The sequence below is a fragment of the Enterobacter cloacae complex sp. ECL72 genome (assembly GCF_019056635.1).
GTDB lineage: Bacteria > Pseudomonadota > Gammaproteobacteria > Enterobacterales > Enterobacteriaceae > Enterobacter > Enterobacter hormaechei_C.
The window spans coordinates 1,095,761-1,153,431 of sequence record NZ_CP077659.1 but is presented as its reverse complement, the minus strand read 5'-3'; the positions used below and the strand labels follow the sequence as shown (position 1 = coordinate 1,153,431).

Sequence of the window (57,671 nt, the reverse complement as noted above, 5' to 3'; positions counted from 1 at the left end):
CATTTTCAGCCAGCTCGTCTTCGCCCCCAACTGTCGTAGCGTCTCTTCATTGGTAATGCCCGCCTCCATAAGCAGGACCTCAATCTGAAAGGTCAGGTTCGGCAGATCCTTAAGCCGATTACGCTGATGGCGCTGGTAGCGCTCTTTCCTGGCGGCATCGAGCGCAAACGAGGAGAGCTGAAGCAGCTTTTCCCTGTTTTGCCACAGACCTTCATCCACACGGTAGTAATTAAGCAGCACTGGCCGTCCTCGTTTCATCAGGGTCAGAAAAGAGGAGGCGTTTTTTACACAGTATTTTGCACTTTGCTCACAGGCGCGAAGGTACAGCTCGCCGTCAGACACCATCGCGAACACCGCTTCATCCACGGCCAGGGTATAACCGCCAAACAGGGCGCGATGATGAATTTCGCCCAGCGGAGAGAGGTATTCTTGAGATTGATAAATCCGATCATAAGATATCTTTTTCATGATAATTCCATTAAAAATCATACAGTAAACACGATATTTCTTACTAACGGATCCGTTAGCAGGAAAATAGGCAACTTATTGCCGTTGGGCAAGATGATTTTTTCAGGTTCACCAGGAATGGATGAAATTTGCGAGTCGCTTTCCGAAAATGAGGTTGATCTTTATGCACACAGGGGTTACTGTACATCCATACAGTAACTACAGGGCTGGAATGAATATGTACACTTCAGGCTATGCAAATCACTTAACACCTTCCACTTCTGCCGCAGGCAATGCTGCGCAGAATTCTATCGGGCGTGTATCGACAGGGCTTATCAGTGAAGTGGTTTACCGTGAAGACCAGCCGCTGTTAACACAACTCTTACTCCTGCCGCTTTTGCAGCAGCTCGGGCAACAGTCTCGCTGGCAGCTCTGGCTGACGCCACAGCAAAAATTAAGTCGTGAATGGGTTCAGTCGGCTGGCCTGCCGTTAGCGAAGGTGATGCAGATTAATCAACTCTCCCCTTGCGATACGGTCGAGTCGATGGTCCGGGCATTACGTACCGGGAACTATAGCGTCGTGATTGGGTGGTTGCCGGAGGATCTGTCGCAAGAGGAACATTTGCGTCTGACTGAAGCGGCTGAAGAAGGTAACGCGATGGGTTTCATCATGCGGCCGGTTCGTGGAGATTCCTATCGCAGAGGACAACATCCCGGGCTAAAAATTCACTCAAATGTGTACCATTGAGTCATTTTAAGAGTTTTCCTGGGATTTTTTTCGACCGCAGTATGCAAAAAAAGTTCAACGCGCCAAAACTGCGGCAAGGCTTGTCTGACGCGGTTCTCGTTAATTTTACTGCACAAAATTCGTTCAAAAATTGTTAAATATTAGGTATACGGAACTTTTTTTTTCATATGCCTGACGGACTTCACACTTGTAAGTTTTCAGCTACGTTGTAGACTTTACATCGCCAGGGGTGCTCGGCCTAAGCCGAAGATATCGGTAGGTTTATATTTGACCACGCCCCCCGGTGAAGGATTTAACCGTGATTCCTCCGATGGAGATATTCATGGCAAATTTTGGATGATAACGAGGCGCAAAAAATGAAAAAGACAGCTATCGCGATTGCAGTGGCACTGGCTGGCTTCGCTACCGTAGCGCAGGCCGCTCCGAAAGATAATACCTGGTATGCAGGTGGTAAACTGGGCTGGTCTCAGTTCCATGACACCGGTTGGTACAACAGCAGCCTGAACAACGATGGCCCTACTCACGAGAGCCAGCTGGGTGCAGGTGCGTTCGGTGGCTATCAGGTTAACCCGTATGTTGGCTTTGAAATGGGTTACGACTGGTTAGGTCGTATGCCTTACAAAGGCGACAAGGTAAATGGCGCTTTCAAAGCTCAAGGCGTACAGCTGACCGCTAAACTGGGTTACCCAGTGACTGACGATCTGGACGTGTACACCCGTCTGGGCGGCATGGTATGGCGTGCAGACTCCAGCAACAGCATCGCTGGTGACGACCACGACACTGGTGTTTCCCCAGTATTCGCTGGTGGCGTTGAGTGGGCAATGACCCGTGACATCGCTACCCGTCTGGAATACCAGTGGGTTAACAACATCGGTGACGGTGCTACCGTTGGCGTTCGTCCAGACAACGGCATGCTGAGCGTTGGTGTTTCTTACCGTTTCGGTCAGCAGGAAGATGCGCCAGTCGTAGCTCCAGCTCCGGCTCCAGCTCCAGAAGTACAGACCAAGCACTTCACTCTGAAGTCTGACGTTCTGTTCAACTTCAACAAAGCTACCCTGAAACCAGAAGGTCAGCAGGCACTGGATCAGCTGTACACCCAGCTGAGCAACCTGGATCCTAAAGACGGTTCTGTAGTGGTTCTGGGCTTCACCGACCGTATCGGTTCTGACGCTTACAACCAGGGTCTGTCTGAGAAACGTGCTCAGTCTGTAGTTGATTACCTGGTATCTAAAGGTATCCCAGCTAACAAGATCTCCCCACGTGGTATGGGCGAATCTAACCCAGTTACCGGTTCTACCTGTGACAACGTGAAACCACGCGCTGCACTGATCGACTGCCTGGCACCAGATCGTCGCGTAGAGATCGAAGTTAAAGGTATCAAAGACGTTGTAACTCAGCCTGCGGCATAAGTTATCGTCTTATAAAAAAACCCCGCGATGCGGGGTTTTTTATTATCTGAAGAAAAGTAAAAAGCTTATTTTTTACCTAACAGTGCCTGTAGATCGTTCTTCAGCGTCGACATCTGGCTGGCATACTTCTCTTTGTGCTCGGCATCTTCAATCAGCTGCACCACCGTTTCCGACAGGGTTTTTCCGCGCCGCTGCGCAAGCCCGGCCAGACGCTGCCAGACCATGAACTCCAGGTCGATCGATTTCTTACGGGTGTGCTGATGCTCGGCATTGAAATGCCGTTTACGACGAGCACGGATAGTTTGCTTCATCCGGTTTAACAAGGCCGGATTAATGTGTTTCTCAATCCAGCCGTTGACCTGTACCGGTTCGTTTTCGAGGGTCAGCAACATATCCACAGCTTCTTGTGCCGCGCTGGCTTCGATGTAGCAGGTGATCAGCTCCCCTTCACGGTGCTTTTTGACCAGGTACTTCCATTTCCAGCCGCTTTCGAGGTTTTCCAGTTGTTGATATTTCATTGCGATCTCAGTGTTACCGTGTAACTCTGTTCAGAATATCAGTTTTTTGGCAATCTGCTGAAAAGAAATCATATCCTGTGAAACGCCGCAGGCGATCCGCATGACGAAAACCCGAATCCTGATTGGGCAGAGTGCGCCGCTTACGGTATACTCCACGGTTTTACTTCTGACTAAAAAACATCAACTTTGACCATTACGAAACTTGCATGGCGTGACCTGGTTCCGGATACCGAGAGCTATCAGGAGCTGTTTGCACAGCCAGACCTCACAAAAGAACACGAATTCATACTTAGCGATACACAACCGCGTTTGCATTACGCGCTGGAGCAGATGTCATCCCCATGGGCTACATCTCCTTTTATGCTGCTCAAAGCCCCGGAAGAAGCCGAGTATCTGACGCTTCTCGGTGATGCCATGCGCCAGTTGCATCCAAAAACGAATGCCGTTTTTGGTGGTCAGTACCATATTGCCGGACGTGACGTGACCTTCGAACCTGCCACGCAGGCAGACGGACAATTCGCTGCAAAAGGCGAAGTGATCACCGCCAACTGGGTGGAAGCAGAACAGCTGTTCGGCTGCCTTCGTCAGTTCAATGGCGATGTGTCACTGCAACCCGGTCTGGTACACCGCGCGAACGGTGGTGTGTTGCTCATCTCCCTTCGCACCCTGCTCGCACAGCCTCTGCTGTGGATGCGCCTGAAAACGGTGGTGATGCAGCAACGTTTTGACTGGATAGGCTACGACGATTCACGTCCGCTGCCTGTTTCCATTCCGTCTATGCCGCTGTCGCTGACCGTCGTGCTGACGGGTGACCGTGAATCTCTGGCTGATTTCCAGGAAATGGAGCCAGAACTCGCGGAGCAGGCGGTTTACAGTGAATTTGAAGACAATATTCAGATCGCCGATGCCGATGACATGGCGCAGTGGTGTCAGTGGGTTATGGCCGTGGCGGAACGTTTCGCGCTGCCCTCGCCTGCCGAGGATGCGTGGCCGGGCTTAATCCGCGAGGCCGTACGCTACACTGGCGATCAGGAAACCCTGCCGCTCTGCCCGCTCTGGATCGGTAAACAGCTGCGTGAAGTGGGCGTTATCAGCGGCAACGGTCCGTTTACTGGTGAGCAGCTTAGCCAGATGCTGGCCCAGCGTGAATGGCGTGAAGGTTATCTTGCTGACCGTATGCAGGATGAAATTCTGCTGGAACAGATTCTGGTGGAGACCGAAGGCGAACGTATCGGGCAAATCAACGCCTTGTCCGTCATCGAGTTCCCCGGACACCCGCGCGCCTTTGGCGAGCCTTCCCGTATCAGCTGTGTCGTGCACATTGGTGACGGCGAATTTACCGATATCGAACGCAAGGCCGAACTGGGCGGAAACATTCATGCCAAAGGCATGATGATCATGCAGGCATTCCTGATGTCTGAACTTCAGCTGGAGCAGCAGATCCCCTTCTCTGCCTCGTTGACCTTTGAGCAGTCCTACAGTGAAGTCGACGGCGACAGCGCCTCGATGGCAGAGCTGTGCGCCGTGATCAGCGCGCTTGCAGACGTACCGATTAATCAGAATATTGCGATTACCGGTTCCGTAGATCAGTTTGGTCGTGCTCAACCGGTGGGTGGACTGAATGAGAAAATCGAAGGCTTCTTTGCTATCTGCCAGCAGCGCGGTTTAAACGGCAAACAGGGCGTGATTATTCCGGCGCCTAACGCTCGCCATTTGAGCCTGAGCCAGGCGATTCTGGATGCGGTAGAGCAGGAACAATTCGCCGTCTGGGCCATCGAAGGGGTTGAGGATGCTCTACCCTTACTGACAAACCTGGTCTGGGACGGCGAAGGCCAGACAACCCTGATGCAGACCATTCAGGAACGTATAGCTCAGGCGACACAGCAGGATGCTCGTCATCGTTATCCGTGGCCGTTACGCTGGTTAAGTTGGTTTAGTGCTAACTGATCGGACTTGTTCAGCGTACACGTGTTAGCTATCCTGCGTCCTTCACTAAAATAAGGCTTACTGAGAACATGGTAGATAAACGCGAATCCTATACTAAAGAAGACCTTCTTGCCTCTGGTCGCGGTGAACTGTTTGGTGCGAAAGGCCCGCAGTTACCGGCCCCAAATATGCTGATGATGGACCGTGTCGTGAAAATGACCGAAACCGGCGGCAACTTTGATAAGGGTTACGTAGAAGCAGAACTCGATATCAACCCGGACCTGTGGTTCTTCGGTTGCCACTTTATTGGCGATCCGGTAATGCCTGGCTGCCTGGGCCTCGATGCCATGTGGCAGCTGGTTGGCTTCTATCTGGGCTGGCTTGGCGGTGAAGGTAAAGGCCGTGCGCTGGGCGTAGGCGAAGTGAAATTCACCGGTCAGGTTCTGCCTACCGCGAAGAAAGTCACCTACCGTATCCATTTCAAACGCATCGTTAACCGCCGCCTGATTATGGGCCTGGCGGACGGTGAAGTGCTGGTAGATGGTCGTCTTATCTATACTGCGAACGACCTGAAAGTGGGTCTGTTCCAGGATACCTCCGCTTTCTGATAACGGCATTTAGCCCCTTCCAGAAAGGCGAAACCTCCGCATTGCGGAGGTTTCTTTTTAAAGAGACGGTATCAAGCAAGTACTGCCCTGTCTCCGATGGCTTCTCGCCAGCCCCCTAGCCATTGGGACCTTTGATTCAGGGCCTGATAGGGACACATTTCTTTTGAACGTCCGGCGATGCCAGCCTGATAACCACGTTGATGAGCCCTTTCCAGGCGATCTCGTTTCTGTCTCTTCATGCCTCGTTTCCCTCATTTTTTTGTCTGGTGGAAAGAAAACAGTGATTGCAATATGTGCAAGCACAGTTAACGAATACCCCGAATCGGCGTCAGCGTCAACGTTCAAAATTCATACGGGTGTCATATTTGTGAGCTACATGGAAGATCGTTTGTACAAAAAATGTGACGCGGGACAAGTAACAAACTGAACATAAAACGAAAAAAAAGCCGCAATCAGCAAGAAGCTGAGTGCGGCTTTCGTCGATGAATTTTACTTATGGCAGCCGGGAAATCTCTCTTGCGATAGCAGCCGACTCCTGTGCCCACCCCTGCGCAAGCACTTTCACCATTTCGTCATAGCCATCTTTCTGCTGCTTCAGTTCCAGATGGAAAGGACGCTTAATCAGCTGGCCCTGATGATTCAAGAGCCACTCCCCGCTGATAACAACCGCACCATCATAGCGGCCATGGAATCCCGTCACGTTAACATTCAGGGTATCCTGATCGCTTCCCAGAGGCTGCGAGGCGACTACCCAACCAGGGAGCTGGCTGCTCAGATTCGCCACCAGCGTATTGCGTAGCTGCTGATCCAGCGGGCTGGCCCACAGGTTATTGTTGGCGATAACGTACTGCACATCGCTGGTCTGGTAGACCACCCCGTTGCCCGCCAGATAATCTGGCACGGCAACCTGTTCAACCCACAGCAGACGGCTGCCCTGCGAGCTGCTACTCTGCGCACCGGATTGCGCGCTTAACGGCAACTGGTAGTAGCTTTTGTTATCGCTTCCAGAGCTACAGGCCGTTAATACCAGTGCGCCTGCGATGATTAGCCATTTTTTCATTGTTTCGCCCTCTTAGGCTCAGGATCCTTTTTGTCTTTCGCTTCAAACACCAGCGCGTTGCTCTTTTCATTGAGCGTTTTCAGAACGGGCTGTAGCTCGCGTAAAACCTGATCAAGACGTTGCATATCCGCCACCATCTTGTTGTAAGCCGCTGAGCCCGGCTGGAAGCCCTGCATACTGCGATTCAGTTCGCGCAACGTTTTCTGCATATCCTGCGGCAGCTGCTGCATGGACTGGTTGGCGGTGATCTTGTTGATATTATCCAGCGTGGTTTGCAGACGTTGCATCGTCGCCTGGCTCTGATGCAGTGATCCCGTCGCGGCCTCAAGCATTGGATTCAGCGGCAGATTGTTGATCTTATCCAGTGTTTCCATCAGGCGCTGTTGGATCTGCGCCAGGCCACTGCTGACCGTAGGAATGATTTTGTAGCCGCCAAATTCACGGATCCCCGTCATTGGTGGCGCTTTTGGATAGAAGTCCATATCGACATATAACGCCCCTGTGACCAGGTTGCCAGTTTTCAGCGAGCCACGCAGACCGCGATTCATCAGATCGCTGATATGCTCCCCAATATCCTGGTCCTCGCCTATCTGGTTAATCAAACGCTCAGGCTCAATGCGGATCAGCACCGGAATACGATAATCATCATCAAGCATCTGCTTGAGTCCCGGAACAAAGTAAGGCACTTGTCCCACGGTCCCCAGACGGATACCGCGGAACTCAACTGGCGCCCCAGGCTGCAAGCCGCGTACAGAGTCCTTAAAGAACATCAGGTAGTCGATGTGATCGGTATAGAGCGCATCCTGAATGCTTTTTTGATCGTCAAACAGCCTGAAGGCGGTTTTCTCCGCCACCGGTTGTCCCAGATCTATACCTTCCGGCACATCAAAACTGACGCCCCCACCAAACAGCGTGGTGAGTGAACCCATCTCAACGCGCATCCCCGCAGAGGTCAGATCCACCGCGATCCCGCTGTCTTTCCAGAAGCGAACGTTGCTGGTCACCAGGCGGTCATTAGGCGCATTGATAAAAAGCTGATAGCTGATGGTCCGTTTTTGCGGATCGAAGGTGCTTGTTTCAACCGAACCGACGCGATACCCACGGAACAGCACCGGATCGCCCGGCGAGAGCTGGCCCGCTTTTTTGCTGTCCAGAATAACGCGGATCCCTTTTGCATCCGGTGGCGCAAGCGGCGGTGAATCCAGCAGCTGATAGTTTGCTGGCTGGGCGCCTTTGTTGCCGGGCTGGAGTTCGATGTAGGCCCCTGACAATAGCGTCCCTAAGCCGCTGATCCCTTCTCTTCCGACCTGCGGTTTCACTACCCAAAAAACAGAATCTTCATGGAGCAGTTTTTCCATGCCGGCATTCAGGCGGGCCTTGATTTCAACATGGGTTAAATCATCCGTCAGGGTCGCGCTTTCCACGACACCCACATCCACGCTGCGGCTCTTGATGGTGGTTTTTCCGCCCTCAATCCCCTCTGCATTGGTGGTAATTAGCGTGACTTCCGGTCCCTGATGGCTGTAATGATAAAACAGGATCCATGCACCGATCAGCGCGGTCACGATGGGGAAAATCCACACCGGCGACCAGTTTCTGACCTTCTGCACTTTAGCCTCTCCACTCTTATTTTCCATGCTCTTACTCTTCCTCATGGCTTGAATCGGGCTCACGATCCCACGATAAACGAGGGTCGAAGGTCATGGCCGCAAACATGGTCATAATGACGACCAACGCAAACATCAGCGCCCCCATAGCGGGATAAATACTCATCAGCCCCCCCATACGCACCAGCGCTGAGAGAACCGCAATCACGAACACGTCAATCATCGACCAGCGGCCAACAAATTCCACGACCTCATAAATCAGATGCATACGCTCGCTGTCTCGCTTACCGTGCCCTTTTGCATCCCAGCAAAGCCAGGCAATGGCAATCATCTTTAAGGTCGGAACCATAATACTGGCGAGGAATATGACGCCTGCTACAGGGTAAGACCCCTCACTCCACAGCAAAATCACCCCGGCCAGTATGGTCGAGGGCATTCTGTCGCCGAGCAGATCGGTGATCATGATCGGCAAGATATTGGCGGGCAGATAGAGCATGACAGAGGTCACCAGCAGCGCCATGGTCCATTGCAGGCTATTTTTACGCCGGACGTGACCTTTTGTTTCACAGCGCGGGCACACCTCGACATCCGCGGGCAGCACGGCGGTGCAGCACGAGCAGGAGCGAAGCCCCTGACGGATACCCGGTACGCCCACCTTTACCGTCTGCGAGAGCGTAGGCGCCGGGGCAATATCGTCCCAGGCCCAGCGTCGGTCCACGCACTGGAACGCGCGCAGTTGTAGCACGCAGTACAGACACCACGGAATAAAGCTGCTGCCAATCCCCACATCGCCGTAGGCCATCAGCTTCACGAAACTGACCAGGATACCCGCGAGAAAAATTTCCGCCATCCCCCAGCTTTTCAACTGGAACAGGATCCGCGCGAGTTTGATTTTAAGGACAGTGGGCATCCTGACGCGGTTGACCAGCAGCAGAATGACGACCAGGCAAAAAGCCGGGACGATCTGCACGAAAAGAAGAAAGAAGGTGCCAAGGCTGGCGTAATCTTCCGAGAACATCACGCCTGGTATTTCCAGTAAATCCACCTGGCTGGTCATCCCGCCCACTTTCATATAGATGAAAGGGAAGAGATTGGAGAGCAGTAACATGAATAAGGCTGCCAGCGCATAAGCCGTAGGACGCTGCCTTGGCGCGTCCCACTCGGTCGTCAGCGCAGCGCCGCAGCGCGGGCAGGCAGCCTTATGTCCGTGACCAAGCTCTGGCAACGCCACGAGCATATCGCATTGCGAGCATAATATATGCCGATCGGCATGGTGCTGGTCACACATAGATTATCCCTGTTTATGCGCCGTTTTTCAGAGACTCAAGGTACTCCCAGCGCTCAAATGCCTCTTCCAGCGCCTGTTCAGCCTGGGAGAGTTCAGCCAATACTTTCTGAGTATAGTCGTGAGGCTGCGTAAAGAATGACGCATCAGCGACCTGGATTTGCAGTGCTTCCAGTGCAGCTTCCAGCTCTTCCAGACGCTGCGGCAGCCCTTCCAGCTCGCGCTGCAAGTTATAACTCATTTTAGCAGGAGACTTTTTGACAGTTTCTGCCTTTGCAACAACAGGTTCAGCGACATTTTTGGTCTTCGCCTGTTTTTGCGCCAGCGACTGCGATTGCTGTCCACGCGCGTCATGATAGCCGCCCACATATTGCCCGATGCGCCCTTTGCCTTCGAAGATCCAGCACTCGGTCACGGTGTTATCGACAAACTGACGATCGTGGCTGACCAGCATTACGGTTCCCTGATAACCATCAATTAACTCTTCCAGCAGTTCCAGCGTTTCGACATCCAGATCGTTAGTCGGTTCATCGAGAATCAATAAGTTACTGGGTTTCAGGAACAGACGCGCCAGCAAAAGACGGTTACGTTCTCCCCCGGACAGCGCGCGCACCGGCGTCATAGCGCGTTTCGGGTGGAACAGGAAGTCCTGAAGGTAGCCCAGCACGTGACGCGGCTTGCCATTAACCATGACCTCCTGTTTACCCTCGGCGAGGTTATCCATCACCGTACGGTCTGGATCCAGCTCGGCGCGGTGCTGGTCGAAGTACGCCACTTCCAGTTTGGTACCGCAGTGGATACGACCGCTGTCGGCCTGGAGCTGACCGAGCATCAGTTTCAGCAGTGTGGTTTTACCGCACCCGTTCGGGCCGATCAGCGCAATTTTGTCGCCGCGCTGAACCTGAGCGGAGAAATCGTTCACCAGCACTTTGCCGTCAACCGAATAATTCACGTTCTCCATTTCGAAGACAATCTTGCCCGAGCGGGACGCCTCTTCCACCTGCATTTTGGCGCTACCCATGACTTCGCGGCGTTCGCTACGTTCGCGGCGCATCGCCTTCAGGGCGCGAACGCGGCCTTCGTTACGGGTACGACGCGCTTTAATGCCCTGACGGATCCATACCTCTTCCTGGGCCAGCTTGCGGTCGAACTCGGCGTTTTGCAGCTCTTCCACGCGCAGGTTTTCTTCTTTCTCCAGCAGATAGGTATCGTAATCGCCCGGATAGGTCACCAGCTTGCCGCGATCGAGATCGACAATGCGCGTAGCCATGTTGCGGATGAACGAACGGTCGTGGGAGATGAAGATAATGGTACCGTTAAAGGTTTTCAGGAACCCTTCCAGCCAGTCAATCGCTTCGATATCCAGGTGGTTCGTCGGTTCGTCCAGCAGCAGCACCTTAGGCCCGCTCACCAGGGCACGACCCAGCGCCGCTTTACGCAGCCAGCCGCCGGAGAGCGCCGACAGCTCCATATCCGCTTCCAGGCCAAGCTGGGCCAGCACTTCATTAATGCGGTTTTCCAACTGCCACAGACCGTGGTGATCGAGCATCTCCTGCACTTTTGCCAGCTCGTTGAGATTCTTGTCGCTCGGGTCCGTCATCACCAGATGCGAAATCTCGTGGTAACGCTTGAGGTATTCCGCCTGCTCTGAAATCCCTTCGGCCACAAAATCGTACACGCTGCCGGTGACGTTACGCGGCGGATCCTGTTGCAGACGAGAGACGATCAGATCCTGCTCGTAAACAATACGGCCGTCATCCAGCCCCTGCTCACGGTTGAGGATTTTCATCAGCGTCGATTTACCTGCGCCGTTACGGCCCACCAGACAGACGCGCTCGTTATCTTCGATATGCAGCTCTGCATTATCGAGAAGCGGTGAGTCGCTGAAAGAGAGCCACGCGCCGTGCATACTAATTAAAGACATTTATTTTTCCTTTCAGACCGCGGAGATCAGCCAGCAGTTGTGGATTTGACGGTTACGGGCAAAGTCCTGAGACAGCGTTTTTTGGCTGATTTCTTGTGCTTTCAGTCCCAGTTCGGCCAGGCCGTCGTGATCCATGCGGAATCCGCGCTTGTTATTCGAGAACATAATGGTGCCGCCTTTACGCAGCAGACGCTTCAGGTCAGTCATCAGGCGCAGGTGATCGCGTTGAACATCAAAGCTATCCTCCATACGCTTGGAGTTAGAGAAGGTCGGCGGATCGATAAAGATCAGGTCAAACTGCTCGTCGGTATCGCGCAGCCAGCCCAGCACGTCGGCCTGTAACAGGCGATGCTGACGGCCGGTTAAGCCGTTAAGACGCAGGTTGCGCTCTGCCCACTCCAGATAAGTCCGGGACATATCTACCGTGGTGGTGCTACGCGCGCCGCCAAGCCCCGCATGAACGCTGGCGCTGCCGGTATAGGAGAACAGGTTCAGGAAGTCTTTCCCCTTGCTCATCTGGCCCAGCATGCGGCGGGCGATACGGTGATCGAGGAACAGGCCGGTATCAAGGTAGTCGGTCAGGTTAACCCACAGGCGCGCGTTATATTCGCCCACTTCGAGGAAGTCGCCTTTCTCGCCCATCTTCTGATACTGATTTTTACCTTTCTGACGCTCACGGGTTTTCAGCACCAGCTTGTTTGGCGAAATGCCAAGTACGGCGATGGTGGCCGCAATCACATCCAGCATACGCTGACGCGCTTTTTGCGCATCGATAGTTTTCGGCGGGGCGTATTCCTGAACCACCACCCAGTCCGCATAGCGGTCAACCGCCACGTTGTACTCGGGCAGGTCAGCGTCGTACAGGCGATAACATTCGATGCCTTCTTGCTTCGCCCACTTCTCAAATTTCTTCAGGTTTTTGCGCAGGCGGTTGGCGTAATCTTCCGCCACGCCTGACGGTTTGCTATCCGCCGCTACCTCTGCCAGATGGTAGTTTTTCTGCACGCAGTCCAGCGGGCCGTTTTTCGCTTTGAACTGGCGATCGGCACGCAATTGCAGGCAGCTCAGCAGCTCCGGCGAGGCGCTAAACAGGGAGAGGTTCCAGCCGCCGAAATGCGCTTTCATGTTGCGGCCCAGCAGGCTGTGCAGTGCAATCAGCGCCGGCTCGCTGTCCAGACGCTCACCATACGGCGGGTTGCTGATCACCGTACCGTACTGGCCTTTTGGCAGAGGATTGGTCAGGTTCGCCACGTCCTTCACCTCGAAGGTCACCAGCTCGCCGATACCGGCACGACGGGCGTTGCTGCGCGCGCGTTCAATCACCCGTGCGTCGCTGTCCGAACCGTAAAAGTGAGAGGTGTACTCCGCCAGCCCTTTACGGGCGCGGGTCTGCGCATCGTCTTTGACCTCTTTCCAGATGGCTTCATCGTGCTGCGCCCAGCCTTTGAAGCCCCAGTGGCCGCGGTGCAGCCCTGGCGCACGGTCGGTGGCCAGCATCGCGGCTTCAATCAGCAGCGTACCGGAACCGCACATCGGATCGAGCAGCGGCGTACCTGGCTGCCATCCGGAGCGCATCACGATAGCGGCAGCCAGCGTTTCTTTGATCGGCGCCATCCCGGTGCGATCGCGATAGCCGCGCAGATGCAGGCCTGCGCCACTCAGATCCAGAGAAATACTGGCCGTATCGCCGTTCAGCCAGACGTTGATACGCAGATCCGGGTTTTCACGGTCAACGTTCGGACGTTCTTTATTGCGACGCGTGAAGCAGTCCACAATGGCATCCTTAACGCGCAGGGCACCATACTGGCTGTTGCGGATCTCATCGTTGACGCCGTTGAAATGCACCGCAAAGGTAGCGTCCGGGGTGAAGATCTCTGTCCAGTCGATCATCTGTACGCCGGTGTAGAGATCAAGATCGCTGTAGACCTTGCACTCTTTCATCGGCAGCATGATGCGCGACGCCAGACGGCTCCACATCAGGCTCTGGTAAATAAGCCGCGTGTCGCCCTCAAAATGGACACCACCCTGAACCACCCGGCACTCTTTCGCGCCCAGGGCTTCCAGTTCAGTTTTTAACAGCTCTTCCAGCCCACGGGCCGTACTGGCAAACAGAGAATTCATATCGTCACTTTTACTCATAGAAAATTGTCGCGCATTATAGCTAATATGGCGTGTATGTCATAAAGTTGAAGGCTTATTTTCTTTAGCGGGAGTGTGCAGTGGCGACGTTATCCAGGCTTTTTATTCATCCGGTGAAATCCATGCGCGGCATCGGCGTCTCTCACGCGCTGGCCGATATGAGCGGATTCGCCTTCGATCGTATTTTTATGGTCACCGAGCCTGACGGTACGTTTATCACCGCACGTCAGTTCCCGCAGATGGTTCGCTTTACCCCTTCCCCGCTTCATGACGGGCTGCATTTGACTGCGCCGGACGGTTCAAGCGTCGTGATCCGCTTTGCTGATTTTGCGCCGCTTGATGCGCCAACGGAAGTGTGGGGCAATCATTTTACCGCGCGTATCGCGCCGGATAACATTAACCAGTGGCTGAGCGGCTTTTTCTCCCGTGACGTTCAGCTGCGCTGGGTTGGGCCTGCGCTGACCCGTCGCGTGAAGCGCCACGATGCGGTTCCTCTCTCCTTCGCGGATGGTTTTCCCTTCCTTCTGACCAGCGAGGCCTCGCTGCGTGATTTACAAAACCGTTGCAAAGCCAGCGTGCAGATGGAGCAATTTCGCCCGAATCTGGTGGTGACCGGAGCGAATGCCTGGGATGAAGATACTTGGAAAGTGATCCGCATCGGCAGCGTTATTTTTGATGTCGTGAAGCCGTGCAGCCGCTGTATTTTTACCACCGTCAGCCCGGAGAAAGGCCAGAAACACCCTTCCGGCGAACCGCTGAAAACCTTGCAGTCATTTCGTACCGCGCAGGATAACGGCGATGTCGACTTCGGCCAGAACCTGATCCCCCGCTCCAGCGGCGTGATCCGCGTGGGCGACGAGGTCGAAATTCTCACCCGCGGGCCTGCCAGGGTGTACGGCGCAGGTCAGGAAGAAGAGATGGTTGACGTTGTCACCAACGTCGCTTCCGCGGTGGATATTCACTGGGAAGGCAAAGTTATCCGTGGTAACAATCAGCAGGTGCTACTGGAACAGCTGGAACAGGCAGGTATCCGCGTACCGTATTCCTGTCGCGCGGGGATTTGCGGATGCTGTCGCATTAAACTGGTCGATGGTGAAGTAAGTGCCCTGAAGAAATCTGCGATTGGCAGTGACGGCACGATCCTGTGCTGTAGCTGTGTCCCGAAAACATCCGTACAGCTGGAAGCTTAAACTGCCTGTTCAAGGCTGAAGGAATCAACGCGCAGCTGTGGCTTCAGCCTGTCATTCATCACTTTGATGGCATCACCTAACTGCATAACTCGCCCGGCAATGGTCACGCCGGGTTGGGCCAGCAAACAGAGCGCAGCGTTTTCACCGGGTTCAACCACCAGCAAATTCACCTCTTCTTCGGTATCGCTCAGATTGACGCTCGCCGCATCGCCGATAGCCGGGGTCCAGCACATGCCGTGGGCGAGAAAATGCCAGCTTTTCGGCATTTGAGGTTTCAGGAAACGGATCGCCACCAGCGCATTTAGTACCAGTTCAGCGCGCTGTTCTTTGGAGAGATCGAACTCGCGGCATTTTTCTTCAAAAGAGAAATAGAGTGCAGCGTCGTCAACGCAAAAGCCTGAGGGAGCAAACGCGTCTGGCGTTAACATTCGGCGCGCAAAACGAGAGCGAAACAACATGCCATTGGCTAAGTCGAGCATCATACGGTCATGCTCGTCACAAAAATACCAGCGCCAGTTATCGTCAGGTTTAATTCGCATGTTTCTCTCCCGTCCCCTAAACGTCCTGTACTAAAAATGTCCTGTTTGCCGCTTCGCTTATAACACTAGTAATAAAAGACTATAATGTTTAAATAAGCAACAATGACGGAATATAAAACAACCAGGGCTGGAAATAAAGCCCTGGTTGTCTGATTAAGAGAAAAGATTAGATATGCGTGACGATTTCTTTAATCAGCGGCGGCCCTTTAAAAATAAAGCCGGAATAAATTTGCACCAGCGATGCACCTGCCGCCATCTTCTCACGTGCAGCGATGACAGAGTCAATGCCACCCACGCCAATAATCGGCAGCTGACCTTTTAATTCTGCGGAGAGTGCGCGAATAATTTCGGTGCTTTTTAATTGTACCGGACGGCCACTTAATCCACCCGCTTCGTCACAGTTTTTCATTCCCTGAACGAGAGAGCGATCGAGTGTTGTATTGGTTGCAATCACACCATCAATATTATGGCGAACTAAACTGTCGGCAACCTGGATCAATTCTTCTGCCGAAAGATCCGGGGCGATCTTAACCGCGACCGGAACATATTTATGGTGGATCGCCTGTAGCGCCGTTTGTTTATTTTTAATGGCGCTAAGAAGATCGTCGAGCGCTTCGCCATATTGTAATGAACGCAGCCCTGGGGTGTTAGGCGAAGATATATTCACCGCAATATAACCGGCATAGGCATAGACTTTTTCCATACAAATCAGATAGTCATCTTTACCCTGCTCGACCGGCGTGTCTTTATTTTTGCCAATATTAATACCCAGCACGCCATCAAAATGGGCTTTCTTAACGTTCTCAACCAGATGATCGACGCCAAGGTTATTAAAGCCCATGCGGTTGATCAGCCCCTCGGCTTCAACCAGGCGAAACAGACGTGGCTTGTCATTTCCCGGCTGCGGACGCGGCGTCACCGTCCCGATTTCGATCGAGCCAAAGCCCATCGCACCGAGTGCATCAATGCATTCGCCATTTTTGTCCAGACCGGCCGCCAGGCCCAGTGGATTTTTGAAAGTCAGGCCCATGCACTGAACTGGTTTTTCCGGCACGTTTTGACGCACCAGCGCGGCCAGAGGCGTTCCTGTAATACGGCGTAACTGCTGAAATGTAAATTCATGAGCGCGCTCAGGATCGAGCTGGAAAAGGGCTTTACGAACGAAGGGGTAGTACATGAACTCTCCTGGATTCCCGGTGTGCAAACCGGGAGGGGATTATGTGCGATTCCGCCCGGAAAGGGAATTGACCTGTGGCAAAAAAAGCCACGTAAAACGCAATCGTTTACTTATCGGTTCGCTTCTTATGCATTTTTCTGCATTCATCCTGAGGATAAATCATTTAGTGGAATAACCACGCAATGTCACACTCCTGAAAATTGTTATGAATGTTAGATAAAAGCAAACAATTAGTTATAAGGAGCAACCATGCGCGTCATTACCCTGGCCGGAAGCCCCCGCTTCCCCTCTCGCTCCAGCGCACTGCTGGAATACGCTCGCGAAAAGCTTAATGCTCTGGATGTCGAAGTGTGTCACTGGAATTTGCACAATTTCGCGCCTGAAGATCTGCTCTACGCCCGTTTCGACAGCCCGGCGCTGAAAACCCTGATCGAACAACTTAAGAGTGCTGACGGGCTGGTCGTCGCGACACCGATTTATAAAGCCTCTTTTTCCGGCGCACTGAAAACGCTGCTCGATCTGCTGCCCGAACGCGCGCTGGACGGTAAGGTCGTCCTGCCGCTGGCCACAGGCGGTACGGTAGCCCATTTACTGGCGGTGGATTATGCCCTCAAGCCGGTTCTGAACGCGCTGAAAGCGCAGGAGATCCTGCATGGCGTCTTCGCTGACGACTCACAGGTAATCGACTACCAGCATAAACCCCATTTCACGCCGAATCTGCAAACGCGCCTCGACAGTGCGCTCGACACCTTCTGGCACGCCCTGAACCGTCGGGATCGCCACGCGGCAGCATTTCATCAATCACAAGGAGTGGCGCATGTTTAAAACAGTTACCCGTATCGGGCTGGCAGGTCTGCTGGCAGTGGCGTCGCTGGCTCAGGCGGCGGAGAAAGCGCCGGAGAGCCTGCGTATCGGTTATCAGAAAGGCAGCGTCAGCATGGTGCTGGCGAAAAGCCATGCGTTGCTTGAGAAGCGTTTCCCGGAGACCAAATTCTCATGGGTCGAGTTCCCTGCCGGACCACAGATGCTGGAGGCGCTGAACGTCGGGAGTATTGATTTAGGCAGCACCGGCGATATCCCGCCAATCTTTGCGCAGGCTGCCGGGGCGGATCTGGTTTACGTTGGCGTTGAGCCCGCCAAGCCGAAGGCAGAGGTTATTTTGGTGCCGGAAAACAGCGAGATCAAAAGCGTCGCCGACCTCAAAGGCCATAAGGTTGCTTTCCAGAAAGGTTCAAGCTCGCACAACCTTCTGCTGCGCGCGTTGCAGGAGGCCGGCCTAAAATTCACCGATATCCAGCCCGTTTACCTGACGCCTGCCGATGCGCGCGCGGCGTTTCAGCAAAAAAATGTTGATGCCTGGGCTATCTGGGATCCGTACTACTCCGCCGCACTGTTGCAGGGCGGTGTGCGGGTGCTGAAAGACGGCACCACCCTGAAGCAGACCGGTTCGTTCTACCTGGCGGCACGTCCTTACGCTGAGAAAAATGGCGCATTTATTCAGCAGGTGCTGGATACCTTCTCTCAGGCCGATGCGCTGACCCAAAGCCAGCGTCAGCAGAGCATCACGCTGCTGGCAAAAACCATGGGCCTGCCTGAACCGGTGATCGCCACTTATCTTGACCACCGTCCTCCCACCACCATAGCACCGGTTGACGCCCACGTTGCCGCTCTCCAGCAGCAAACGGCAGACCTCTTTTATCAAAACCGCCTGGTTCCAAAGCAGGTGAATATTCGCGAACGCATCTGGCAACCCGCTGGCATTGAAGGAAAAAAATCATGAGTCTGAATCTTTTCTGGTTTTTACCCACCCACGGTGATGGACACTATCTTGGCACAGAAGAAGGCGCCCGCCCGGTCGATCACGGCTATCTACAGCAGATCGCCCAGGCGGCAGACCGCATCGGTTTTACCGGGGTACTGATCCCGACGGGCCGCTCGTGTGAGGATGCGTGGCTGGTTGCCGCGTCAATGATCCCCGTCACCCAGCGCCTGAAATTCCTGGTAGCCTTGCGCCCGAGCGTGGTGTCGCCAACCGTCGCGGCGCGTCAGGCGGCAACGCTGGACAGGCTTTCCAACGGCCGTGCGCTGTTCAACCTGGTGACGGGCAGCGATCCGCAGGAGCTGGCGGGCGATGGCGTCTTCCTCGATCATACCGAGCGCTATGAAGCCTCCGCAGAGTTCACCCGCGTCTGGCGACGTCTGCTGGAAGGGGAAACCGTCACCTTCGAAGGGAAACATATCCACGTTCGCGATGCACAGCTCTACTTCCCGCCGGTACAGCAGCCGCGCCCTCCCCTCTATTTCGGCGGATCGTCGGACGTGGCGCAGGAGCTGGCGGCTGAGCAGGTCGATCTCTATCTGACCTGGGGCGAGCCACCGGAGCTGGTGAAAGAGAAAATTGCTCAGGTACGCGCTAAAGCCGCAGAACATGGCCGTACGGTACGCTTTGGTATTCGCCTGCACGTGATCGTACGTGAAACCAACGACGAGGCCTGGCAAGCCGCCGACCGTCTGATCGCTCATCTGGACGACGACACTATCGCTAAAGCACAGGCGGCGTTTGCCAAAACCGACTCCGTGGGCCAGCATCGGATGGCTTCCCTGCACAACGGCAAGCGTGAAAATCTTGAGATCAGCCCGAACCTGTGGGCCGGGGTAGGTCTGGTGCGCGGCGGTGCCGGCACGGCACTGGTCGGCGACGGTCCAACCGTAGCGGCACGCATTAATGAATACGCGGCGCTGGGGATCGACAGCTTTATCCTGTCTGGCTACCCACATCTGGAGGAGGCGTACAAGGTGGGTGAACTGCTGTTCCCGCATCTGGATGTCGCTATCCCGGAAATTCCGCAGCCACGTCAGCTTCAGTTGCAGGGCGAAGCCGTGGCGAACGCGTTTATCCCGAGAAAAGTCGCGCAAAGCTAAGGAGCCACCATGTCTGCAACCGCACAAAAATGGCTGCTGCGCGCCGCGCCGTGGTTTCTGCCCGTCGGCATTGTCCTCGTCTGGCAACTGGCGTCTTCAACTGGCTGGCTGTCGAGCCGCATTTTGCCCTCTCCGGAGGGCGTTGTGGAAGCGTTCTGGTCGCTAAGCGCCAGCGGTGAGCTGTGGCAACATCTTGCCATCAGCTCCTGGCGCGCGGTAATTGGCTTTTCGATTGGCGGAAGCATCGGCCTGACGCTGGGGCTGATCAGCGGCCTGTCACGCTGGGGTGAGCGGCTGCTGGATACCTCCGTTCAGATGCTGCGCAACGTGCCGCATCTGGCGCTTATTCCGCTGGTTATCCTGTGGTTTGGCATTGATGAGAGCGCCAAAATTTTCCTCGTGGCGCTGGGAACGTTATTCCCGATTTATATCAATACCTGGCATGGGATCCGTAATATCGATCGCGGTCTGGTGGAGATGGCCCGCAGCTATGGCCTGTCAGGTTTTGCCCTGTTTACCCATGTGATCCTGCCGGGCGCCCTGCCCTCCATTATGGTTGGGGTGCGTTTTGCGCTCGGCCTGATGTGGCTAACCCTGATCGTGGCGGAAACCATTTCGGCTAACTCCGGCATTGGTTATCTGGCGATGAACGCCCGCGAGTTCCTGCAAACGGACGTGGTGGTGGTTGCCATTATCCTTTATGCCCTGCTCGGCAAACTTGCGGACGTCAGCGCCCAGTGGCTGGAACGTAGCTGGCTGCGCTGGAACCCGGCCTACACCGCTCAGGAGGCGAAAGCATGAATACTGCACGACTGAACCAGGGAACACCGTTACTGCTGAACGGCGTGACCAAACGCTACGGCGACAACACCATTCTGAATGCACTGGATCTGCATATTCCTGCCGGACAGTTTGTGGCCGTTGTCGGCCGCAGCGGTGGCGGCAAGAGTACCCTGCTGCGTCTTTTAGCCGGGCTGGAAGCGCCAAACAGCGGTGACATTCTGGCAGGCACTACGCCGCTGGCCACGATTCAGGATGATACGCGCATGATGTTTCAGGACGCGCGTCTGCTGCCGTGGAAAACGGTGATGGATAACGTCGGGCTGGGCCTGAAGGGCAGCTGGCGGGAGGACGCCCGGCAGGCACTCGCTGCGGTAGGGCTGGAGAATCGCGCGGGAGAGTGGCCTGCGGCCCTGTCGGGTGGACAAAAGCAGCGCGTAGCGCTGGCTCGCGCGCTGATTCACCGTCCCGGCCTGTTGCTGCTTGATGAACCGCTCGGCGCGCTTGATGCCCTGACGCGGATCGAGATGCAGGATCTGATTGAAACCCTCTGGCAGACGCACGGCTTTACGGTACTGCTGGTGACGCATGATGTCAGTGAAGCCGTGGCAATGGCAGACAGGGTGCTGTTAATAGAAGAGGGCAAAATTGGTCTGGATCTGACGGTAGATATTCCACGTCCTCGCCGCGTGGGATCGGCCAGACTGGCGGAGCTGGAAGCCGAAGTACTGGATCGGGTGATGAAACGTGGGGAAGCGGAGATTCAGCGGATAAAGGCTAATGCCTGATGCCCTCACCCCGGCCCTCTCCCACAGGGAGAGGGAGAAAACCGATGCCCCGCGACCCCACGTAGGCCCGGTAAGCGTAGCGCCACCGGGCTTTTTTACATCAGGCCAGCGCCTTAGCAATCTTCTCGTACAGATCGCCAGACAGATTGTCCAGCCCTTTCAGCTGCTCAAGCGCGGCGCGCATTTTCGCCTGACGCTGCGCATCGTAACGTTTCAGGCGGATCAGCGGCTCAATCAGACGAGACGCCACCTGCGGGTTACGGCTGTTAAGCTCGGTCAGCATTTCAACCATGAACTGATAACCGCTGCCGTCTTCGGCATGGAACGCGGCCGGGTTGCTGCTGGCGAAGGCACCAATCAGAGAGCGGACGCGGTTCGGGTTGCTCATGGTGAACGAACGGTGCTTCAGCAGGCTGCGTACTTTGCTGAGTACATCGGCTGCCGGGCTGGTGGCCTGAAGGATGAACCACTTGTCCATCACCAGACCATCCTGATGCCACTTGTCGTCGTACTCCTGCATCAGCGCATCGCGGCACGGTAGCTCGGCGGCAACGCTTGCGGCCAGCGCGGCCAGGGCATCCGTCATGTTATCGGCTTCGTGGTACTGCTTGCTGACCAGCGTGTTCGCCAGCTCTGCCTCACCAAACGCCAGATAGCGCAGGCAGGTATTGCGCAGGGAACGTTTACCGATATCCGCATGTTCCACCCGATACGCGTCCAGCTTGTTGGCGTTGTAAATGGCGAGGAACTCATCTGCCAGTTCGGTCGCCAGCGTGCGGGTCAGCGCTTCACGCACGGCGACGATGGCAATCGGGTCGATGATGTCAAACAGCTCGGCGATTTCAGTCGCAGACGGCAGCGTCAAAATTTCAGCCGCCAGCGCCGGGTCAATGTTCTCATCCAGCAGGATGGCACGGAACGCGTCTGCCACATGAACCGGCAGCGTCAGCGGCTGGCCCTGCTGGTAACGGTTGACGTTCAGCTTGATGTAGGTCGCCAGCAGGCTTTGTGCCGCATCCCAGCGCGAGAAATCGTTGCGCGCGTGACGCATCAGGAACGTCAGCTGCTGATCGCTCCACTTATATTCGAGTTTCACCGGCGCGGAGAATTCGCACAGCAGGGCAGGAACGGGCTGGAAATAGACGTTATCGAAGATAAAGGTCTGCTCTGCCTGGGTCACGTTCAGCACGTTATGCACCGGGTGGCCGCCCTTCTGTAACGGGATCACGTTGCCTTCGTTGTCGTACAGCTCAACGCTGAATGGAATGTGCAGCGGATGTTTCTCTTCCTGCTCGGCCGTTGGCGGCGTGCGCTGGCTGATGGTCAGCGTGTACTGCTCGGTTTCCGGGTTGTAGTCGTCTTTGACCGTCACAATCGGCGTACCGGCCTGGCTGTACCAGCGGCGGAAATGAGACAGATCGACGTTAGAGGCGTCTTCCATCGCCTGAACAAAATCGTCGCAGGTGGCCGCACTGCCGTCGTGACGCTCAAAGTAAAGCTGCATCCCTTTCTGGAAATTCTCTTCACCCAGCAGGGTGTGGATCATACGGATAATTTCAGCGCCTTTTTCATACACCGTCAGGGTGTAGAAGTTATTCATCTCAATGACTTTATCCGGGCGGATCGGGTGCGCCATTGGGCTGGCATCTTCTGCAAATTGCAGACCACGCATGGTGCGCACGTTGTTGATGCGGTTCACCGCCCGCGATCCCAGATCGGAGCTGAACTCCTGATCGCGGAAGACGGTTAAGCCCTCTTTCAGGCTCAGCTGGAACCAGTCGCGACAGGTGACGCGGTTCCCGGTCCAGTTATGGAAATATTCGTGGCCGATAACGCGTTCGATATCGAGGTAATCTTTATCCGTGGCGGTATCGGTACGCGCCAGCACGTATTTAGAGTTAAAGATGTTAAGGCCTTTATTCTCCATCGCGCCCATGTTGAAGAAATCGACCGCAACGATCATATAGATGTCGAGGTCATATTCGAGGCCAAAGCGCGTTTCATCCCACTTCATGGAGTTGATGAGGGAGGTCATTGCCCACGGTGCGCGGTCAAGGTTGCCACGGTCCACGAACAGCTCCAGCGCGACTTCACGGCCAGAGCGCGTTTTAAAGGTGTCGCGCAGGACATCGAAATCTCCCGCCACCAGCGCAAACAGATAGCAGGGTTTCGGGAACGGATCCTGCCACTGTACCCAGTGACGGCCATTCTCCAGTTCCCCTTCAGCAATCCGGTTGCCGTTGGAAAGCAGGTACGGGTACAGCGTTTTGTCGGCAATAATTTTGGTGGTAAAGCGCGCCAGGACGTCCGGGCGATCCAGATACCAGGTAATGTGGCGGAAACCTTCGGCTTCACACTGGGTACACAGGGCTACGCCTGACTGGTAAAGTCCTTCCAGCGCGGTATTGGCGGCAGGGCTAATTTCATTCACGATGCGCAGGGTAAAGCGTTCCGGCAGGTTGTCGATGACCAGCTGGTTGCCTTCTTCTTTATAGTCTGACCAGGCTTCATCGTTAATATGCAGGGAAACCAACGTCAGGTCTTCACCATCCAGACGCAGCGGCACGGCAGTCGCGCTCTGGCGCGTCACCTGGCTTATCGCCGTCACCACGGTTTTTGTGGCATCCAGGTCGAAAGTCAGATCGATATCGCTTATCAGGTATTCCGGCGCACGATAGTCGTGGCGGTATTTAGCTTGTGGCTGTTGTGTCATAGAAAACCTTATGCATCGTTTGTCGAGTAACGATTCAATATATTCCTGTTGTGTAAAACGCGCTATGCAGAATGTTCATCTTTTCAGGCACAACGCCCTTTTTAGCTACATTTTTATAACACGGGGCACGAAATGCTCTCGACCATAAAGTGTGCTTATGTTGTGATCGGGGTTCAATAAATCACTAAACAGGGTATACTCCGGAGTTGTTTATTGTACTAAACGCTCCCGTGAGAGGATGCTACAGCGCACCTATGACTCAATTCGCTTCTCCGGTTCTGCATACGTTGCTGGATACCGACGCGTACAAGCTGCATATGCAGCAAGCCGTGTTTCACCACTATCATGATGTCCATGTTGCGGCGGAATTTCGCTGCCGGGGTGACGACTTGCTGGGTATCTACGCAGATTCCATTCGTGAACAGGTCGAGGCCATGCAGCATCTGGCGCTCACCGATGACGAATATCAGTGGCTTTCAGGCCTGCCTTTCTTTAAAGCGGATTATCTGAACTGGCTGCGTGAGTTCCGCTATAACCCGGAACAGGTCACCGTCACCAATGATAACGGCAAGCTGGACATTCGTCTGACCGGCCCGTGGCGTGAGGTGATCATGTGGGAAGTGCCGCTTCTGGCCGTAATCAGCGAGCTGGCCCACCGCTATCGCTCCCCTGAAACCGGTGTGACGCAGGCGGTTGCCGCTCTGGAGAATAAACTCGTTGAGTTTTCCAGACTGACCGAAGGGCTGGATATGTCCCGATTCCGTCTGATGGACTTTGGCACGCGCCGCCGCTTCTCTCGCGAGGTTCAGGAAGCCATTGTCAGACGTCTGCAACAGGAGCCGTGGTTCGTTGGCACCAGTAACTACGATCTGGCACGTCGCCTTGATTTAACGCCTATGGGCACCCAGGCACACGAATGGTTCCAGGCGCACCAGCAGATCAGCCCTGACCTTGCCAACAGCCAGCGCGCCGCCCTCGCCGCGTGGCTAGAGGAATACCCGGATCGGCTGGGTATTGCCCTTACCGACTGCATTACCATGGACGCGTTCCTGCGCGACTTTGGCCCTGAGTTTGCCGAACGCTACCAGGGTTTGCGCCATGATTCCGGGGACCCGGTTGAATGGGGTGAGAAAGCCATCGCCCATTACGAAAAACTGGGCATCGACCCCATGAGTAAGGTGCTGGTCTTCTCCGATAACCTTGACCTGGCGAAAGCCGTCGACCTTTATCGTCATTTCTCATCGCGGGTGAACCTGAGTTTCGGGATTGGTACGCGGTTAACCTGTGATATTCCTCAGGTGAAACCGCTGAACATCGTCATAAAACTGGTGGAATGTAACGGTAAGCCGGTCGCGAAGCTCTCCGACAGTCCGGGCAAAACCATCTGCCATGACAAAGCGTTTGTCCGCGCATTACGTAAAGCCTTCGATCTGCCTCAGGTTAAAAAAGCCAGCTAACGGCTTCGGGGGAGCCTTCATGGCTCCCCTTCTCTTATTAATTTCTTATTTCTTCTCTTAAGACGGTGAAATTTACTTGTCTGATAGCGGATGGCAGGTAACATAGATATCCCCCCTATAAGGGCGGACAAGTGTTTATTTTTTCCGACTATTAACAGAGAGAATATTATGAGCGTTGTGCCTGTAGCCGACGTACTCCAGGGCCGTGTCGCCGTTGACCAGGAGGTCACCGTGCGCGGATGGGTGCGTACTCGCCGAGATTCTAAAGCTGGCATCTCCTTCCTCGCCGTCTATGACGGTTCCTGCTTTGATCCTGTACAGGCCGTCATTAATAATTCTCTGCCCAATTACAATGATGACGTTCTGCACCTGACAACCGGCTGTTCCGTGATCGTCACCGGTGTTGTGGTGGCCTCTCCGGGCCAGGGTCAGAGCTACGAAATTCAGGCGACCTCGGTGGAAGTGACCGGCTGGGTTGAAGATCCTGACACCTACCCGATGGCTGCAAAGCGTCACAGCATCGAATATCTGCGTGAAGTCGCGCACCTGCGTCCGCGCACCAACCTGATTGGTGCGGTTGCCCGCGTGCGTCATACGCTGGCGCAGGCGCTGCATCGTTTCTTTGACGAGCAGGGTTACTTCTGGGTTTCTACTCCGCTGATCACGGCTTCCGATACCGAAGGCGCAGGTGAAATGTTCCGCGTTTCAACGCTGGATATGGAAAACCTGCCGCGTACGCCGGAAGGTAAAGTCGATTACGACAAAGACTTCTTTGGTAAAGAAGCCTTCCTGACGGTTTCCGGCCAGCTCAACGGTGAAACCTACGCCTGTGCGCTGTCTAAGATCTATACCTTCGGCCCAACCTTCCGTGCGGAAAACTCCAACACCAGCCGTCACCTGGCGGAATTCTGGATGCTGGAGCCGGAAGTGGCCTTTGCCGATCTGAATGACGCGGCAGCCCTGGCAGAAGCGATGCTGAAATACGTGTTTAAAGCCGTTCTCGAAGAGCGCGCAGACGACATGAAATTCTTCGCTGAGCGTGTCGATAACGACGCCATCGCCCGTCTTGAGCGCTTCGTCTCCGCAGACTTCGCGCAGGTGGATTACACCGACGCGGTCGCAATCCTGGAAAAATGCGGTGAGAAATTCGAAAACCCGGTTTACTGGGGCGTGGATCTCTCCTCCGAGCACGAACGTTATCTGGCAGAGAAGCACTTTAAAGCACCGGTTGTGGTGAAAAACTATCCGAAAGACATTAAGGCGTTCTATATGCGCCTTAACGAAGACGGTAAAACCGTTGCCGCGATGGATGTCCTCGCGCCGGGCATCGGTGAGATCATCGGTGGCTCCCAGCGTGAAGAGCGCCTGGATGTGCTGGACGCGCGTATGCAGGAGATGGGCCTTAACCCGGCGGACTACAGCTGGTATCGCGATCTCCGTCGCTACGGCACCGTTCCACACTCCGGCTTTGGCCTGGGCTTCGAACGTCTGATTGCTTACGTAACAGGTGTTCAGAACGTACGTGATGTGATTCCGTTCCCACGCACACCGCGTAACGCAAGTTTCTAACCGACCAAATCATTAATGGCCAGCAAATGCTGGCCATTATTTTATCCTGCAATGTCAGTTTTCGTCAGTCAGAAGTAAGCGTCTTTAAACCACAACCCCGCTATTACCTCTACCTGTTACGTTTTGTTTCCACGAAATATCCTGAGACAAAAAAATAACCACACTCTTATTGCGCTTAAAACAATTCTTACGCAATAGCATAAAAAACAACCAATTTCACAGCCATCTGGATGGCTTTTGTCGATCATAAGAAAAAATGAGCCGTTTAACTTCTGTTTATACGAAAGGCCTTTAGCTAAATTAAACATAAGGAAATCATATATATAAGAATAAAACGGATGTTTAATTCGCCAGGCGGCACTGAAATTTGAGGTGCTTCACAAAGTTCCCAAAAATACATATTTAGTTACACATATTTTCTTTTGGTAACTGAATCTTGAAGATTGTAGCACTTTCAGTGTAGCGAAACGGTTCTATGAATGGAAAGATGCCTGTCAGACACATAAAGACACCTAACTCTCATCAATAGTTCCGGAAATATTTATTGACAGAATTTATTGGCGGCAGTGGCGAGTGTCATAAAAAAACCAATGAGGGTAATAAATAATGATGAAGCGCAATATCCTGGCAGTGGTAGTCCCTGCCCTGCTGGTAGCCGGTGCAGCAAACGCTGCTGAAATCTATAACAAAGACGGCAACAAATTAGATCTTTACGGGAAAGCAGTTGGCCTGCATTACTTCTCTGATTACGCGGGCAACGATGGCGACAACACTTACGCGCGTCTGGGCTTCAAAGGTGAAACTCAGATCAACGATCAGCTGACTGGTTACGGTCAGTGGGAATACAACTTCCAGGGTAACAACTCTGAAGGTGGCGATGCACAGAACGGCAACAAAACCCGTCTGGCATTCGCAGGTCTGAAATTTGGTGACGCAGGCTCCTTCGACTACGGTCGTAACTACGGTCTGGTCTATGACGCAATCGGCATCACCGATATGCTGCCTGAGTTCGGCGGCGACACCGGCGCGAGCGATAACTTCTTCGCAGGCCGTACGGGTGGTCTGGCGACTTACCGTAACAGCAACTTCTTCGGCCTGGTTGACGGTCTGAACTTTGGTGTTCAGTACCTGGGCAAAAATGAACGTGATGACGCAGTACGTTCCAACGGTGACGGCTGGGCAACTTCTCTGAGCTATGATTTCGACGGTTTCGGCATTGTGGGTGCTTATGGTGCAGCTGACCGTACCAACAACCAGCAGACGCTGGATTGGGGTAAAGGCGACAAAGCTGAGCAGTGGGCAACCGGCCTGAAATATGACGCGAACAACATCTACCTGGCAGCTATTTATGGCGAGATGCGTAACGCAGCGCGTCTGGGCAGCCGTGGTTTCGCTAACAAGTCTCAGGACTTCTCTGTCGTCGCTCAGTACCAGTTCGACTTCGGTCTGCGTCCATCCATCGCTTACTACAAATCTAAAGCGAAAGACGTAGAAGGTATCGGTGACGAAGACTACATCAACTACATCGACGTTGGTGCGACATACTACTTCAACAAAAACATGTCTACCTATGTTGACTATCAGATCAACCAGCTGAAAGACGACAACAAGCTGGGCATCAACAACGACGATATCGTGGCTCTGGGTCTGGTTTACCAGTTCTAATCAGCACACCTCGTTGTTATATGCTTAATGAACAGGGCTTCGGCCCTGTTTTTTTATTCCTGAGAGAAAATAATAGCGACTTTTGAAAAGCCGCACGCTTTTCGTCGCAAACGGTTGGCATTTTGTAAATCTACCGTTAACCTGATAGCGGATTTCACTTCTGTAATCACAATGGAACTTCGTCATGTTTGAGAACATTACTGCCGCTCCTGCCGACCCAATTCTGGGCCTGGCCGATCTGTTTCGTGCCGACGACCGCCCTGGCAAAATCAACCTGGGTATTGGTGTATATAAAGATGAAACCGGCAAAACTCCGGTACTGACCAGCGTCAAAAAAGCTGAGCAGTATCTGCTGGAAAACGAAACCACCAAAAACTACCTCGGTATTGATGGTATCCCTGAATTTGGTCGCTGCACCCAGGAGCTGCTGTTCGGCAAAGGCAGCACCATTGTGAGCGAAAAACGCGCCCGCACGGCGCAGACCCCAGGCGGTACCGGCGCACTGCGCGTGGCGGCAGATTTCCTGGCGAAAAACACCTCTGTGAAGCGTGTGTGGGTAAGCAATCCAAGCTGGCCGAACCACAAGAGCGTTTTTAATTCTGCGGGTCTGGAAGTGCGTGAATACGCCTACTACGACGCGGCAAACCACGCGCTGGATTTCGACGGTCTGCTGGCCAGCCTGAGCGAAGCCCAGGCGGGCGATGTGGTGCTGTTCCACGGCTGCTGCCATAACCCAACCGGTATCGATCCTACGCTTGAACAGTGGGAACAGCTGGCTAAGCTGTCCGTTGAAAAAGGCTGGCTGCCGCTGTTTGACTTCGCTTACCAGGGCTTTGCCCGTGGTCTGGAAGAAGATGCTGAAGGTCTGCGCGCATTCGCCGCCGTCCATCAGGAGCTGATTGTCGCAAGCTCCTATTCCAAGAACTTTGGTCTGTATAACGAGCGTGTCGGCGCCTGTACGCTGGTGGCTGCTGACGAAGCAACCGTCGATCGCGCATTCAGCCAGATGAAGTCCGTGATCCGCGCTAACTACTCTAACCCACCGGCACACGGTGCGTCTGTGGTCGCGACGATCCTGAGCAACGATGCGCTGCGCGCAATCTGGGAACAAGAGCTGAACGATATGCGTCAGCGCATTCAGCGCATGCGTCTGCTGTTTGTGAACACGCTGGCTGAGAAAGGCGCTGACCGTGACTTCAGCTTCATCATCAAGCAGAACGGCATGTTCTCCTTCAGCGGCCTGACCAAAGAGCAGGTGCTGCGCCTGCGTGAAGAGTTTGGCGTGTATGCCGTTGCCTCTGGCCGCGTGAACGTTGCAGGTATGACGCCTGACAACATGGCGCCGCTGTGCGAAGCCATTGTCGCGGTGCTGTAACCTGCACCCATAAAAAAAGCCTGCATCGCGCAGGCTTTTTTATTTTACCGGGTTTACCAGACAGGCATTTCATCCTGAAGGAACGGGTTATGCAACCGCTCATCGCCCAGCGTCGACATTGGTCCGTGTCCAGGGATAAACGTCACATCATCACCTAACGGCAATAACTTCTGCTTAATCGACTGAATCAGTTGACCGTGATCGCCGCGTGGGAAATCGCTGCGTCCTACGCCCCCTTTGAAAATCACGTCACCGGAAATCAGCAGGCGCGACACGTCATCAAAGAAGACGATATGGCCGGGCGTATGCCCTGGGCAATGCAACACCTGTAAAGTTACATTCCCTACGTTAACGCGATCGCCTTCGTTCAGCCAGCGGTCCGGTGTCAGTGGCTGACACTCATCCAGACCAAACATGCGGCTTTGGGCAGGCAGCCCCTGAAGCCAGAACTCATCTTCTTTTTCCGGGCCGATAATCGGCACACCGTAGTGTTCAGCCAGTTCTGCCGCTGCACCCACATGGTCGAGATGGCCATGGGTGAGTAAAATCTGCATCAGCGTTACACCGCTGGCAGCGACTTCCTGCTTGATTGTCCCGGCGTCTCCACCGGGATCGACAAGCGCGGCCAGTTTAGTTTGTTCACACCAGATCAATGAACAGTTCTGTGAGAACGCGGTAACCGGAATAATACGATAGTTCATACTGCTCCTGTGTTTCGTTATTACCAGTGCCGAACCGGCCCGGTATCAATATGCACAAAGTTGCTACGTGGGTAGTATCCTACACCACCTGCGCGCATAGATAACGCCGCTTTGCGAATATTGGCTAACGAAACGCCTTCAATATGGAAATCCATCGCCTGCCCTTTAGTGTGATAGCTTTTTTTCGCTACCCCACGGCTGTGGGCGCGCAGTTCATTGTTGGTATCCAGAGAGCGATAGCCAGAAATGAGTTGCACCGGCCTTTTGGTCCCCAGCAGTCCCTGCAAGCGGTAAAGCTGATCGAATAATCCAGGGTCGATGGCTTTGATTTTATTCGCGCGGAAATCACGGAAAAAATGGTTGAGTCTTGCTAATTCATCCTGAATATAGCCTCTGCCATCGAAAAATTCCGCTTTAAGCGTCTCACCAGTATGCAGATTGTTGAGCGTTAAAATACGCGGACGAGGTGTCGAGAGGGTGGCAAATGCTGGCGTCGGAAGGATGGCTGCTGCGCCCAGCGCAACGCCACCTAACGCCAGCAATTTGCGGCGATTAGCGTCAAATTTGTCCATGATAATCAGGTCTACAGGTAAAAGAAATTGTCAATATGCTTAGCGCACGAAGGGCACCATAACTGGCAAAGCCTGCTACGTCAAGGCGCCCAACCCCAGTGAATACGCGGCTTGCAGCCAGATCGCCTCATATTCACCATAACTTACGACAATCATTTTTACCGAACTACTTCATTTACCTGATTAATTGTTCCGCTTTTGGCAAAATTTGTGCGCCGGATCGCGCTGTCAGATCATAATTGTAAATATCTGTACGATACTGGGTGCGTCCGTCCGCGCCTACAAACGCCGTCAGATAGTAAAGATTGACCGGAATATTGTGGCGGATATTGACGTAACGCGTATCCCCCTGCTTCAGGGCATCTGATATCCGCGTATCGTTCCAGCCTGCATCCTGCAACAGCATATTCGCCAGCTCCGAGGCCTTATTCACGCGAACGCAGCCCGAGCTGAGCGCGCGAGCGTCTTTCTGGAACAGATTATGGTTCGGGGTATCATGCAGGTAGATAGCGTCCGAACTTGGCATATTGAATTTGTAACGTCCCAGCGAGTTATGTGCGCCCGGTGCCTGCTGGAAACGGAACGGCAGGTTCGAAGGCGTAATCGTTGACCAGTCGACCATCCAGGGATCAATCGCTTCTTTGCTGTTCCAGCCCCGCATCACCGTATAGTTGTGTCGCTCCAGATAACCCGGGTCATTCCATACCTTAGGCAGGATATCTTTGCGCGCCAGCGTCGGCGGCACGTTCCACGGCGGGTTAACCACCACGTTATTCAGCGCGCTGCTCATCATTGGCGTTTTTCGGTCAGGTCGGCCGACAATCACGCGGGACGCCAGCACTTCGCTACCGTCCTGATAGTAGACCAGGGAGTACGCCGGAATGTTGACCATAATGCCGGTGGATAACGTGCCCGGCAGCAAGCGCAAGCGCTGGATATTCAACGCCAGCACCCCTGCCCGCTGGGCCGGAGAGACGTTCAGCCAGTCGCGAGTAGATGGACCAATCACGCCGTCAGCGCCAAGCCCCTGCGCGGCCTGGAACTGCTTCACTGCGGCGACCAGCTCGCGATCGTAAGCGGCGGGCTTATTGCTCAACGCAACGGCCGTTTTCTCTTTTACCGGCGCCGACGGGCTGACGACCGCATTTTGCGTCTCGTCACCGGGCAGCGCAATTTTAGGGCCGCTGTCGAGAATGCCGGAGCGTTTCATAATTTCGCGGATCGCAGGCACATCGCTGCTCCACTGCCCCGGACGCAGCGTTGTGGTGCCACGCAGCTGAGGCCACGGGCGGGAATCCGCGACCAGCTCAAGAAGCGACTGATGCATCGTGGCATATTGCGGATGGGCAGGCGCAAGGCTTGCGATAAAGCGCGGCAGTTCGCCGTTATCCAGCGACAGCTGCCACTGATTAATGACGGACAGCGCAGGCGTCGCCAGCTTGTACGGTTTACTGCTGTATAACCAGCGGTTGCCGTTCACCGAAATCCCCGCCACAAACTGTAAGTAGCCCATCATGGCATCAGACAGCACCACGTCACGCGCCTGTCCGGAAACGGCAGGGTCGGTCAGGAGCTCAACCCAGGTCGTGAACTGCGGCTGAAAGCCTGCAATCGCCACTTCAGCCAGCTGCTGCTGGAAGGCTCGTACCGCCTCGCGATTTTCCCACATCGGTTTCATATCACGCGCAGCGTAAAGCAGCGTGAGCTGGTTAATATAAGCGGGAGTATAGCCCGAGGGCAGGCCGGTCATAAGCTGCTGGCGTAATGATTCAGTATCGATGCCTTCCGGCAGCGGTTTAATGCCGGCCATGATGGCCGTCGCCGGAGACTGATCCAGCGGTTGTGACAGCGACGTCGGCTGCGCGCCCATCGTCGCGTAGCTGTCAGTCGGTACAATTTCAGGCTCATCGGCCTGAGCGGTAAACAGTGGAGCAAACATCACTGTCAGGCACAAACTCAGCGCAGACAGCTGACGACCACGATTTTTCTTAAGCAACATCCCTTGCCCCCTGTTTTTCACGACATGCCCATTATTCTGGAGCTTTCCTTCAGTATAGAAAGGCATACTCGCTGCTGCCTTACCTTATGTAAAGAAGTTTAAAGATAACGCAGCCCTGAACACAAGTTAAGTGAATAAAAAAAGCGGCGCATGAGCGCCGCTATTTGTCGCACCCCGGGTTAAGAGGCGTCAGCCGTGCCCGGTAATGACTCCGGTGGCTGCGGGGCGAAACCACGCAGGCCCACGACGTGTACGTGTTCACTGTTCTGGAACACCTTACGCACCAGCTTATAGGTTGTCCCTTTTTCCGGACTGATGTTTTCCGGCGCCGCGATGATGAGCTGCATATCGAGTCGCTCGCAAAGCTCAAACAGCGTGGCGATGGAGCGGGCGTCGAGACGCGCGGCTTCATCGAGGAACAGCAGACGGCATGGCGAGATGTCTTTGCCGCGCAGACGACGCGCTTCATCTTCCCAGCTCTGCACCACCATCACCAGAATCGACATACCGGTACCGATGGCTTCACCGGTAGAGAGCGCACCGGATTCCGCGCGCAGCCAGCCGTCTGAGCCACGGTTAACCTCAACTTCCATTTCCAGATAGTTGCGGTAGTCCAGCAGCTCCTCGCCGATGGTTTGCGGCGTACGCTGGCCCATGTCAATCTGCGGATTCAGACGCTGATATAGCTTCGCCAGCGCTTCGGAGAAGGTCAGGCGGTTACTGTTGAACAGATCCTGATGCTGTTCGTGCTGTTCAGACAACACGTCCAGCAGCGTGGAGTGCGCCTCACGCACGTTCACGTTCAGCCGCACGCTGTTGACCTGGCCAAACGACACGCTTTGCAGGCCCTGGTTCAGCTGACGGATACGGTTCTGCTCGCGCTGAATGGTTTTACGAATAATATTCGCCACGCTGCGGGAGCTGATTGCCAGCTTCTGCTCGCGGGAGGTCAGCTCCTCCGTCAAACGGCCCAGCTCGATCTCCATCTGTTCGATCGCTTCCACCGGATCGTCGGTACGGATGATGTCCTGACGAATACGCTCGCGTAAGTGCTGATAAACCGCCACGAAGAACTGAATTTTGCGCTCAGGACGCTTCGGATCTTCGGACATACGCAGCACGTCGCGCAGGTGTTCGTTATCCGCCACCGCCAGACGCAGCGCGCCCAGCGCCTTATCCGACATAGAGCGCAGTTCATCGGCTGACAGGTACGCCAGCTCGCGACGATGCAGACGACGTTCCACGTTGTTATCTTTCACCATGCGCATCACCGCGCACCACCCCGCCTTCGCGGTCACAACCTGTTCACGCATCTCGTGATAGTCACGCTCCAGCTTGCGCAGGCGTCGCGTCAGGTTGTCCATCTCTGCTTCACAGAAGGTCAGCGCTTTTTCCAGCTGATTACGACGCGCGCGGTTGTTACTGAGCTGAGCATGCAGCTCATCGCGGCGAATACGCGCCCGCTCTTCTGCACCGCTGTCGGCGCGCACGCCGATGTCCTGCAACTCTTTATGCAGATCGTTTAACAGCTCTTTCTTGGTGTCGAAGGAGCTTTTCAGCGAGGCCATGACCTGGCTGTACTGGCTCAGCTGTGCGGCGTGAGTACGCATCGCTTCACGGGCGCGCGTACGCTCTGCTTCGGCCTGCTCAAGACGCTCGCGCAGCTTTTCATTAAGATCACTGTTCCCGCTCAGCATTTCTGCTGAATCGGAGTAGCCGAAGTGTGCGCGACGTTGCACCACTTCCGTCAGGGCAAACGCCTGCTGACGCGCTTCGCGCTGCACCTGCTGTGACCAGGCGTAATCTTCTTTTAACTGCTCAAACTGTTCCGGGTCGCTCTGGAGAACGGAAACCATCGGCTCCAGTTTTGCCAGCTGATTGCCGTGCTGCTGCACAAAGCGCGCCGCTTCCTGCGCTTCGTCCAGACGTTCCTGAATTTCGTCTACGCGGTCGGCGAGCGTATCGTCCGCCAGCAGGTTCAGGCGCGGCAGGATGCGGTTAAGGGCCGCAACGCCCTCTTTCGCCTGCTCGAACTGCACGCGGCTTTGCTGGTTGTCATTTTCATGACTGGCAAGCGCACGCTCCAGCTCACCACGGCGGGTGTTGAGCTTGCGGATTTCAGCTTCCGGATCGGGCTCAAAGGCAACGCCCAGGTGGCTGCCGATAAAGCGGCTGAACGCCTGATGCAGACGCTGCGTTTTTTGAACATCAAACGACAGGGTTGCAAAACGTTCAGAAAGCGTTTCGCGCTCAGCGTGCAGGCTTTCAATACGGTTTTCACGCGCGGCGCGGCCAAACAGCGGCAGTTCCGGGAAGCGCGAATAGCGCCACTGGCGATCGGCGATTTTCACCACCACCGCTTTTTCCAGCTCGTCGACGCTGAATACGCTGTCATCAAACGACTGCGGATCCCCTTCGATGAGGTAGAGATCTTCCGGGCAGTCTTCCAGCCCTGCAAGCTGGTCCGAAATCAGCGACAGATCCGGCACCACAATCGCGTTACGGGATGGACCGTACAGCGCGGAGAAGTACGGCGCATCGTCCAGGCCGACATCGTCGTAAATTTCAGACAGCAGCACGCCGCCGAAACGCTCGGCTAAGGCATTCAGGCGCGGATCTTCTGAGCCGCCAGGCTGGCTTAAACGCTCAATCTCTTCATCGACGTCACGCTTGCGCGCACCCACTTCGTCACGCTCAACAATCGCTTCACGCTCGCGCTCCAGCAGCTGTTGCATGTATTCGGTGACGTCCTGGCTGGAGGAAAACTCCTGGCCACACTGTTCGCTGAGCTGGTTCAGGCTGCTTTGTGCAGCCAGCCAGATCGGCGCACGCTGTAAGAGCGTCTTCGAACGCGACTGAAGCTGTTCCAGCTCCTGACGCAGCGTCATGCGCTGTTCGCTGGCGTTCGATACGGTATCCGACAGGGCCGCAATACGCGCTTCCAGCTCCTGGTGCAGGGCCTCAAGCTCGTCGAAATCGTAATTTTTACCCTGACGCTTGCAGAATTCCGCCAGCAGACGCTCGGCTTCCTGCTGTTCACGCAGACGCTGTTCCAGCTCGTTCAGGCGCATGCGCAGCGGCTGCACCTGTTCGGCCAGATGGCGTTGATTGACGCCGTCGCGCAGCAGCTCACGGGCAACGTCCCACGCTTCGTTACGCGCCAGCGGACCGTTGATCGCCACCACCAGCTGGTACGCCTGCTCAAACTGGCTATGCGCCGTTTGCGCCACGCTCATTTTCTGATCAAGAGAAAGCAGTTTCTCAGTGGCTTCCTGCTCTTTGGCCTGGAAGGTATCCAGCCATTCGTCAGCGCTTTCCGGGGTCAGGTCCGGCAGATGGCACAGCTCTTTGGCACGCTGCAACGCCTGCAACGCCTGGTTGTACTGAATCGCACGCGTCTGCTGCACATCCAGCGCCTGCTGGTAATCAGCAAGCTGGCTTTTCAGCTCATCCACTTCCAGCTCGGCGGCTTCCGCGCGGGCTTCGTTCTCTTCCTGCAATTCGGCAGCTTCGGCCACCACTTCATTTTGCTCTTCAAGACGAATTTGCAGCTCATCCAGATCGGCTTCATAGCGCTCGATTTTTTCCTGCTGACGCAGCGCGGTCTGCACCAGGTTCAGGTGATCGCTGGCCGCCTGGTAATCGGCTTCCAGATCCCCTTCCGCACCGTTGTGCTCGCCCAGTTCGCGCGCCATTTCGACATGCTTATACTGCTCAGCCACCAGCTGTTTGCGGGAGGTAAACAGCTCGCGGCGATACTCCAGCGCCTGGTCGAGATGAATACGGCGCTCGTTGGCGTGGCGCATATAGTCCGCCGCCACGTAGTTGGTGGCTTCGCTGATCAGGTGCTTAAACAGGTCGCGGTCAGACTGTGTGACGCGAATCGCTTCCAGCGTCATGCGGTTTTCACGCAGCGCGGCTTCCATATCCTGGAAGGCCTTACGCACGCCGCTGTTTTCCGGCAGCAGGTAGTCGCGCAGGGAGCGAGTAATGGCGCTGGAGATACCGCCGTACAGGGAGGCTTCAATCAGACGGTAGTATTTACTACGATCTGACGCGCTGCGCAGACGACGGGCTACCACACCGAGATCGAACATCAGAGAGTGGTAGTCGGTAATGGAGTTAAACTGCTTAAACTGCACGCCTTCGATAGCTTCCAGCTTGTCTTTCAGCTCCTGGAGCGTGAGGACGCGCGCCTGACGTTCATTCAGGGTTTCCGTCAGCAGCGCGGTCGGCTGTACGGAGGTTGGTAGTCCCTGGATCGCAAACGGTTTGATATCTACTTTACGGTCGCGGCCAGCAACCTGTTGCAGACGCACGCCTACAACCACGCGCTGATGGCGGGAGTTGATGACGTCCAGCACTGAATAACAGACGCCCGCTTTCAGCTTACCGTGCAGACCTTTATCACGAGAGCCGCTCGTGGCGCCCGCTTCAGTGGTGTTACGGAAGTGCAGCAGGGTCAGGTCAGGGATCAGCGCCGTCACGAAGGCCGCCATGGTGGTGGATTTACCCGCCCCGTTACCGCCGGAGAGCGTTGTCACCAGCTCATCCAGATCGAATGTTCGGGCAAAGAAGCCGTTCCAGTTGATCAGCGTTAGTGAGCGAAATTTACCGCGTTCAATCATTACTCTTCCTCCCCGCTATCCGGCTGATTCTCTTCGTGCTCGTCATTGAGCTGCAAATGGTTTTCCACCGGCATCGCTTCACCGTCACGGATCATGCGCAGCTGCGCTTCACGCGCATCGTCACCCGCACGCACATCGGCGCCAAAACGGAAGACCGATTCGGTAATACGGAACTTGCTGCTGTCGTGACCCATGAACCAGACCATTCCCAGACGGCGCAGACGGTTCAGGGAAGAGCGAACTTTTTCCTGTAATTTCTGACGGTCCAGATCGGACCCCGTTGAGCGGTTATTCACCAGCTTGAGCAGCTTGCTTTCATCCGCCAGCGACAGCAGCTCATCGTAAAGCTCCTGCTGGGTGAAGATCCCTTCATTCGCCAGACGTTCCGGGCTGAGATAGAGGTAGCAGAGAATTTTGCCGACCATCATATCCAGTTCGGAAAGCACCGAGCGCGGAATAAGCGTGGTAGAGCGCGGACGCAGGTAGAAAAAACCTTCCGGCGCGCGGATCAGCTCAACGTTATAGCGAGCGTAAAACTCTTCCAGGTACTCCTGAAAGTCCATCAAAAAGGCGTGATTATCCAGCTCGTCAAGGCCAATGTGACGACCGGCACGCAGCTGGCTATCCAGCGCCGGAAACAACGGATTCGCCAGCGCCTGTGCCAGCTTAACTGGCATCACGTGTTCAATATTTGTCAATGACATGCGCCTGTACCTTGGCTCCGTAATCGTTAATCGGCTGCCACTTCGGCGGCAGTCCGGTGAAATCGGCTTGTGCGATGCCCAGGCGCACCGCCTGGTCTACAACAATGCGGGCAACATCGAAGTGGCGCGCGCGCGGATACTGCGCCAGATAGTCGCGTACCACGAGGCCAAGATCCAGCGGTGCTTGTCTGGTTTTGTAGACAGCGAGCTGTTCTTCGATCATCGCCGCAAGCTGCTCGCGAATTTCGTTAAATTCTTCGTATTCCAGATCCGGCGGCAGTTCACCGGTGACCTCTTCATCACGCAGCGCCATCTCTTCGTCGCGCATATCCAGCAGACGATCGGCGTTGGCGTAGGTCAGCGCCCACGGCGCATCGAAGTAGGTCTGTACCGACTGGCGCAGACGCTGAGCAAAGACGCGATTCTTATCCATATCGATGGCGGTACGGATAAATTTATGCACGTGGCGGTCGTAACCGATCCACAGGTCGATTGACTGCTGGCCCCAGCTGATAATGCGGTCAAGCTTGCTCTGCAAATCAAACACCAGACGGTCGATAAAATGCAGATCGTCGTGCGCCATTGTCGCGTCCTGGATGCGCAGCAGATTGGCCTGTAGCTTATCCCCCGCCGCCTCCAGCGTATCCTGCAACTCACGCAGCGTACCGGACGTTTCTGACAGCAAGAGTTCACAGCTGGAGATGGCCGCACGCCAGTCTTTATTAAGCAGTTGAGCGATATCGTCTTTCACCTGCTGCTGCTGTTCGTCCATCAGACGTTGAGTCAGATCGATACTGTCGAAAATCTCGGCAACCGAATATTTCAGCGGCGCGTAAACGTTGCGATGCCAGTGGAATTCATCACCGTTTTCATCAGCCGCGTCGGCGGCACGCTTCAGCTCGCCTGCAACAATAGAGAGCTGCATGGAGAGACGCAGCGTGGAAAATTCGCGCTGGCGGATGTAATAGTCGGTAATGCCAATGCCCAGTGGCGTAAGACGATAGATGGCGTTTCCTTCCGCCTGCTCGCTGGTAAAGCGGTTCAGCAGACGTTGACGCACCATATCATTGATTGCGTTGTTGGCACGCACGCTAATGGTTTCGCTGGTTTGCTCAAACGCATCACTGACGTGGCGGAACGCATCCACCAGTTCGCCTTCACTCATTTCGCCATCCAGGCGTTCGCCGTTTAGCGTCGCAACCGCCAGCAGGAATGAGAGTCTGTCTACCGGCAGCGAGATGGAGAAATCGTTTTTCCTGGCCCAGGCAACCAGTTCGGGGACTGTCTGGGAAAATTCACTCATAGATTATCCTTGCATCTGCGGCTTGCGCGCGGTGACGTGTATATAGCGGCCAAGGCTCAGATAAGGCTCCTGGCGGCAGTACCGCGTCTCTATTTCTGTTAAGGCGTCTAAACAGTCATCCTGTTTTTGTTTATCACGCAGATAATCATGAAACACCCTCACGCCGGTTTTGCCGGTAATTTCCCAACCGATCTCCTCCAGCCAGCCATAGACCTGCTGCGGTTCACGGGGGAAATCCGGTGAAAGCGTGCGTCGTTTCTTTTTATACATGCCCTGCTGTACATAGCCAAAATTGCCGACCAGCACGTTTCGCATTAGCAGGCCGTTGGCATTGTAAAACATCAGCGATAACGCACCGCCCGGGCGCAACATCGACCACAGCGTTTTTAACATCGCTTGTGGTTCGGCGATCCATTCGAGCACAGCATGAAACAATATCAGATCAACCTGCGTTTCCAAATGCTGCGGAATGTCCTGAGCGGCGCAATGTATAAAATGCATGTTGTCGCTCACACCTTTCTCTTCTGCCGCTCGCCCTGCGCGCGCAACCATCTCGGCAGAAAGATCGCAAAGCGTGACGTGATGTCCCCGCTGCGCCATCAGAATTGCAGTCTGACCTTCCCCACCGCCGGCATCCAGCACGCGCAACGGTCGGTCACCGAATTCAGCCAGCAGCTTGTCCAGATCCTGCCAGAGGATCGTCTGACGAAGCTGACCTTTGGTGGTGCCATAAATGTTGCGCGAAAACTTTTCCGCGATGTCATCAAAATTGCGATCCCGCATTGGGAGGGTTCCACTCACTGCAAAACCGCTATTTTGTCACACCCGCGCGGAGAATGAACCACTCTGGTGTAATATCACCGACAATCGCCTGCTGTATGGTTAAAAAAGGAACCAAAAAGGATGCTTTTTACCCTAAAAAAATATATCGGAGGCATGATGCTTCCCCTTCCCCTGCTGTTGCTTCTCATCGCGCTGGGGCTGGCATTGATATGGTTTAGCCGCTTTCAGAAAAGCGGTAAATCCCTCGTTACCGTGGGCTGGCTGGCGCTGCTGTTACTCAGCCTGCAACCGGTCGCTGACGGTTTATTACGTCCGATTGAAAACACCTACCCGACATGGCAGGGAAATCAGAAGGTGGACTATATCGTCGTGCTGGGCGGCGGGTATACCTGGGATCCGAACTGGGCGCCCAGCTCGAACCTGATCAACAACAGCCTGCCGCGCCTGAACGAGGGGATCCGCCTGTGGCTGGCCAATCCTGGATCGAAGATGATCTTCACGGGCGCTGCGGCAAAAACCAACCCGGTCAGTACCGCTGAAGCAGGAGCAAGAGTGGCTGAATCGCTTGGCGTACCACGTTCCGCCATCATCACGCTGGATAGCCCAAAAGATACCGAAGAAGAGGCGGCGGCGGTGAAACAGGCCATCGGTGATGTACCGTTCCTGCTGGTGACCTCTGCTTCACACCTGCCGCGCGCAATGATTTTCTTTGAGAAGCAGGGCCTGCATCCGCTTCCTGCTCCGGCAAACCAGATGGCTATTGACGCCCCGCTCAATCCGTGGGAACGGATAATCCCGTCCCCGGTATGGCTGATGCACAGCGATCGCGTCGGCTACGAGACGCTTGGCCGCCTCTGGCAGTGGCTCAAAGGTTCGTCAGGCAAGCCAGGGCAGGAGTGATTTTGCGGCCAGATCGAAACTGGCGCGATTAAAGCGCCCGGTGTTGACCAGCTGCGCCACCTTATCCCAGAGAAGATAGAGCCAGCGTCGCCAGAGAAAGGCCTCCGCAACAGGGGCGCGCTGAAGATAGTGCCAGAGCAAATCTTCCGCCGCCCCGCCCTCGCTCAGCCTGAACAGTTCGTACTCGCGCGGCGCCCAGAGCATGATCCCCGGCCCGACCATCGCCAGCAGCTGGTCGCTGCGCGAGTCTTTAAGCATACTGCGCAGCGTGAAATTGCCGTGAACCAGCACGCAGTTGTCGTTAAAGCCCTCAAACAGCGTCGGCAGACACTCCCGGGTGCGGAATAAAATACGTTTGTCCTGCATCGTTAAACCGGTGTTGTTGAACTGGTTCAGCGTGCCCCACAGCACTTCAACACGCTGGCGATACCACAGCGGCCACAGGTTTTCCTGCGTGCTGTCCACCGCGCCAACAAGACCCCGGCTGTCCTGCCGATGCCAGGCAAGCAGAGCCTCGACAATCTGATCTTTCAGCTGTTCCCAGCGCTCCGGTGTACGCGTCGGGGCTTCAACAGAAACCCCGCGTAAACGCTCGATAAGCAGAACATCCGGGCCGGGATGCTCCTCATGGGTCATCACGCCGTAGACCGTCGGCATGCGGACAGTCCCTTCCCGCGCCAGCATCGACATTTTCCAGGCCAGCTGTCTGGCGACGCCCGGCGAGGTAAAACTTCTGGCCATCAGCGGCATGGGGTTTCCCTGACTGTCGTACAACGACCAGAGTGCGGTGTCGGCCTTTTCATTCACGCATTCCACCCGGCTTAGCTTTTCGCCAAGGAGATGGCTGAGTTCAGCACGCAGCTGTTCCATATGAGATTACCCCCATTAAGACTACTGCTTTTATAATGAGCGCGCGAAACCCGGATGTCACCCGGTAGAGATCAATAATGAAAAAGAAAAGGAAAATAGCCTGGCGGGAGAGCATCCCCCCAGACGAGGGGATGCCAGCGAATTAACGCATTTCGACGCGTACGCGCTCGAGATCTTCAGGGGTATCCACGCCGGTGCCTGGGATTTCCTGGGCAACCGCAACGTGAATTTTCTCGCCGTACCACAGCACGCGAAGCTGTTCGAGCATTTCAATATGCTCCAGCGGGCTTGGTGCCCAGGCGACGTAGCGACGAATAAAGCCGGCGCGGTAGCCGTAAATACCGATGTGGCGCAGGAAGGTTTCGCCGATTGTCTCTTTCGATTGCGCGAAACGATCGCGATCCCACGGAATGGTGGCGCGGGAGAAATAGAGCGCGTAGCCCTCTGCGTCCATGACCACTTTCACCGCATTCGGATTGAACGCCTCTTCAGCGTGGTGAATCGGCACCGCGAGGGTCGCCATCCCGACCTGACGCTGTGCCAGGTTGTCGGCCACCTGACGGATAATCGCCGCCGGGATCATCGGCTCATCGCCCTGCACGTTCACAATCACCGTCTCGTCGCTGAAACCGCATTTTTCGACGACTTCCGCAAGGCGCTCGGTGCCTGACTGATGATCGGCACGGGTCATGCACACTTCCCCACCCGCGGCCTCAACCGCGCGCGCAACATCCGGGTGATCGGTGGCGACGATGACGCGTCCGGCGCCCGATTCGTGTGCCCGTTCAAGGACATGCACAATCATCGGTTTGCCATTGATATCCACCAGCGGTTTACCTGGCAGGCGCGTTGAAGCATAACGCGCAGGGATAATGACAACAAAACTCATGGTTTGATCTCTTCTGCCACCAGGGAACGGGCTTCATTTTCCAGCAGGACCGGAATACCGTCACGCAGCGGGAACGCCAGGCTGTCCAGTTTGCAAATCAGCTCTTGTTTATCCTGGCTGTAATACAGTTTGCCGTTGCACACCGGGCAGGCAATAATTTCAAGTAAACGGTGATCCATAGTTCCTCCGTATGGGTAATCGCTAAAGCTTATCACATTCCCTTTTCAGGGAGTGCCTGTTTCCCAGCCGCCTCGACAGGTCGTAAACAGCCCCGCAGGCACGCGACCGAGTACAATTTCATGCGCTCCCTGCCAGCGGGCAAATTCACTGAGCGCAGTCGTTAACCCCTTCTCCAGGCCAGCCGTCACCTTTATGCCCTCTTCCAGCCAGAGCGCGATAATTTCAAGCATGCCGGTTTTACGGTGCATTTTAGCGTCCATGCGCCCGACTAGCTGGCCTTTGTGCAGCAGCGGCAAAACAAAATAACCATATTGCCGCCTGGGCGCCGGGGTGTAGCATTCCAGACGGTAGCTGAAATTAAACAACTGCCCGGCCCGCTTTCTGTCCCAGACAACGGGGTCGAACGGCGACAGCACGGCACTGTGGGTCGCCTGGAGTTTGCCCTCCTGCGCCTGCGCCAGCAGAGGGAACAAATCCGCATGCAACCACATTTCACCTAACGACTCTACCGAGACCGGCATGACGCGCTGTTCGCGCTGCCACGATTCCAGCAGTGGTTTTAGCTGCGGCTGACGCAGACGATAATAATCCGCCAGCCACTGTGGGCGGAAGATGCCAAGGCTGCGGGCGCTGTTCCCGAGCATGATGGCTTCGGCTGCGTCCTGAGACAGCAGGTCACGCGTATCGTCCCAGTGAGGCATAACACGGTGCGTGAGGTCATAGACGCGCTGAAAGTTGCGACGCTCGACCACCATCACTTTGCCCGACGTAAACAGCCCTTCAAGATGACGTTTGTGCGGTTTCCACTCCCACCATCCGCTTGCGCCTTTTCGCGGGTGTTCAAAATCCGCGGAGCGTACCGGCCCGTTTTCCTGAATATGGGCAATCAGTTGCTCTATTTCATCCGCGTGTTCCACCATCCACTCCTGACGGTATTTCCAGCCCATTTTGTCCGGGGCGAGCATGCGGTGACGCACCAGTGCAAAATCGCTGCGCGGGAGAAAACAGGCTTCGTGCGCCCAGTATTCCATCAGTTCGCCCTGACTTAGCGCATTATCCAGCCACTGCGGAGGATAGTTTCCCAGGCGGCTAAACAGGACAAGATACGGGCTACGCGCCACGATGTTAATGGTGTCGATTTGCAGCAACGACATGCGTTGCACGGTAGAGAGGATATCCGCTGGCTGCGCGCGGCGACGGGGCTTTTTCAGAAGCCCCTGGGCGGCAAGATGCAAGTTTCGTGCGGCTGCAAGTGAGAGTTGCGATAGAGACATGCGTTTTCCTGTCAGTCAAAGCGCCACCGGAACCGCGTAGAAGTTACTGCACTAACGCGAGCAGTTCCTTGAGCAAATGTTCCGGCTGTTCGCCGCTGAGTTCAGCGTCAACCGGCAGATACCACCAGTTTTCTTTCGCAAAGGCCCGGCATTTTACCGCGTCTTTTTCCGTCATGATCAGCGTCTGTCCCGGCGCTGCCAGCCTTTCAACCTCTTCGGCAACTAACGCCTGGTGATCGGCCAGCGGTACTCGTTTTTCCAGCCGCGCGCCGCACTGCTCCAGCGTTGCGAAGAAACGCGGCGGATGACCTATACCGGCCATCGCAACCAGATGTTCCAGTTGCGCGACGTCTTTACGCTCGCCGGTCAACATATTCACGGCCTGTCCGGGACGAAGATGCATCGGGATTTCGCCCGCTCTGGCTTCACCACCGTTTACAATCACAGCATCGACGCTCTTCAGGCGCGACGCACGCTCACGCATTGGACCGGCTGGCAGCCACCAGCCGTTGCCAAAACGCCGCACGCCGTCAATGACCACGATCTCTTTGTCACGCGCCAGCGCGTAATGCTGCAAACCATCATCGGTAATAACGATTTGTACGTCATGCTCCGCAAGCAGTGCCTTCACGGCATCACTGCGCACCGGCGATACCGCAACCGGCGCGCCGGTACGCTGGTAAATCAGTACCGGCTCATCACCGGCTTCAGCGGTTGTCGTAGCTGGGCTCAGCACCAGTGGATACTGCGCCGCTTTACCACCGTAACCGCGTGAGACAACTCCCGGGCGGATACCGCGTTTATGGAGCTGTTCTACCAGCCAGATCACCACCGGGGTTTTGCCGTTTCCACCCGCCGTCAGGTTGCCGACCACCACCACCGGTACCGGTGCGCGCCAGGCGCGCTTGATCCCGAGGCGGTAAAGCAGACGAATAGCACCGCTCACCAGGCCATACAGCCAGGAGAGCGGGAGAAGCAGCACCCACAGAGGGGATTCCCCCGACCAGATGCGTGCAATCATTGACCGAACTGCATTTTATGAAGCTGCGCGTAAACACCACGCTGTTCCAGCAGGTCCGCATGGCTGCCGCGTTCAACGATCACGCCATCTTCCACCACCACGATTTCGTCAGCCTGTTCGATGGTCGACAGACGGTGCGCAATAACCAGCGAGGTACGGTTTTTCTGTAATTCATCCAGAGCAGACTGGATAGCGCGTTCAGATTCCGTATCCAGTGCGGACGTTGCTTCATCGAGGATCAGAATCGGGCTGTTGCGCAGCAGCGCACGGGCAATCGCGATACGCTGACGCTGACCACCTGAGAGCAGCACCCCGTTTTCGCCAATGATCGTATCCAGACCGTTATCCATTTTGTTAATGAAGTCCATCGCATAGGCCATACGCGCCGCATTCTCAATCTCTTCACGGCTGTACTCTTCGGTACGGGCATACGCAATGTTGTTCGCCACCGTATCGTTGAACAGATGCACGTTCTGCGAGACCAGCGCGACCTGGTTACGCAGCGACTGGAGGGTATATTCCCGCAGGTCGTGACCATCAAGCAGGATCTCGCCCTGGTCGATATCGTAGAAACGGGTAATCAGGCTGGCAATGGTCGACTTGCCCGAACCGGAACGACCGACCAGCGCAACGGTTTTACCCGCCGGGATGGACAGGCTGATATCACGCAGCGCCGGCACTTCACGGCCTGGATAGGTAAAGGTGACGTTACGGAATTCCAGGTCGCCTTTAGCGCGCTCGATCACGCGTGTACCTTCATCTTTTTCCTGTTCGGAATCGAGGATGCTGAACAGCGTCTGACAGGCTGCCATCCCGCGCTGGAACTGGGCGTTGACGTTAGTCAGCGATTTCAGCGGACGCATCAGCGCAATCATGGATGAGAACACCACGGTAATGGTACCCGCAGTCAGGGTTTCCATGACGCTCGGGAAACTGGCGGCATACAGGACGAAGGCCAGGGCCAGAGAGGCAATCAGCTGAATGATCGGATCGGAAATCGACGAGGCCGATACCATTTTCATTCCTTGCAGGCGCATTCTGTTGCTGACCTTGTCAAAGCGTTTGGTTTCGACTTCCTGACCGCCGAAAATCAACACTTCCTTATGGCCTTTCAGCATCTGCTCGGCGCTGGTCGTCACCTGCCCCATCGTATTCTGCATATTTTTACTGATGTTGCGAAAACGCTTTGATACCACGCGGATCGCGATGGAGACAATCGGCGCCAGCACAATAAGGATCAGCGACAGTTGCCAGCTGTAATAGAACATCATCGCGAACAGGCCGATGATGGATGCGCCTTCACGCACAACGGTAATCAGTGCGCTGGAAGAGGACGACGCCACCTGCTCTGAATCGTATGTAATACGCGACAGCAGGGTGCCGGTTGACTGTTTGTCAAAGAATGAGACCGGCATCCCCATCATATGGCTGAACAGCCGGCGGCGCATGGTCATCACCACTTTACCGGATACCCAGGAGATGCAGTAGCTGGATACATAGCTGGAGATTCCGCGTAAGATCATCAGCCCAATAACCACCAGCGGCATCCATAGCAGCACTGAACGATCCGTTTTACCGAAACCGTCATCCAGTAACGGTTTGAGAAGCGATAACATAAACGTATCGCTGGCTGCGTTGAGGATTAACGCTACGCCCGCCACGATCAAGCCTGCTTTGAAAGGAGCAATCATCGGCCAGAGCCGGCGGAACGTTTGCCACGTGGAGAGATCTTTGTCGTTATGCATTCAAAAAACCAGCATTTGTTGAAATAGCCGCATATTCTACCCGTTATCTACGGGCGCGCCAAACCACTGATGATACCAACGCGGTAAATAGTGTTCGCGTAAGCGACGAATTTGCCGACTATGGTGCGAAAAGGTCACAGATATCTGCCCGGAATGCGGGGTATCAAGCCAGAGATATCCCTCCGTTCGATAGCGCCGGACCACTTTAATAGAAGGGAAACGCCACGCGTTATAGCGAGCCATCGAGGCCAGCGAAACCTGCCCCTCTACGCGCTGTAGCAACGGTGTTGAAGATGACGTGTTACTTCCATGATGCGGCACCTGAATCAGTGTAGACGCAAGCTGACGCCAGCGGTGGCTCAGCATTGCCAGTTCTGCCTGCGCTTCAATGTCTCCGGTCAGTAAAACGCTCTGTTCGCCGTCATCGATTTTTACCACGCAGGAGCGGTTGTTACCTTTCGCCGAGGTGTTTTCGGGTGGCCAGTGCACGGAGAACGTTAAACCCTGCCACTGCCATCGCTGTCCTCGAAAGCACGGAAGATGTCCGGACCAGGATAAGGGGCTCCTGATCCACATTGCGGGCCAGGCAGCTTTTAGCGATGCCAGTCCCCCCGCGTGGTCGAGATGTTCATGGCTCAGGATCGCCCCTTCCGGTTTCAGATGATGCCAGCGTAGCCAGGGGATAATCAGCTGCTGCGCACTGTCCCCACCGGGCCATGCCAGCCCGGTGTCATACAGAATGGCCTTCCCGTGACGCTCAATGACCATCGCCAGCCCCTGCCCTACATCCAGCATATGCAGGGACCAGCTGTCTGTTTTAACCCTGTGCCAGAGGGGAAAGGCCAGCACCACGCTGCCTGCCAGACAGACTGCGGGTGCTGCGCTGAAGGCCCTGAATCGCCAGCCAATGACCAGCAGCCACGGCAGTAACGTCAGGTATTGCCAGCGTTCATCAACGTCCTGCCAGCCATTCGGTAAACGCATCAATAGCCAGAAAAGCCCTGCCAGAGATTTATCAGTAGCCAGCCAGACAATACTTTCCAGCGCAGCGACCGGAAACAGATGCAGAAACATGCCGAGCAGGATCAGCGGAACTGAGATAAACGTGACCAGAGGAACGGCAAACAGGTTCGCCACCAGCGAGGAGAGGCTGAAACCATGGAAAATCAGGACCTGAAGCGGCAACAGAAGCAGCAGCATTCCAACCTGCAAATACACTAGCGTCGCCAGCGGCCGCAGGCACCGGCCACGTTGCCAGTGCGGGAGAGGCAACCACTGATACCAAAAAATAAGCGCGGCGACCGCAAACGCTGACAACGCCAGGCTTTGTGACAGTACCGCCAGTGGATCGAAAATCAGGATCGCCGCCACGCAGGTAAGCCATACCTGCCAGGGCGACCACTGGCGACCACTCATTTTTAATGCAGCCAGTACCACAAGCGCGATAACCGTGCGCAGCGCGGGCGGCTGCAAGCCCGTTAGCCATGCGTAAAACGCGGCAAAAATCAGCCCTGCCAGCAAGGGGATTTGCCAGATAATCCAGCGGCCCGGCAGGAAGAACTGGATGCCCCGCGCCAGAAACCAGATGACAGAAGCGGCCAGCGCAATATGTAATCCCGAGATTGCCATCAGATGCATCGTTCCGGTATCACGCATCAGGTTTTTTATCTCCCGCGAGACCGATAGCCGCTCCCCCATCCCCAGCCCCAGGATCACGGGTCCCCACTGATATGCTGAAAGAGTATTCTGTAGTGATGTCAGGTATTGCGCACGCAGACTACAGCCTTCCTCAACGAGCGCCGCATGGGTAAACCGTCCACTCAGCGTCTGGTGTCGGGCAAAGGCATTTTTCTGTGAATCATAGCCGCCATCGTTGAGTTCTCCGTGTACCGCCCTGAGCCGCAGGGTCATTGCCCAGCGTTGACCCACGCAGACGTTTTGCGGCAAATAGTTGCCATACAGCGCCACGCCCATGGCAGCCCACACGCGTTCTCCATTGAGGCTGACAATCCTTCCCTGATGCATCGTTGCGCCGTCCGTTGCGGTAATGACCACCTCGGCCTGCTGCGGTGCTTGCGTTAAATAGTTCATCGGCCACACGCTTTCCTGAGCTGCCAGGATCCCCCAGCACATAAAAAGCAATGCGAGGCCTGAAAACCTGAGCCATTTTCTCTGCTGTACGGATAACGCAATTCCTGCGGCAATCAGCAACCAGACAATATGCAAATCTGGCAAAACGGGTAACCAATAGAGCGGGATTATGGCCAGAATGGCGCACATACTGATAACGTGGATCCCCATCTTCACCTCCATGTTTCAGGCGATTATGCGGCGGGACTGATGCGTCGTCAGACAGGAAAGACGTGATTTACAGCAGGCGCTGCAACGTTTTTAAGCGCTTACAGCAAAGAGAAAATTAAAATGCGGCGCGTATTCAGAAATGCAGGGGCGGGATACAAAAAAAGCACCCTAAGGTGCTTTCTTTAAACTCAGTTTAACCCTGATGATTAAACTCAGTTACCGTAAATATTGGCGCGATCGCGCAGTTCTTTACCCGGCTTAAAGTGCGGAACATACTTTCCTTCCAGCTCCACTTTATCGCCAGTCTTCGGGTTACGCCCGGTACGTGGTGCACGATAGTGCAGAGAAAAACTACCGAAACCGCGGATTTCAATGCGCTCGCCCTGGGCAAGAGTGGTAGCCATATGCTCCAGCATCTCTTTAACGGCATCTTCCACAGCCTTGGCAGGGATATGCGGTTGCTGACTGGCAAGTCTTTCAATCAATTCTGACTTGGTCATGATTCCTCCGGTTCCTTTCAAACCCATTAGCTGAACAGCTTATTAAACAAGGGCGGCCGTAGCCGCCCTTTGTTATTGATTACAGGACGAATCCTGCAATCTGTCAAGTCTGCTCTCCATCCTTCGCGCTGTAAATGCGTTACAGCTCAAATGATGGTGCGAACCTGAACTTACTCGCCTTTAGCTGCTTTGAAAGCTTCAGCCATTGCGTTGTTAGAGAAGTTTGCATCTTCCTGTTTGTTCACAGTTGCGATTGCATCTTTCTCATCAGCTTCGTCTTTAGCACGAACAGACAGGCTGATTGCACGGTTCTTACGGTCAACACCGGTGAACTTAGCTTCAACGTCGTCACCAACGCTCAGAACCAGAGTTGCATCTTCAACGCGGTCACGTGAAGCTTCGGAAGCGCGCAGGTAACCTTCAACGCCGTCAGCCAGTTCTACGGTTGCGCCTTTAGCGTCAACAGCAGTCACTTTACCGTTTACGATTGCGCCTTTCTTGTTCAGTGCAACCCAGTTGTTGAACGGATCTTCTGCGAGCTGTTTAACGCCCAGGGAGATACGCTCACGCTCTGCGTCAACTTGCAGAACAACTGCTGCGATTTCGTCGCCTTTTTTGTATTCACGAACTGCTTCTTCGCCTGCAACGTTCCAGGAGATGTCAGACAGGTGAACCAGGCCATCGATGCCGCCGTCCAGGCCGATGAAGATACCGAAGTCAGTGATAGACTTGATTTTACCTTCAACACGGTCGCCCTTGTTGTGGGTTTCCGCGAACTGCTGCCATGGGTTGTTTTTGCACTGCTTCAGGCCCAGGGAGATACGACGACGTTCTTCGTCGATATCCAGAACCATCACTTCCACTACATCACCAACGTTAACAACTTTGGATGGGTGGATGTTTTTGTTGGTCCAGTCCATTTCGGAAACGTGCACCAGACCTTCAACGCCTTCTTCGATTTCAACGAAGCAGCCGTAGTCAGTCAGGTTGGTAACGCGACCAGTCAGTTTAGTACCTTCTGGGTAACGCTTAGCGATAGCTACCCATGGATCTTCGCCCAGCTGTTTCAGGCCGAGGGATACACGAGTACGCTCGCGGTCGAACTTCAGCACTTTAACAGTGATTTCGTCGCCCACGTTCACGATTTCGCTTGGGTGCTTAACGCGTTTCCACGCCATGTCGGTGATGTGCAGCAGGCCATCAACGCCGCCCAGGTCAACGAATGCGCCGTAGTCAGTGAGGTTCTTAACGATACCTTTGACTTCCATGCCTTCCTGCAGGTTTTCCAGCAGCTGATCGCGTTCTGCGCTGTTTTCGGATTCGATAACGGCACGACGGGAAACAACAACGTTGTTACGCTTCTGGTCCAGCTTGATTACTTTGAACTCAAGCTCTTTGCCTTCGAGGTGCAGGGTGTCACGGACTGGACGAACGTCTACCAGAGAACCTGGCAGGAACGCACGAATACCATTCAGCTCAACAGTGAAGCCACCTTTAACTTTGCCGTTGATAACACCGACCACAGTTTCAGCTTCTTCGTAAGCTTTTTCCAGCGTGATCCATGCTTCGTGACGTTTAGCTTTCTCACGAGACAGCAGGGTTTCGCCGAAGCCGTCTTCTACTGCGTCCAGAGCAACGTCAACTTCGTCACCAACCTGGATTTCCAGCTCGCCCTGGGCGTTTTTGAACTGCTCAGCCGGGATGGCAGACTCAGATTTCAGACCGGCGTCAACCAGTACAACGTCTTTGTCGATAGCAACAACAACGCCACGAACGATGGAACCCGGACGGGTTTCGATTTCTTTTAAGGATTCTTCAAACAGTTGAGCAAAAGATTCAGTCATGTTTAATCTTCAGGTTAATATTAACGTCCACCTGGCTCCGTGCCGGATGGGGTTGTTTCACATACCCGCCGTCAATCCATTGCAGCGGGGGTACTGCTAAATCGGTCGCGATTACGCGAGTGCCAGTTTTTGGCGCGCATATTGTAGCGCTTTTTCAATCACTTGCTCAATAGTTAAACTGGTTGAATCCAGCACTAATGCGTCTTGCGCGGGAACAAGTGGTGCGACGGCGCGGTTACGATCGCGGTCATCGCGCTCTTTTATCTCGGATAAAAGGCGATCAAAGTTAACACTAAACCCCTTTTCCTGCAACTGAAGCATGCGGCGTTGAGCACGTTCTTCTGAAGAGGCGTCAAGGAAAATTTTCACTGGCGCATCGGGGAATACCACGGTTCCCATGTCGCGGCCGTCGGCGATCAGCCCCGGCGCTTCACGGAAACCGCGCTGGCGACGTAACAGCGCTTCACGAACGCGTGGGAAAGCCGCCACCTGAGAGGCCGCATTGGCCACTTCTTGCGTACGGATTTCACCGCTGACGTCTTCCCCTTCCAGGATCACTTCAAGGTTGCCATCGGTCGAGACAAAGCGCACATCCAGATGCGCAGCCAGCGGTACCAGCGCTTCTTCAGACGCAACATCCACATGATGATGCAGCGCAGCCAGCGCCAGCACGCGATAGATTGCTCCCGAATCTAAAAGATGCCATTGCAATGCTTCCGCCATCGCTTTGCACAGAGTACCTTTCCCTGCGCCACTTGGCCCATCAATGGTGATTACCGGGGCAATTGCCGTCATCTTTTTCTCCTTAATTAAGGCATACCGTTTACATGAACGCCGCGCATTATACGCGCCAACGTGCGCAACTGTTACCTTTGCGTGCAAATTACGGAATGATTGAAGCAGAGTGTAGAAGAAATGAAAGAGGATGAGTGTCAGAAAGCGTAAGGAAATGCCGCATCAGGTGATGCGGCATACGATCATCAGGCCAGGGTGCTAATGCGCGCCAGCTGTTCGAAGTAGTCCGGGAACGTTTTTGCCGTACACTTCGGATCAAGGATAGTGACTGGCGTATCTGACAACGCCACCAGCGAGAAACACATCGCCATGCGGTGATCGTTGTAGGTGCCAATTTCTGCAAATTGCAGTTTTGCCGGCGGCGTGACGCGAATGTAGTCTTCGCCCTCTTCTACCTCGGCCCCCACTTTACGCAGCTCGGTTGCCATCGCGAACAGGCGGTCCGTCTCTTTCACACGCCAGTTGTAAATGTTTCGCAGCGTGGTGGTGCCTTTCGCAAACAGCGCAGCGGTGGCAATGGTCATCGCCGCATCCGGAATATGGTTCATATCCATATCGATGGCGTTCAGCTCACCGTGGGTACAGGAGATGAAGTCATCGCCCCAGGTCACCACCGCGCCCATTTTTTCCAGCACGTCAGCAAAACGGATATCGCCCTGCACGCTGTTGCGGCCAATGCCCGTCACTTTAACCGTACCGCCTTTAATCGCGCCTGCGGCAAGGAAATAGGAGGCGGATGAAGCATCGCCTTCAACCAGGTAGTGGCCCGGCGACTGGTACTGCTGCCCACCGCGAACCACGAAACGCTGATAAGACTGGTTTTCCACCTCAACACCAAAGGTGTTCATCAGGTGCAGGGTGATATCAATGTACGGCTTAGAAACCAGGTCGCCTTTAATGCTGATGACGGTGTCCTGTGGTGCCAGCGGTGCGGTCATCAGCAGCGCGGTCAGGAACTGGCTGGAAACGCTACCGTCAACCTCAACATTGCCGCCAGTGAATCCCCCGCGCAGACGCAGGGGCGGGTAATTTTCCTGCTCAAGATAATCAATCTGCGCGCCGCCCTGACGCAGGGCATCCACCAGATGGCCGATCGGACGCTCTTTCATTCGCGGCTCACCGGTCAGCACAATATCGTTACTCCCCAGACACAGCGCTGCGGCCAGAGGACGCATCGCTGTACCGGCGTTACCCAGGAAAAGCTCCAGCGCTTCAGCAGAATGTAACGCGCCGCCGTTACCGGTGACTTCACAACGGGTACGATCGTCAGACAGCGCGTACTGAACGCCCAACGCTTTCAGTGCATTGAGCATATGGCGCACGTCATCGCTGTCCAGCAGATTAGTGAGGACGGTGGTGCCGTTTGCCAGAGCTGCCAGCAGCAGAGCGCGGTTCGAGACACTTTTTGAACCAGGCAGATTAATGGTGCCATCTACCCGCGCGATAGGTTGTAACGTCAGGGATTCCATGAAACTCAACTCTCAACTCAACATAATAAAAACCCCGCAGGAACGCTGCGGGGGTGAAAAACAGCCAATTAACCGTGACGACGTTCGAAGTCGATCATGAAATCAGTCAGGGCTTTAACGCCCTCCAGCGGCATGGCGTTATAGATAGAGGCGCGCATTCCGCCTACCACACGGTGGCCTTTCAGCGCATGCAGACCCGCCGCGAAGGACTCTTCCAGGAACACGTTATCCAGGTTGCTGTCCGCCAGCTGGAACGGCACGTTCATGCGCGAACGGTTAGTTTTGGCGACATCGTTACGGTAGAAATCGCTCTTGTCGATCACGCCGTACAGCAGTTCAGCCTTTTGCTGATTGATCTTATCCATCTGCGCCACACCGCCTTTTTGCTTCAGCCATTTGAAGACCAGGCCGGAGAGATACCAGGCAAACGTTGGTGGGGTGTTGAACATGGAATCGTTGTCGTTCAGGACGGTGTAATCCAGAATTGACGGGCAAGACTTATGGGCTTTCCCCAGCAGGTCTTCACGCACAATAACGATAGTCAGACCCGCAGGACCGATGTTTTTCTGGGCACCCGCGTAGATGACGCCGTAGCGGCTGACATCCAGCGGGGTGGACAGAATGGTTGAAGAGAGATCCGCCGTCACAATGACATTTTCGCCAAAGTCTGGCTCTTCGTGAATGGCAATACCGTCGATGGTTTCGTTCGGGCAGTAGTGAAGATACGCGGCGTTGTCAGAAAGCTGCCACTCACTCATCGGCTTCACGGCGCGCAGACCGTCAACGGTCACTTTGGCATCGATGACATTCGGCGTGCAATATTTGTGCGCTTCTTTTACCGCACTGGCCGCCCAGTAGCCGGCATCAACGTAATCAGCGGTGGTTTTGTCGCCCAGTAGATTGAGCGGGATACCCGCAAACTGGCCGCGTCCACCGCCGTGACAGAACAATACTTTGTAGTTCGAGGGAATGTTCAGCAGATCGCGAAAATCCTTTTCTGCTTCTTCCGCCACCTGAATAAACGCTTTACCCCGGTGGCTGACTTCCATCACCGACGTACCCAGACCGTTCCAGTCACACAGCTCCTGTTGAGCCTGTTTGAGCACGTCTGCCGGTAACATTGCCGGACCTGAACTGAAATTAAAGACTTGAGCCATTTCCCCTCACCACGCTAAAAGCCATAAGTTATAACTGTGGATATCGGTTTTATCATTCAGTGACACGCGCCGCAATGTCTAAAACTGATGGCCGAAGAAATGTGCCCCTCGTCACACAATACAATCTGCCGTACCGTTGTCACAAAACCGACAAAATCGCTGTCAGGTGATGCGTTTAGCCCGGCTAACCTTCGTCCATTCTGGATTCGTACAGCGGGGGCATAATTGATGTTCGCCCGCCTGCATAACCACGACATGACTACATTTTATGCAGGCGTACTCGCCCGCTTCAGGTACAGTTTTGTATCGCTCGATGAGCATATCCGGCAGGATGCACAGGCCGGGCTTCACCTCATCGTCGGAATAGTAATAGACGCTGATTTGACCATTCGTTTCCATAATCGCCAGACGCACCTGCCCCAGTTGCTCAACGCTGCTCAAACGGAGTTCCATAAAGAACTCAAACTCCGTCATATTGGCGCTTTGCACATTCTCCCAGGCCAGTTGACCATCTTCGACAATCACCACCGGCTTCCCTTCGAGCAGATCTTCCAGTTTCTCACTTTTCGACATCAGCCACATGACCAGCCGGTACAGCAGTGCAAGCGTCACGAAGACGATAAAGACCGGCACCATCGGCACATCGTCATAAAAGGCAACGTCCCCTGCCGCCGACCCCAGCGTCAGGATGATCAGCACTTCAAACAGCGACATCTGCCGCACGCCGCGACGTCCGGTGATTTTCAGAAACAGGAAAACGAGTACAAAGGTGTACAGGCTGCGCAGCGCTACTTCGCCTAAAAACTCAGGAGGGACTTTATCAAACGCCATCCGCTGGAGATCGAAAGCTTTCATTTTTCTATGCCTTAACAGTAGGTTACTGCTTATAAGCATAGTCCAGCCATTTATTTTCGCCGGAGATAGCACCCGTCACGCAAAACCCGTATCATTGCGCGCTTTACGTACGATAAAAGTGAACGCCATGACTCAAACGTTTATCCCCGGCAAAGACGCCGCTCTGGAAGATTCCATCGCTCGCTTCCAGCAGAAACTGACCGACCTGGGCTTTAATATCGAAGAAGCCTCCTGGCTGAATCCGGTGCCTCACGTCTGGTCCGTGCATATTCGCGACAAAGACTGTGCGCTGTGCTTTACCAACGGTAAAGGCGCGACCAAAAAAGCGGCGCTGGCCTCTGCACTGGGTGAGTATTTTGAGCGTCTGTCCACCAACTACTTCTTCGCCGACTTCTGGCTGGGCGAAACTATTGCCAACGGTCCGTTCGTTCACTATCCGAACGAAAAATGGTTCCCGCTGACCGAAAACGATGAACTGCCGGAAGGCATTCTCGATGCCCGCCTGCGCGCGTTCTACGATCCGGAAAACGAACTGACCGGCAGCATGTTGATCGACCTGCAATCCGGCAATGAGGATCGTGGGATCTGCGCCCTGCCGTTCACCCGTCAGTCTGACGAGCAGACCGTTTATATCCCGATGAACATCGTCGGCAACCTGTATGTGTCTAACGGCATGTCTGCCGGTAATACCCGCAACGAAGCGCGCGTGCAGGGATTGTCTGAAGTTTTCGAGCGTCATATCAAAAACCGCATTATTGCTGAATCCATCAGCCTGCCGGAGATCCCGGCTGACGTGCTGGCGCGCTACCCGGGCGTGGTGGAATCCATCGCCAAACTGGAAGCAGAAGGTTTCCCAATCTTTGCTTATGACGGCTCTCTGGGCGGCAAATATCCGGTTATCTGCGTGGTACTGTTCAACCCGGCAAATGGCACCTGCTTCGCCTCCTTCGGCGCGCACCCGGACTTCGGCGTGGCGCTGGAGCGTACCGTAACCGAACTGCTGCAAGGTCGTAGCCTGAAAGATCTCGATGTCTTTACTCCGCCAACCTTTGATGACGAAGAAGTCGCCGAGCACACCAACCTCGAAACACACTTCATCGACTCCAGCGGTTTGATCTCCTGGGATATGTTCAAACAGGACGCGGACTATCCGTTCGTGGACTGGAGCTTTGCCGGTACGACGGAAGAAGAATTCGCCACCCTGATGGCGATCTTCAACGCGGAAGATCAGGAAGTTTACATTGCCGACTATGAACACCTCGGTGTTTACGCGTGCCGTATTATTGTGCCAGGTATGTCGGACATTTATCCGGCAGAAGATCTGTGGCTGGCGAA

The 57,671-nt window shown here is 54.9% G+C and carries 47 protein-coding genes (2 of these 47 running past the window's edge); 16 read left to right on the top strand and 31 right to left on the bottom strand.

Annotation, left to right across the window (positions count from 1 at the left end; all coding sequences use genetic code 11):
* Positions 1 to 468: the 5' portion of a TfoX/Sxy family DNA transformation protein gene (locus tag KTH07_RS05355; RefSeq protein ID WP_017384804.1), read on the bottom strand. 159 nt of this gene lie to the left of the window's left edge; only the first 468 of its 627 coding nucleotides appear in the window; it begins with the start codon at positions 466 to 468; its stop codon lies off the left edge, out of view.
* 217 nt (positions 469 to 685) lie between these two features.
* On the opposite strand from KTH07_RS05355, the gene sulA reads away from it, so the two are divergent.
* Both sulA and ompA read left to right on the top strand, forming a co-directional pair.
* Positions 686 to 1,195 carry an SOS-induced cell division inhibitor SulA gene (gene sulA, locus KTH07_RS05350; protein ID WP_026094322.1) on the top strand — a complete coding sequence of 170 codons (510 nt, stop codon included), beginning with the start codon at positions 686 to 688 and terminating at the stop codon, positions 1,193 to 1,195.
* A 356-nt stretch (positions 1,196 to 1,551) separates the two neighbouring features.
* Complete coding sequence (gene ompA / locus KTH07_RS05345) at positions 1,552 to 2,604, top strand: porin OmpA (RefSeq protein WP_017384806.1); 1,053 nt, start codon at positions 1,552 to 1,554, stop codon at positions 2,602 to 2,604.
* Positions 2,605 to 2,669: 65 nt separating this feature from the next.
* Here the strand turns inward: ompA and matP are convergent, their stop codons facing one another.
* Positions 2,670 to 3,122, bottom strand: a complete 453-nt coding sequence (gene matP, locus KTH07_RS05340) for a macrodomain Ter protein MatP (RefSeq protein ID WP_006809347.1) — start codon at positions 3,120 to 3,122, stop codon at positions 2,670 to 2,672.
* Between the two features lie 186 nt (positions 3,123 to 3,308).
* On the opposite strand from matP, the gene KTH07_RS05335 reads away from it, so the two are divergent.
* Together KTH07_RS05335 and fabA are read left to right on the top strand one after the other, a co-directional pair.
* Positions 3,309 to 5,069: a Lon protease family protein gene (locus KTH07_RS05335; RefSeq protein WP_017384808.1), complete on the top strand. Its 1,761-nt coding sequence runs from the start codon at positions 3,309 to 3,311 to the stop codon at positions 5,067 to 5,069.
* Between the two features lie 68 nt (positions 5,070 to 5,137).
* Positions 5,138 to 5,656 (top strand): bifunctional 3-hydroxydecanoyl-ACP dehydratase/trans-2-decenoyl-ACP isomerase, encoded by a 519-nt coding sequence (fabA, locus tag KTH07_RS05330; RefSeq protein ID WP_000227926.1) that lies wholly within the window; start codon positions 5,138 to 5,140, stop codon positions 5,654 to 5,656.
* Between the two features lie 71 nt (positions 5,657 to 5,727).
* Here fabA and rmf read toward each other — a convergent pair whose 3' ends face one another.
* From rmf to rlmKL, 6 genes are all read right to left on the bottom strand, one after another.
* Positions 5,728 to 5,895, bottom strand: coding sequence for a ribosome modulation factor (rmf, locus tag KTH07_RS05325; RefSeq protein WP_003858162.1), 168 nt, complete (start codon positions 5,893 to 5,895; stop codon positions 5,728 to 5,730).
* A 254-nt stretch (positions 5,896 to 6,149) separates the two neighbouring features.
* Positions 6,150 to 6,716 (bottom strand): membrane integrity-associated transporter subunit PqiC, encoded by a 567-nt coding sequence (gene pqiC / locus KTH07_RS05320; protein ID WP_015570900.1) that lies wholly within the window; start codon positions 6,714 to 6,716, stop codon positions 6,150 to 6,152.
* Positions 6,713 to 8,353 (bottom strand): intermembrane transport protein PqiB, encoded by a 1,641-nt coding sequence (gene pqiB, locus KTH07_RS05315; protein ID WP_015570901.1) that lies wholly within the window; start codon positions 8,351 to 8,353, stop codon positions 6,713 to 6,715. The genes pqiC and pqiB overlap by 4 nt, the downstream gene beginning before the upstream one ends.
* A gap of 4 nt (positions 8,354 to 8,357) precedes the next feature.
* Entirely contained in the window at positions 8,358 to 9,611 is a 1,254-nt protein-coding gene (gene pqiA / locus KTH07_RS05310; protein WP_023303400.1) for a membrane integrity-associated transporter subunit PqiA, read from the bottom strand.
* Positions 9,612 to 9,624: 13 nt separating this feature from the next.
* Positions 9,625 to 11,532 (bottom strand): ABC transporter ATP-binding protein, encoded by a 1,908-nt coding sequence (locus tag KTH07_RS05305; protein ID WP_023296269.1) that lies wholly within the window; start codon positions 11,530 to 11,532, stop codon positions 9,625 to 9,627.
* Positions 11,533 to 11,544: 12 nt separating this feature from the next.
* Positions 11,545 to 13,653, bottom strand: a complete 2,109-nt coding sequence (gene rlmKL / locus KTH07_RS05300; protein ID WP_063161999.1) for a bifunctional 23S rRNA (guanine(2069)-N(7))-methyltransferase RlmK/23S rRNA (guanine(2445)-N(2))-methyltransferase RlmL — start codon at positions 13,651 to 13,653, stop codon at positions 11,545 to 11,547.
* 98 nt (positions 13,654 to 13,751) lie between these two features.
* Here rlmKL and KTH07_RS05295 point away from each other — a divergent pair, with 98 nt between their 5' ends.
* Complete coding sequence (locus KTH07_RS05295; protein WP_017384813.1) at positions 13,752 to 14,861, top strand: YcbX family protein; 1,110 nt, start codon at positions 13,752 to 13,754, stop codon at positions 14,859 to 14,861.
* Here the strand turns inward: KTH07_RS05295 and zapC are convergent.
* The gene (gene zapC / locus KTH07_RS05290; protein WP_015570906.1) at positions 14,858 to 15,400 is read right to left on the bottom strand and encodes a cell division protein ZapC; all 543 of its coding nucleotides are present in this window, start codon (positions 15,398 to 15,400) and stop codon (positions 14,858 to 14,860) included. The two genes, KTH07_RS05295 and zapC, sit on opposite strands and share 4 nt — an antisense overlap.
* Positions 15,401 to 15,566: 166 nt before the next feature.
* Positions 15,567 to 16,577 carry a quinone-dependent dihydroorotate dehydrogenase gene (gene pyrD / locus KTH07_RS05285; protein ID WP_015570907.1) on the bottom strand — a complete coding sequence of 337 codons (1,011 nt, stop codon included), beginning with the start codon at positions 16,575 to 16,577 and terminating at the stop codon, positions 15,567 to 15,569.
* A gap of 249 nt (positions 16,578 to 16,826) precedes the next feature.
* Here pyrD and ssuE point away from each other — a divergent pair, with 249 nt between their 5' ends.
* The 5 genes from ssuE to ssuB are packed head-to-tail and all read left to right on the top strand — an operon-like array spanning position 16,827 to position 21,067.
* Positions 16,827 to 17,402 (top strand): NADPH-dependent FMN reductase, encoded by a 576-nt coding sequence (ssuE, locus tag KTH07_RS05280; RefSeq protein ID WP_023296267.1) that lies wholly within the window; start codon positions 16,827 to 16,829, stop codon positions 17,400 to 17,402.
* Positions 17,395 to 18,357, top strand: a complete 963-nt coding sequence (locus KTH07_RS05275) for a sulfonate ABC transporter substrate-binding protein (protein WP_023303399.1) — start codon at positions 17,395 to 17,397, stop codon at positions 18,355 to 18,357. The genes ssuE and KTH07_RS05275 overlap by 8 nt, the downstream gene beginning before the upstream one ends.
* Positions 18,354 to 19,499 (top strand): FMNH2-dependent alkanesulfonate monooxygenase, encoded by a 1,146-nt coding sequence (ssuD, locus tag KTH07_RS05270; RefSeq protein WP_017384817.1) that lies wholly within the window; start codon positions 18,354 to 18,356, stop codon positions 19,497 to 19,499. Before KTH07_RS05275 ends, ssuD begins: the two co-directional genes overlap by 4 nt.
* A gap of 9 nt (positions 19,500 to 19,508) precedes the next feature.
* Positions 19,509 to 20,300 (top strand): aliphatic sulfonate ABC transporter permease SsuC, encoded by a 792-nt coding sequence (gene ssuC, locus KTH07_RS05265; protein WP_003858185.1) that lies wholly within the window; start codon positions 19,509 to 19,511, stop codon positions 20,298 to 20,300.
* A complete protein-coding gene (gene ssuB / locus KTH07_RS05260) occupies positions 20,297 to 21,067 on the top strand; it encodes an aliphatic sulfonates ABC transporter ATP-binding protein (RefSeq protein ID WP_015570909.1) in 771 nt (256 codons plus the stop codon). The genes ssuC and ssuB overlap by 4 nt, the downstream gene beginning before the upstream one ends.
* Positions 21,068 to 21,167: 100 nt before the next feature.
* Here the strand turns inward: ssuB and pepN are convergent, their stop codons facing one another.
* Positions 21,168 to 23,780, bottom strand: coding sequence for an aminopeptidase N (gene pepN, locus KTH07_RS05255; protein ID WP_023296264.1), 2,613 nt, complete (start codon positions 23,778 to 23,780; stop codon positions 21,168 to 21,170).
* 254 nt (positions 23,781 to 24,034) lie between these two features.
* On the opposite strand from pepN, the gene pncB reads away from it, so the two are divergent.
* The 4 genes from pncB to KTH07_RS05235 all read left to right on the top strand — a co-directional run bounded on the left by pncB (position 24,035) and on the right by KTH07_RS05235 (position 29,846).
* Positions 24,035 to 25,237, top strand: coding sequence for a nicotinate phosphoribosyltransferase (gene pncB, locus KTH07_RS05250; protein WP_015570954.1), 1,203 nt, complete (start codon positions 24,035 to 24,037; stop codon positions 25,235 to 25,237).
* Positions 25,238 to 25,405: 168 nt separating this feature from the next.
* Complete coding sequence (gene asnS, locus KTH07_RS05245; protein WP_015570955.1) at positions 25,406 to 26,806, top strand: asparagine--tRNA ligase; 1,401 nt, start codon at positions 25,406 to 25,408, stop codon at positions 26,804 to 26,806.
* A 606-nt stretch (positions 26,807 to 27,412) separates the two neighbouring features.
* The gene (ompF, locus tag KTH07_RS05240) at positions 27,413 to 28,471 is read left to right on the top strand and encodes a porin OmpF (RefSeq protein WP_015570956.1); all 1,059 of its coding nucleotides are present in this window, start codon (positions 27,413 to 27,415) and stop codon (positions 28,469 to 28,471) included.
* Between the two features lie 184 nt (positions 28,472 to 28,655).
* On the top strand, positions 28,656 to 29,846 hold the full coding sequence (locus tag KTH07_RS05235; protein ID WP_017384820.1) for an amino acid aminotransferase: 1,191 nt from the start codon (positions 28,656 to 28,658) through the stop codon (positions 29,844 to 29,846).
* Between the two features lie 53 nt (positions 29,847 to 29,899).
* On the opposite strand, the gene KTH07_RS05230 is transcribed toward KTH07_RS05235, so the two are convergent.
* From KTH07_RS05230 to cmoM, 7 genes are all read right to left on the bottom strand, one after another.
* Complete coding sequence (locus KTH07_RS05230; protein ID WP_032619969.1) at positions 29,900 to 30,547, bottom strand: MBL fold metallo-hydrolase; 648 nt, start codon at positions 30,545 to 30,547, stop codon at positions 29,900 to 29,902.
* Positions 30,548 to 30,567: 20 nt separating this feature from the next.
* Positions 30,568 to 31,119, bottom strand: coding sequence for a YcbK family protein (locus tag KTH07_RS05225; RefSeq protein WP_003858202.1), 552 nt, complete (start codon positions 31,117 to 31,119; stop codon positions 30,568 to 30,570).
* 175 nt (positions 31,120 to 31,294) lie between these two features.
* Positions 31,295 to 33,118, bottom strand: coding sequence for a L,D-transpeptidase (gene ldtD / locus KTH07_RS05220; protein WP_032619971.1), 1,824 nt, complete (start codon positions 33,116 to 33,118; stop codon positions 31,295 to 31,297).
* 179 nt (positions 33,119 to 33,297) lie between these two features.
* Positions 33,298 to 37,746 carry a chromosome partition protein MukB gene (mukB, locus tag KTH07_RS05215; RefSeq protein WP_032619973.1) on the bottom strand — a complete coding sequence of 1,483 codons (4,449 nt, stop codon included), beginning with the start codon at positions 37,744 to 37,746 and terminating at the stop codon, positions 33,298 to 33,300.
* Complete coding sequence (gene mukE / locus KTH07_RS05210) at positions 37,746 to 38,450, bottom strand: chromosome partition protein MukE (RefSeq protein WP_017384823.1); 705 nt, start codon at positions 38,448 to 38,450, stop codon at positions 37,746 to 37,748. The genes mukB and mukE overlap by 1 nt, the downstream gene beginning before the upstream one ends.
* Positions 38,431 to 39,753 carry a chromosome partition protein MukF gene (mukF, locus tag KTH07_RS05205; protein ID WP_015570962.1) on the bottom strand — a complete coding sequence of 441 codons (1,323 nt, stop codon included), beginning with the start codon at positions 39,751 to 39,753 and terminating at the stop codon, positions 38,431 to 38,433. The genes mukE and mukF overlap by 20 nt, the downstream gene beginning before the upstream one ends.
* Positions 39,754 to 39,756: 3 nt before the next feature.
* Positions 39,757 to 40,536: a tRNA uridine 5-oxyacetic acid(34) methyltransferase CmoM gene (cmoM, locus tag KTH07_RS05200; RefSeq protein WP_003858212.1), complete on the bottom strand. Its 780-nt coding sequence runs from the start codon at positions 40,534 to 40,536 to the stop codon at positions 39,757 to 39,759.
* Positions 40,537 to 40,656: 120 nt separating this feature from the next.
* Between cmoM and elyC the strand changes: the two genes are divergently transcribed.
* On the top strand, positions 40,657 to 41,436 hold the full coding sequence (gene elyC / locus KTH07_RS05195) for an envelope biogenesis factor ElyC (protein WP_017693694.1): 780 nt from the start codon (positions 40,657 to 40,659) through the stop codon (positions 41,434 to 41,436).
* Here the strand turns inward: elyC and KTH07_RS05190 are convergent.
* The 13 genes from KTH07_RS05190 to KTH07_RS05130 form a co-directional block, all read right to left on the bottom strand.
* On the bottom strand, positions 41,413 to 42,306 hold the full coding sequence (locus KTH07_RS05190) for a YcbJ family phosphotransferase (protein WP_023303395.1): 894 nt from the start codon (positions 42,304 to 42,306) through the stop codon (positions 41,413 to 41,415). The genes elyC and KTH07_RS05190 overlap by 24 nt on opposite strands.
* A 142-nt stretch (positions 42,307 to 42,448) precedes the next feature.
* The gene (kdsB, locus tag KTH07_RS05185) at positions 42,449 to 43,195 is read right to left on the bottom strand and encodes a 3-deoxy-manno-octulosonate cytidylyltransferase (RefSeq protein ID WP_023303394.1); all 747 of its coding nucleotides are present in this window, start codon (positions 43,193 to 43,195) and stop codon (positions 42,449 to 42,451) included.
* On the bottom strand, positions 43,192 to 43,374 hold the full coding sequence (ycaR, locus tag KTH07_RS05180) for a protein YcaR (RefSeq protein ID WP_003858220.1): 183 nt from the start codon (positions 43,372 to 43,374) through the stop codon (positions 43,192 to 43,194). Before ycaR ends, kdsB begins: the two co-directional genes overlap by 4 nt.
* A gap of 45 nt (positions 43,375 to 43,419) precedes the next feature.
* The gene (locus tag KTH07_RS05175) at positions 43,420 to 44,649 is read right to left on the bottom strand and encodes a winged helix-turn-helix domain-containing protein (RefSeq protein WP_017384825.1); all 1,230 of its coding nucleotides are present in this window, start codon (positions 44,647 to 44,649) and stop codon (positions 43,420 to 43,422) included.
* Between the two features lie 43 nt (positions 44,650 to 44,692).
* A complete protein-coding gene (lpxK, locus tag KTH07_RS05170; RefSeq protein WP_023303393.1) occupies positions 44,693 to 45,670 on the bottom strand; it encodes a tetraacyldisaccharide 4'-kinase in 978 nt (325 codons plus the stop codon).
* Positions 45,667 to 47,415, bottom strand: coding sequence for a lipid A ABC transporter ATP-binding protein/permease MsbA (gene msbA, locus KTH07_RS05165; protein WP_003858227.1), 1,749 nt, complete (start codon positions 47,413 to 47,415; stop codon positions 45,667 to 45,669). The genes lpxK and msbA overlap by 4 nt, the downstream gene beginning before the upstream one ends.
* Positions 47,416 to 47,451: 36 nt before the next feature.
* Positions 47,452 to 49,716: a ComEC family protein gene (locus KTH07_RS05160; protein ID WP_023303392.1), complete on the bottom strand. Its 2,265-nt coding sequence runs from the start codon at positions 49,714 to 49,716 to the stop codon at positions 47,452 to 47,454.
* A gap of 212 nt (positions 49,717 to 49,928) precedes the next feature.
* Positions 49,929 to 50,216 carry an integration host factor subunit beta gene (gene ihfB / locus KTH07_RS05155; RefSeq protein WP_003858233.1) on the bottom strand — a complete coding sequence of 96 codons (288 nt, stop codon included), beginning with the start codon at positions 50,214 to 50,216 and terminating at the stop codon, positions 49,929 to 49,931.
* Positions 50,217 to 50,386: 170 nt separating this feature from the next.
* A complete protein-coding gene (gene rpsA, locus KTH07_RS05150; protein ID WP_003858235.1) occupies positions 50,387 to 52,060 on the bottom strand; it encodes a 30S ribosomal protein S1 in 1,674 nt (557 codons plus the stop codon).
* 111 nt (positions 52,061 to 52,171) lie between these two features.
* The gene (gene cmk / locus KTH07_RS05145) at positions 52,172 to 52,855 is read right to left on the bottom strand and encodes a (d)CMP kinase (protein ID WP_015570968.1); all 684 of its coding nucleotides are present in this window, start codon (positions 52,853 to 52,855) and stop codon (positions 52,172 to 52,174) included.
* A gap of 185 nt (positions 52,856 to 53,040) precedes the next feature.
* Positions 53,041 to 54,324 (bottom strand): 3-phosphoshikimate 1-carboxyvinyltransferase, encoded by a 1,284-nt coding sequence (gene aroA, locus KTH07_RS05140; RefSeq protein WP_032103946.1) that lies wholly within the window; start codon positions 54,322 to 54,324, stop codon positions 53,041 to 53,043.
* 68 nt (positions 54,325 to 54,392) lie between these two features.
* Positions 54,393 to 55,481 carry a 3-phosphoserine/phosphohydroxythreonine transaminase gene (gene serC, locus KTH07_RS05135; protein ID WP_017384829.1) on the bottom strand — a complete coding sequence of 363 codons (1,089 nt, stop codon included), beginning with the start codon at positions 55,479 to 55,481 and terminating at the stop codon, positions 54,393 to 54,395.
* A 162-nt stretch (positions 55,482 to 55,643) separates the two neighbouring features.
* On the bottom strand, positions 55,644 to 56,336 hold the full coding sequence (locus KTH07_RS05130; protein ID WP_023303389.1) for a DUF421 domain-containing protein: 693 nt from the start codon (positions 56,334 to 56,336) through the stop codon (positions 55,644 to 55,646).
* 127 nt (positions 56,337 to 56,463) lie between these two features.
* Here KTH07_RS05130 and ycaO point away from each other — a divergent pair, with 127 nt between their 5' ends.
* Positions 56,464 to 57,671, top strand: partial view of a 30S ribosomal protein S12 methylthiotransferase accessory factor YcaO gene (ycaO, locus tag KTH07_RS05125; RefSeq protein WP_023303388.1) — the 5' portion only. 553 nt of this gene lie beyond the right edge of the window; 1,208 of the gene's 1,761 nt are visible here — the first part of the coding sequence; the start codon lies at positions 56,464 to 56,466; its stop codon lies beyond the right edge, outside the window.

Bases quoted from the DNA above. Each gene is read 5' to 3' on its own strand.
- sulA (WP_026094322.1), top strand. From the start codon at position 686: ATGTACACTTCAGGCTATGCAAATCACTTAACACCTTCCACTTCTGCC.
- ompA (WP_017384806.1), top strand. From the start codon at position 1,552: ATGAAAAAGACAGCTATCGCGATTGCAGTGGCACTGGCTGGCTTCGCT.
- matP (WP_006809347.1), bottom strand. From the start codon at position 3,122: ATGAAATATCAACAACTGGAAAACCTCGAAAGCGGCTGGAAATGGAAG.
- fabA (WP_000227926.1), top strand. From the start codon at position 5,138: ATGGTAGATAAACGCGAATCCTATACTAAAGAAGACCTTCTTGCCTCT.
- rmf (WP_003858162.1), bottom strand. From the start codon at position 5,895: ATGAAGAGACAGAAACGAGATCGCCTGGAAAGGGCTCATCAACGTGGT.
- pqiC (WP_015570900.1), bottom strand. From the start codon at position 6,716: ATGAAAAAATGGCTAATCATCGCAGGCGCACTGGTATTAACGGCCTGT.
- pqiB (WP_015570901.1), bottom strand. From the start codon at position 8,353: ATGGAAAATAAGAGTGGAGAGGCTAAAGTGCAGAAGGTCAGAAACTGG.
- pqiA (WP_023303400.1), bottom strand. From the start codon at position 9,611: ATGTGTGACCAGCACCATGCCGATCGGCATATATTATGCTCGCAATGC.
- KTH07_RS05305 (WP_023296269.1), bottom strand. From the start codon at position 11,532: ATGTCTTTAATTAGTATGCACGGCGCGTGGCTCTCTTTCAGCGACTCA.
- rlmKL (WP_063161999.1), bottom strand. From the start codon at position 13,653: ATGAATTCTCTGTTTGCCAGTACGGCCCGTGGGCTGGAAGAGCTGTTA.
- zapC (WP_015570906.1), bottom strand. From the start codon at position 15,400: ATGCGAATTAAACCTGACGATAACTGGCGCTGGTATTTTTGTGACGAG.
- pyrD (WP_015570907.1), bottom strand. From the start codon at position 16,577: ATGTACTACCCCTTCGTTCGTAAAGCCCTTTTCCAGCTCGATCCTGAG.
- ssuE (WP_023296267.1), top strand. From the start codon at position 16,827: ATGCGCGTCATTACCCTGGCCGGAAGCCCCCGCTTCCCCTCTCGCTCC.
- KTH07_RS05275 (WP_023303399.1), top strand. From the start codon at position 17,395: ATGTTTAAAACAGTTACCCGTATCGGGCTGGCAGGTCTGCTGGCAGTG.
- ssuD (WP_017384817.1), top strand. From the start codon at position 18,354: ATGAGTCTGAATCTTTTCTGGTTTTTACCCACCCACGGTGATGGACAC.
- ssuC (WP_003858185.1), top strand. From the start codon at position 19,509: ATGTCTGCAACCGCACAAAAATGGCTGCTGCGCGCCGCGCCGTGGTTT.
- ssuB (WP_015570909.1), top strand. From the start codon at position 20,297: ATGAATACTGCACGACTGAACCAGGGAACACCGTTACTGCTGAACGGC.
- pepN (WP_023296264.1), bottom strand. From the start codon at position 23,780: ATGACACAACAGCCACAAGCTAAATACCGCCACGACTATCGTGCGCCG.
- pncB (WP_015570954.1), top strand. From the start codon at position 24,035: ATGACTCAATTCGCTTCTCCGGTTCTGCATACGTTGCTGGATACCGAC.
- asnS (WP_015570955.1), top strand. From the start codon at position 25,406: ATGAGCGTTGTGCCTGTAGCCGACGTACTCCAGGGCCGTGTCGCCGTT.
- ompF (WP_015570956.1), top strand. From the start codon at position 27,413: ATGATGAAGCGCAATATCCTGGCAGTGGTAGTCCCTGCCCTGCTGGTA.
- KTH07_RS05235 (WP_017384820.1), top strand. From the start codon at position 28,656: ATGTTTGAGAACATTACTGCCGCTCCTGCCGACCCAATTCTGGGCCTG.
- KTH07_RS05230 (WP_032619969.1), bottom strand. From the start codon at position 30,547: ATGAACTATCGTATTATTCCGGTTACCGCGTTCTCACAGAACTGTTCA.
- KTH07_RS05225 (WP_003858202.1), bottom strand. From the start codon at position 31,119: ATGGACAAATTTGACGCTAATCGCCGCAAATTGCTGGCGTTAGGTGGC.
- ldtD (WP_032619971.1), bottom strand. From the start codon at position 33,118: ATGTTGCTTAAGAAAAATCGTGGTCGTCAGCTGTCTGCGCTGAGTTTG.
- mukB (WP_032619973.1), bottom strand. From the start codon at position 37,746: ATGATTGAACGCGGTAAATTTCGCTCACTAACGCTGATCAACTGGAAC.
- mukE (WP_017384823.1), bottom strand. From the start codon at position 38,450: ATGTCATTGACAAATATTGAACACGTGATGCCAGTTAAGCTGGCACAG.
- mukF (WP_015570962.1), bottom strand. From the start codon at position 39,753: ATGAGTGAATTTTCCCAGACAGTCCCCGAACTGGTTGCCTGGGCCAGG.
- cmoM (WP_003858212.1), bottom strand. From the start codon at position 40,536: ATGCGGGATCGCAATTTTGATGACATCGCGGAAAAGTTTTCGCGCAAC.
- elyC (WP_017693694.1), top strand. From the start codon at position 40,657: ATGCTTTTTACCCTAAAAAAATATATCGGAGGCATGATGCTTCCCCTT.
- KTH07_RS05190 (WP_023303395.1), bottom strand. From the start codon at position 42,306: ATGGAACAGCTGCGTGCTGAACTCAGCCATCTCCTTGGCGAAAAGCTA.
- kdsB (WP_023303394.1), bottom strand. From the start codon at position 43,195: ATGAGTTTTGTTGTCATTATCCCTGCGCGTTATGCTTCAACGCGCCTG.
- ycaR (WP_003858220.1), bottom strand. From the start codon at position 43,374: ATGGATCACCGTTTACTTGAAATTATTGCCTGCCCGGTGTGCAACGGC.
- KTH07_RS05175 (WP_017384825.1), bottom strand. From the start codon at position 44,649: ATGTCTCTATCGCAACTCTCACTTGCAGCCGCACGAAACTTGCATCTT.
- lpxK (WP_023303393.1), bottom strand. From the start codon at position 45,670: ATGATTGCACGCATCTGGTCGGGGGAATCCCCTCTGTGGGTGCTGCTT.
- msbA (WP_003858227.1), bottom strand. From the start codon at position 47,415: ATGCATAACGACAAAGATCTCTCCACGTGGCAAACGTTCCGCCGGCTC.
- KTH07_RS05160 (WP_023303392.1), bottom strand. From the start codon at position 49,716: ATGGGGATCCACGTTATCAGTATGTGCGCCATTCTGGCCATAATCCCG.
- ihfB (WP_003858233.1), bottom strand. From the start codon at position 50,216: ATGACCAAGTCAGAATTGATTGAAAGACTTGCCAGTCAGCAACCGCAT.
- rpsA (WP_003858235.1), bottom strand. From the start codon at position 52,060: ATGACTGAATCTTTTGCTCAACTGTTTGAAGAATCCTTAAAAGAAATC.
- cmk (WP_015570968.1), bottom strand. From the start codon at position 52,855: ATGACGGCAATTGCCCCGGTAATCACCATTGATGGGCCAAGTGGCGCA.
- aroA (WP_032103946.1), bottom strand. From the start codon at position 54,324: ATGGAATCCCTGACGTTACAACCTATCGCGCGGGTAGATGGCACCATT.
- serC (WP_017384829.1), bottom strand. From the start codon at position 55,481: ATGGCTCAAGTCTTTAATTTCAGTTCAGGTCCGGCAATGTTACCGGCA.
- KTH07_RS05130 (WP_023303389.1), bottom strand. From the start codon at position 56,336: ATGAAAGCTTTCGATCTCCAGCGGATGGCGTTTGATAAAGTCCCTCCT.